We start from the raw sequence: 56,168 nt of genomic DNA, 5'->3' as shown, positions 1-56,168 counted from the left end.
CTTTTCGAAAATCGCCTGCGCCATTTCTTCCTTGCCGGGCTTCAGCACCATGAGCATTCGCTCCTGGCTTTCGCTCAGCATCATCTCGTAGGGAGTCATCCCCTCTTCGCGGCAGGGCACTTTGTTCATGTCGAGCCGGATGCCCGCCTTGCCATTGGTGGCCATTTCGACGCTGGAAGAGGTCAGGCCCGCCGCGCCCATGTCCTGAATGGCGACGATCGCGTCGGTTGCCATCAGTTCGAGGCAGGCTTCGATCAGCAGCTTCTCGGTAAAGGGATCACCGACCTGCACCGTGGGCCGTTTGGCTTCGGCGTCTTCCTCGAAATCCGCGCTGGCCATCGTCGCGCCGTGGATCCCGTCACGCCCGGTCTTGGAGCCGACATAGACGATGGGGTTTCCGACGCCCGTGGCCGCCGAATAGAAGATCTTGTCCGCATCGGCGACGCCCACGGTCATCGCGTTGACGAGGATGTTGCCGTCATAGGCAGGGTGGAAATTGGTCTCGCCCGCCACCGTCGGCACGCCGACGCAATTGCCGTAGCCGCCGATGCCGGCAACCACGCCCTTCACCAGATGCTGCATCTTGGGATGCTCGGGCCGCCCGAAGCGCAGCGCGTTCGCATTGGCGACGGGGCGCGCGCCCATGGTGAAGACGTCGCGCAGGATACCGCCCACGCCGGTCGCCGCGCCCTGATAGGGTTCGATGTAGCTGGGGTGGTTGTGCGACTCCATCTTGAAGATCGCAGCCTGCCCATCGCCGATATCGATCACGCCCGCATTCTCGCCCGGTCCGCAGATCACCCAGGGGGCTTCGGTCGGCAGCTTCTTCAAATGAAGGCGACTCGATTTATACGAGCAGTGCTCGCTCCACATGACCGAGAAAATGCCGAGCTCGACCAGATTCGGCTCGCGTCCGAGCGCGTTCAGCACGCGCTGGTATTCGTCTTCGGACAGCCCGTGCTGGGCGACGACATCGGGAGTGATTGCGCTCATGCGCCGCGCCTTAGCCGCGCGCGCTCGCCACTGCCAGTCCGGTTTGCCGTTTATGCCACCGCGTTCGCCCGACCCAGGTCGCAAGCAAGGTTAGAATCGCGAAGGCCGTCAGCGAGGCGATCGGCAGCCATATGCTCATCCGTGTGGGTTCAGGCGCGAACCAGTTGGCGGCCTGAAACAGCAGCATGACAGCCATGAGGATCAGCGGTGGAATCACTGGCCCTTTGGTGGCGCGCATATACCAGAGGAAGGCGAGAAAGGTGATCGCCAGCTCCAGCGGCATCGCGATCGCGGGGGTGTTCCAAAGTCCCAAGCCGAATTTCTGTGGCCCGCCCGCCAAAGTCAGGTCGGGGCGATGGACGAGGAAATCGATCAGCCAGTGGCTCAAAACCACCAACCCCGCCCAGGTCGCCGCAACCGCGTTGCGCGACAGGCGCCCCACGATCAGGCCGAAGCCGAGCGCGAACACCGCCGTTCCCAGAAGGCTGTGCGTATAGGGCATGTGATGGAGATCGAGCGGGTTCATCGCGGTGATGCCGGGGACAATGCGCATGTCCTCGATTCCCAGCATCAAGAGGAGGAAGAGCGCCCAGTCTACCAGCTGCGCCGCCACGAACAGCGTACCCAGTTTCGGGCTTTCGGACGAAATCGCGCCGGCGGCGAAGGCGGGCGCCCAATGGCCTATGAACATGCGGACCGCCCCATGGCCTTTTCCCCGACGGCCTCGTCCACGATTGCGCGCGCCATTCCCGTCTCCCCCGTGGCTTTCCCCGCCACTTTACTTGACCGGCGCGCGGCGCGCGGTCAATGCTCGCGCCCCATGGACCAGGATGCCCGGGGCGATGCGACGCCCGCCATTTCCGAAATGAGTTTCGAGGACGCGCTCCGCGCGCTCGAAGAGATCGTGCGCAAACTCGAAAGCGGGGAGGTGACGCTCGATCGCAGCATCGACCTGTACGAGCGCGGCGAAGCCTTGCGCACGCATTGCCAGGCCCGGCTCGACGCGGCGCAGGCGCGGATCGAGAAGATCGTGACCGACGGGCAGGGGCGTGCCAGCGACACCGCACCCTTCGACGCAGGATCCTGACCGTAATGGAAACTCTTTCGAGCGACGATCTGCTGAAATCCTCGCTGGCGCAGGTGCAGCAGGATATCGACAGCGCATTCGACGCGTACCTCCCGGTGCCCGACGACAGCCGCGCGCGCCTCGTAAAAGCGATGCGCCACGCCACCATCGGTGGCGGCAAGCGGGTGCGCCCGCTGCTCGTCGTGGCCGTCGCCGATCTCTATCGGGTCGACCGCTCCGCCGCGATCGCCGCAGGCTGTGCGGTCGAGGCGATCCATTCCTATTCGCTGATCCATGACGATCTGCCCTGCATGGACGATGACGAATTGCGTCATGGCAAGCCGACCGTCCACCGCGCCTTCGACGAGGCGACCGCGGTGCTGGCGGGCGATGCGCTGCACGCGCTCGCTTTCGATATCCTGACGCAGAACGATGTCAGCTCCGATCCCTTCGTGCGCAGCGAACTCGTATCCGTGCTCGCGCGGGCGAGTGGGCACGAAGGCATGGCGGGCGGCCAGGTGATGGACATGGCGGCGGAAGAGCAGGATTACGACCTGCGCCAGGTGACGCGCCTGCAGCAATTGAAAACCGGCGCCCTGCTTGGCGCGAGTGTCGAGATGGGCGCGATTCTGGGGCGCGTTCCGCCCGAAGGGCGCGGCCATCTGCGCGCCTATGCCCGCGATATCGGCCTCGCCTTCCAGATCGCCGACGACCTGCTCGACGTGGAGGGGGACGAGGCATTGGCTGGCAAGGCGCTGCGCAAGGATGGCGAGCAGGGCAAGGCGACCTTCGTAACATTGATGGGAGCGGAAAAAGCCCGCGAACAGGCCCGCGCGCTGGTCGATCAGGCGGTGGGCCATCTGTCGGGGCACGGCTCCGACGCGCGACTGCTCGAGGCGCTGGCGCGCTTCGTCGTCGAACGCGATCGTTGAGCGGGAAGGGACGAGACATGAGCAAGCGCATCGGCATCTATCCGGGCACTTTCGACCCGATCACGCTGGGCCATGCCGATATCATCCGGCGCGGTGCGAAGCTGGTCGATCACCTCATCATCGGCGTCACCACCAATCCGTCGAAAAATCCGATGTTCGACACCGAGGAACGCCTCGCAATGGTCCGGCGCGAGGTCGAGGCCATGGGGCTTCGCAATGTCGAAGTCGTCGGGTTCAACGCGCTGCTGATGAAATTCGCCAAGGCGCAGGGGGCCAGCGTTATCGTGCGCGGCCTGCGCGCGGTCGCGGATTTCGAATACGAATATCAGATGGCCGGCATGAACCAGCAGATCGACGACGATATCGAGACGGTGTTCCTGATGGCGGACGTCTGCCTGCAACCGATCGCATCCAAACTGGTGAAGGAAATCGCCCTATTCGGCGGCGATATCGAAGCCTTCGTCAGCCAGGCGGTATGCGAGGACGTGGTCGCGCGGGTCGAGACGATCGGACAGCGCGGCGATTATTGACGCCGCACCATGGCTGCCACCCTATTCATTGAAACGACAGCGCGCGCCCGTTACAGCCGCCCCCGACCCCCAAACAATCACGATGGATATACGATGCTGAAGGTCACCACCGCCCTGTGCGCTCTCGGCGCTCTGACGCTGAGCCCTGTCGCCGCGCAGGCCCAGGATGCGGCCGAAACGCCCGCGGCGCAGCCGGTCTACGAACAGATCGACTACAATATCGAGAACGACCGCGAGAACATCCTGCTGCTCGACCTGTCGAATGGTGAGCGTGTCGCGATCCGTCTGATGCCGAGTTGGACACCCAACCATGTCGAGCGAGTGAAAACCCTTGCTCGCGAAGGCTTCTACAACGGCGTGATCTTCCACCGCGTGATCGACGGCTTCATGGCGCAGACCGGCGATCCGACCGGCACCGGCCAGGGCGGCTCGCAGCTTCCGGATCTGGAGGAAGAATTCAACCCGATGCCGCATATCCGCGGCACGGTTGCGATGGCCCGCGCGGCAAGCGAAGACAGCGCGAACAGCCAGTTCTTCATCGTCTTCTATCCGCGTTTCGCGCTCGACAAGCGTTACACCAATTTCGGCCGCGTGATTTCCAACATGGCGGCCGTGGACGCGATCCAGCGCGGCGAGCCGCCACAGAACCCGACGCGGATCATGCAGGCTTCGATCGCGAGCGACAACCGCCCGCCGGTTTCCATGCAGGCGATGCGCGCTCCCGGTCCGCAGACGGGCGAGGAAATGACCGCAGCCGATCTCAACGCGCCGCTGGAGGAATGATCCGGCCGGGCCGGTCCCGCTTTCGATGAAGGTCGACCTTTTCGATTTCGAGCTGCCGCCCGAGCGGATAGCGCTGCGCCCGGTAAGGCCGCGCGATGCGGCGCGGATGCTGGTGGTGCGCCCCGACGGCCCCTTCGAGGATCGCGGCGTACGCGATCTGCCAGCGCTGCTGCGCAAGGGCGATGTGCTCGTCTTCAACGACACGCGCGTCATTCCGGCCCAGCTCGAAGGCCGCAGGGGCGAAGCGAAAATCGGCGTGACGCTGCACAAGCGTATCGACCTGCGGCGGTGGCAGGCTTTCATCCGCAACGCCAAGCGCGTGAAGGAAGGCAATATCCTCACCTTCGGCGGCGGCGTGACGGCCGTGGCGGAAAGCCGGCACGAAGACGGCAGCTGGACGCTGGCTTTTCCGGGCACCGAGCCGGTCGAATTGCTGCTGGAACGCGCAGGCACCATGCCGCTTCCGCCTTACATCGCGGGCAAGCGCGCCACGGACGAGGCCGATCGCGAGGATTATCAGACCATGTTCGCCGCGCGCGACGGGGCGGTGGCGGCACCCACCGCATCGCTCCATTTCACGCCCGAACTGGTCTCCGCGCTCGAAGCGGCGGGGATCGGGCGCGAAATCCTGACGCTGCATGTGGGGGCGGGCACCTTCCTGCCGGTCAAGGCCGAGGATACCGCGGACCACCGGATGCACTCCGAATGGGGCCGTATCGAACCGGACGTCGCCGAGCGCCTCAACGCCGCGCGCGCAGCGGGCGGGCGGCTGATCGCGGTCGGGACGACGAGCCTGCGCCTGCTCGAAAGCGCCGCCACGCCCGAAGGCACCATCACCGGATGGGAAGGCGATACGGACATCTTCATCACGCCGGGCTACCAGTTCCGGGCCGTCGATGGACTGATGACCAATTTCCACCTGCCGAAATCGACGCTGTTCATGCTCGTCAGCGCCTTGATGGGGCGCGAGCGGATGCAGGCCGCTTACGGCCATGCGATCGAGAGCGAGTACCGGTTCTATTCCTATGGTGACTCCTCGCTCCTGCTGCCCTAACCGAGGGCGGTGCCCGAACCCATTCTCGAAATCGCCGGTCTGTCCAAAGTCTATTCCGGCGGCCTGAAAGCCCTCGACGATGTCGATCTGACCATTCGTCCGGGCGAAATTTTCGCTCTTCTGGGGCCGAACGGGGCGGGCAAGACCACTCTGATCGGCGCGGTCTGCGGTCTGGTTCGGCCCAGTTCGGGCAGGATTTCAGCATTCGGCCACGATCTGGCGCGCGACTGGCGCAAGGCGCGGGCACGCATCGGCCTGGTGCCGCAGGAATTGGCGACCGACATGTTCGAACCGGTCGAGCGCGCCGTCGCCCATTCGCGCGGCCTGTTCGGCCTCGCCCCCGATCCCGCCCGGATCGAGGAAATCCTGCGTTCGCTGTCCCTGTGGGACAAGCGCGGGGAACGGATCATGGCCCTTTCGGGAGGGATGAAGCGCCGCGTTCTCATCGCCAAGGCGCTGGCGCACGAGCCCGACCTGCTCTTCCTCGACGAGCCGACCGCCGGGGTCGACGTGGAACTGCGCAAGGGCATGTGGGCCATCATCGAGACGATGCGCGCGCGCGGCGTCACCATCATCCTGACGACGCATTATATCGAAGAGGCCGAGGAGATGGCCGACCGGGTCGGCATCATCCGCAAAGGCAAGATCATCATGGTGGACGATAAGGACGCGATGATGGCGCGCCTGGGCCGGACCGAGGCGCATATCACGCTCGCCCGGCCGCTTACCGAACTGCCGCCCGCGCTTGCGGCCTATCCCGTCGAACTGGAGGCGGGCGGAACCTCGCTATGCTATCGCGGCGGCGACGGTACGGGGAAGGGCAAGGGCGAGGTGGCGGCGATCACCAAGGCGCTGATCGGGGCCGGGATCGACTACACCGGTATCGACGTGCGCGAGAGCAGTCTGGAGGACATTTTCGTCTCTCTGCTGGGAGAAAACGCATGATCGGTTGGCGCTCGACCTGGTCGATCTACACGCGCGAATTGATGCGTTTCCTGCGCACCGCGTTCCAGTCGGTGCTTGCGCCAGTGCTGACCACCGCGCTCTATTTCATCGTCTTCGGCGCGGCGATCGGCGGGCGGATGCCCGACCTCGGCGGCGTGGAATATGGCGCCTTCATCATTCCCGGCCTGCTGATGCTGACTTTGCTGGGCGAGACGACCAGCAATTCCAGCTTCGGGATCTACATGCCGCGCTTCACCGGCACGATCTACGAATTGCTGTCCGCCCCCATCGGCGTGGCGGAGACGCTGATCGGCTTCGTCGGCGCGGCGATGACCAAGAGCCTGATCCTGGCCGCGATCATCCTTCTCACCGCGCGCCTGTTCGTCGATTATTCGATCGCGCACCCATTCCTCGCCGTGATCTACATCATGCTGGTTGCCGCCGCCTTCAGCCTGTTCGGCTTCATCCTCGGCATCTGGGCTGACAATTTCGAGAAGCTGGGCATCATCCCCATGCTGTTCCTCACCCCGCTCACCTTCTTGGGCGGGACCTTCTATTCGATCGATATGCTGCCCAAGCCCTGGGACATGATCGCGCTGTTCAACCCGATCGTCTACCTAGTCAGCGGACTGCGCTGGACGTTCTACGGCAGCAGCGATGTGGACATCGGGATCAGCTTCGGAATCACGCTCGGCTTCCTCGCCCTGTGTGTGGCGGTGATCGCATTCATCTTCAAGACGGGGTGGCGATTGCGCGCCTGAAGATTTATGGGGCAGGGGCTATGACGCTACGCCTTCGCCATCTGCCCCCGCTTCTCCTGTGTGTCGCCGCGCCGGTATTCGCGCAGGACGATACGCCGCCGGTCTCGCAGGCCGAACCCCTGCCCGAAACCTTGGCCGAACCCCTGCCAGAACCGGTGCGCGCCATGCTGAAAGCCGCCGCCGAAACGAACGATCCGGCGGTCTTCAACGCCGTGACGGCGACCGCGCGCAAGACCAATCCCGACAGCGCAGCAGAAATCGCCGCGCTCGAAAAGGATTTCGCCGAGACGCTCAGGGAGCGCAAAGCGCAACTCGCGATCGTCGAGGAGCGCGAATTGCGCGAGGCTGGCCTGTTCCAGAACTGGTCCGGCAGAGGCGAATTGGGTGCGTTCCGATCGACCGGAAACAGTGAAAATGTCGGCCTTACCGGCGGGCTCACGCTGGAGCGCGAGGGGATCGACTGGACTCACAAGCTACGCGCGCGCGCCGATTACCAGCGCTCGCGCGGGATCACGAGCCGCGAGCAGTATTTCGCTTCGTACGAACCGCGCTACCAGATCGGTGAGCGCCTGTTCGCCTACGGTCTCGGCCAGTTCGAGAGCAATCGCTTCCAGGGCTTCGACGCGCGATATGCCGTTTCGGGCGGATTGGGATACAAGGTGGTCGAGAGCGACAACCTGCAAGTGTCGGTCAAGGGCGGCCCGGCCTTCCGACACACCGAATTCGTCAGCGGAGACCAGGAAAGCAGCCTTGCCGCGCTGCTCGGTTTCGATATCGACTGGACCTTCGCCGAAGGCCTGAAGCTCACTCAGGACGCGAACGCCGTCGCCGAGGCGGGTGGCCAGGCCGTAGCGCTGATCGGCGGGCCCAGCACCACGCTGTCGCTGGTGACCGGCCTCGATGCGAAGGTCAGCGACCGGATCACGACGCGTTTTTCCTATGCGCTCGATTACGACAGCGATCCTCCCCCCAACGCCGTCAGCACCGACACGCTGACGCGCTTCACTCTGGTCTATGGTTTCTGATCCCGCCGCGATGACCGCTCCCCGTTTCGAATTCACCATCGCCGCCAACGACGGCGCGGCACGCACCGGCGTCATCCGGATGCGGCGCGGCGACATTCGCACGCCTGCCTTTATGCCGGTGGGCACCGCAGCCACCGTGAAGGCGATGAAGCCGGAAACGGTGCGCCGGACGGGGGCCGACATCATCCTCGGCAACACCTATCACCTGATGTTGCGCCCTGGGGCGGAGCGGGTTGCGCGGCTTGGCGGGCTGCACAAATTCATGAACTGGCATCGCCCGATCCTGACCGATAGCGGCGGCTATCAAGTGATGAGCCTGTCGGACCTGCGCAAGCTCACCGAACAGGGCGTCGAATTCCGCAGCCATATCGACGGGTCGAAGCATATGCTGACGCCCGAACGCTCGATGGAAATCCAGCGGCTGCTCGGCAGCGATATCGTCATGGCCTTCGACGAATGTCCGCGCGCCGATCAGCCGCGCGACGTGATTGCGAAGAGCATGGAGATGAGCATGCGCTGGGCGAGGCGCAGCCGCGAAGGCTTCGATGCGGGCGGCGAACATGCCGAAAAGGCCGCTTTGTTCGGTATCCAGCAGGGCGCGCTGGACGAGGAATTGCGGCGCCGATCAGCCGAGGCGCTGACCGATATCGGCTTCGACGGCTATGCCATCGGCGGTCTGGCCGTTGGCGAGGGGCAGGAGGCGATGTTCGCCACCCTCGATTTCGCCCCCGGCCAATTGCCGCAGGACCGGCCGCGCTATCTGATGGGCGTTGGCAAGCCCGACGATCTGGTGGGCGCGGTGGAGCGCGGAGTCGATATGTTCGACTGCGTGCTGCCGAGCCGGTCGGGCCGCAACGGGCAGGCGTTTACCTGGGACGGCCCGCTCAATCTCCGCAATGCTCGCTTCGCCGAGGATCAGGAACCGCTCGATGCACGGTGCGCCTGCGACGTGTGCGGCACTTACAGCCGGGCCTATCTCCACCATCTGGTGAAAGCGGGCGAAATTCTGGGTGCCATGCTGATGACCGAGCACAACATCGCCTTCTACCAGCAATTGATGCAGACCATGCGCGATGCGATCGGAGAAGGGCGCTTCGCGGCCTTCGCAGCGGATTTTCGCCGGGACTATCTCAAATAATCGGGTCCGTCGGAGCGACGCCCCGGGTGAATGCCGAAACCGTCAGGCCGCTTGCGAGACTGATTCCGTGGCCGCTTCACGCGGTAGCCAGATATCGCGTCCCCGGTCGCTGAGCACGGCGCTGCCGCGCCTGCGCTCCTTCGCCTTGTAAAGCGACTGATCGGCCATGTGAGTCGCGCGTTCGCGATCGATCATGGTATCGCGAAGTCGGACCGCACCGATCGTCCCACTGACCATGAAGGTGGAATCGCCGCTCGGTGACAGGCGCAACTGATCGAGCAGACGCTGAATGACCGTTTCGAGGTCGGCAACGAGAGCGGGATCGGTGATGAGCAGCACGAATTCGTCACCACCCAGCCGCGCGGCGAAGCTGTCATTGAGCCACGGCGCGCTCAGCACCTGGGCGGTCTTGACCAGCAATTCGTCGCCGACGGCGTGGCCGAAACGATCGTTCGCTTCCTTGAAACGATCGAGATCGATCAGAAGCAACGCGACGTCGCTTCCCGATGCGAGCGGCGCATAGGTTTTGGCATCGAAGCTTTCATTGAATCGGCGTCGGCTCGCAAGTCCGGTCAACTCGTCGGTGTTGGCCTTATGGATCAACGCCTGTTCGAGGCGATAGCGTTCCGTGACATCCTGAAAAACTCCGATCAGCGCGACGGTCCTGCCCTGATCGAGCTCCACCTCGCCCATGGCACGAACGCGGCGCTGACGCCCGCACGCGGTAATGAAATCGACCTCGAGATCGTAGGGGCGGCCCGTCGCGATCGCTTGATCCACCGCTGCCGACAGGATCGCCCGGTCCGAAGGAGGGTAGAAGCTGAGTGCATCCTCCAGCATCTCCTCCTGCCCCTTGGGCACCTCGTGGATGGCATAGACCTGGTCCGACCATTCCACGCGATTGTCCGCAAGGCACAGGCGCCAGGTTCCGAAGCCCGCAATCTTTTCACCTTGCCGCAGCTGCCGGTGCGAACGCTGCTGTTCGGCCAATAACTCGGTCAGGCGCTCCGCCGATCGTTCCGCGAGTGCTGCGTCAATTGCCGCCTGGACCAGCGATTGCGCCGCCAGGCCGAGCTGTTCGAGGGTTTGACGCTCCTGAGCGGAAAAGCTGCGCGGCACGAAATCGACCATGCACAACGCGCCGATCGGGACCAGATCACTATCTTGGCCGATCCTGACCCAGATCGGGCGACCGGCGTAAAACCGCATTCCGCCATCCGTCACCAATGGATTGGCGGAAAAGCGTGCGTCCTTCGTCAGATCCTCGACCACCAGAAGATCTGTTCCATCGAAGGCGTGGCGGCATATCGATTGCTCGACGGGCATTTCGCAGATGGAAGGGTCGGTAACCGCCTTGAACCATTGGCGATCGCATTCCACCACACTGATCGCGCCGATCGGGCAGCCGAACATGGTTGCCGTGGCGCCGGCGAGGCCGTCGAACTGGGCCTGCCGTGTCTCGCCGAGAAGTTCGGCAACGGCCTGAGCGTGAGATGCGCAAAACGCGGTCGGATTGGAAACGGTCATGCGCCCGCTATACGGTCCTCAGGGTTGAACTTGGCCTGAAAGCTTTGCCGTAAAACTACGTAGTTCGAGTAGCGCTTCGGGCGGCTGCCTGAGAGGGAAACCGGAAACGGAAAAGGGCGGCCCCGAAGGACCGCCCTTTCGATGTTGCCATAAGGCTGGAAGCGATCAGCGCGAGTAGAACTCGACGACCAGATTCGGTTCCATCGTGACCGGGTAGGGCACTTCGTCGAGCTTGGGCACGCGAGTGAAGGTCACCTTGTCGTTGCCGTCTGGCGCGACATAGTCGGGGATTTCACGCTCGGGCAGGCTCTGCGCTTCGATCACCAGCGCCATGTCCTTGGCCTTGCTGCCGAGGCTGACGACATCGCCGACCTTCACGCGGGCCGAGGCGATGTTGGTCTTCTTGCCGTTCAGATAGATGTGGCCGTGCGAAACGATCTGGCGTGCGGCGAAGATCGTCGGCGCGAACTTGGCGCGATAGACCACCATGTCGAGGCGCTGTTCGAGCAGGCCGATCAGGTTCTGGCCGGTATCGCCCTTGATACGCGCGGCTTCCTGGTAGGTGCGCTTGAACTGCTTCTCGGTCACGTCGCCGTAATAGCCCTTGAGCTTCTGCTTGGCGCGCAGCTGGAGGCCGAAGTCCGACATCTTGCTCTTGCGGCGCTGACCGTGCTGGCCGGGGCCGTAGGAGCGCTTGTTGACCGGGGAATTGGGACGACCCCAGATGTTTTCACCCATCCGGCGGTCGAGTTTGTACTTGGCGCTCTTGCGCTTCGACATAAGTCGTATCCTTCGATTTGCTGTCGCCACCCCATTGGTGGCGCTTGAACCCGGTTTCGCACCGCATGGGCTGTTCCCATGCGCGGCCACCGCTTCACCGGGGTGCGGAGCCAATTCGCGAAGCGCGGCCCTTAGCAAATATCGCGGATGGGTCAAGCGGGGCGTTCCGCGCTCGACAATCCGGGCGCGCGCGGGCAGGGCGCTGGACCATGGAAACCGATTATATCCTGCCCGACGATTGCACCTCCATGCTCGAGGTACGCCGCGGCGTCGATGCGACCGATCGCGAATTGATGGCGCTTCTCGACCGCCGGTTCGGATACATGCGCGCCGCCGCGCGGATCAAGACCGACCGGGGCGTGGTGCGTGACGAGGGCCGGAAGGCCGAGGTCATCGCTAACGCCCGTAAGGACGCCGACAATCGCGGCTTGCCTGCGGATAAGATCGAACAGATCTGGGACCTTCTGGTCGAGACCTCGATCGCCTACGAACTGGCCGAGTGGGACCGGATCAGGGCTTAGCGCTCGGCTTTCCCTCGTGCTGAAGGCTCGACAGGACGCCACGCAGTGTGCGCACTTCGAGATGGTTCCAGCCCGGTTTCGTCAGCACGCCGCGCAGCGTCCGGCGAGTGGCGTCGGTGCGGGATTCGGGCAGGAAATAGCCCTTGGGCTCCAGCATCCCCTCCAGATGCGCGACCAGACCATCCAGCTCTTCCTGCGGCGCGGGCGGCAAAAGGTCTTCCTGCGTCGGTTGGACCAGCGCCTCGTGCTTGGACCATTCGTAAGCGCACAGGATTACGGCCTGGGCGAGGTTCAGCGATCCGAATTCGGGATTGATCGGCACGGTCAGGATTGCGCGGGCGAGAGCAACATCCTCGGTCTCTAGCCCTGAACGCTCCGGTCCGAACAGGATCGCGCTGCGCCCTTGCGCCTGCGCCATCGCGCTCGCCGCTTCCTCGGGCGTCACGACAGGCTTGGTCACCCCGCGCTTGCGCACGGTGGTGGCATAGACATGCGCGCAATCGGCCACGGCTTCGGCAGCGGTCTCGAACACGCGCGCCTGTTCCAAGACCACGCTCGCCCCGGCTGCCGCAGGACCGGCGGATGGATTGGGCCATCCGTCGCGCGGAGATACAAGGCGCATTTCGACCAGCCCGAAATTCAGCATCGCCCGCGCCGCCTTGCCGATGTTTTCGCCCAATTGCGGACGGACGAGAACGATGACGGGTTTATCGGCCATTCTATTCGGCCCGGCGTCCATCGGCCGCTTCCTGCACCGTGCTGGCGAATTCCTCGAAATCGCGCGCCTCGCTGAAATCGCGATAGACGCTGGCGAAGCGGATATAGGCCACGCTGTCCAATTGGCGCAGACCGTTCATCACCATTTCGCCGATGCGTTTCGACGGAATTTCCGCCTCGCCCGCAGTCTCGACCTGGCGCTGGATTCCGGACACGAGCTGGTCGATCCGTTCCTGTTCGACGCTGCGCTTGCGACAGGCGAGGGCGATCGACTGTTCCAGCTTGCCGCGATCGAAGGGCTGGCGGCGGGCTTCCTTGCCTTCGCCGCCGGATTTCACCACCGTCACTTCGCGCAATTGCACGCGTTCGAAGGTGGTGAACCGCGCGCCGCAGCTGGCGCATTGCCGCCGCCGCCGGATCGCGGAATTGTCTTCCGTCGGGCGGCTGTCCTTGACCTGGCTATCTTCGTTGGCGCAAAATGGGCAGCGCATTCAGAGGCTTACTTTTTGATCCTGTTGTAGAATGCGAAGCCGGCACCGACCACGGCACCCACCGGGAGCGATATGACCGGCAGCAGCGCACCGGCCAGAGCGCCGATCGCGGCACCGGCCAGAACAGGCTTGGTCGATGGGTGGTCCATTCCGCCCTTGGCCATGCCGGAGACTTCCGCCTTGGCGTCTTCCACCCAATCGTTACGGCGTGGATCGCGATTGTCCATGTTCGTACTCCTCAGCGGCCCGGATAGACCGGGAAACGATCGCACAGCTCGCTCACGCGATCGCGCACGCTCTGTTCCACGGCGGCATCGCCATCGGCGCCGCTTTTCGACAGGCCATCGACCACTTCGGCGATCAGCTTGCCGATCGTGCGGAATTCTTCCGTACCGAAGCCACGGGTCGTGCCCGCAGGCGTGCCGAGGCGCACGCCGCTGGTCACGAAGGGGCTGCGCGTATCGTAGGGAATGCCGTTCTTGTTGCAGGTCAACCAAGCGCGATCGAGGCCCTTTTCGGCATCCTTGCCGGTTACGTCCTTCGCGGTAAGATCGACCAGCATCGAATGATTGTCCGTACCGCCGGAGACCACGCGAAGTCCGTTCTCTTCCAGGCTTGCGGCAAGGGCGCGGGCATTGTCCACCACGGCGCTGGCATAGTCCTTGAAATCGGGTCGCAACGCCTCAGCAAAGGCCACGGCCTTGGCCGCCACGATATGCATCAGCGGGCCGCCCTGCATGCCGGGGAACACCGCCATGTTGATCGGCTTGGACAGTTCGGGATCGTTCCACAGGATCACGCCCGAACGCGGACCGCGCAGGCTCTTATGCGTGGTGCTCGTCACGACATGGGCATGCGGCATGGGCGAGGGGTGGGCACCGCCGGCGACCAGGCCGGAAATGTGGCTCATATCGACCATCAGATAGGCGCCGACTTCGTCTGCGATGCGGCGGAAGCCCTCCCAGTCCCAGGTGCGCGAATAGGCAGTTCCACCGGCAATGATCAGCTTGGGCTTGTGCGCCTTGGCCGTAGCCATGACCGCGTCCATGTCGATCAGTTCGTCTTCCTGGCGCACGCCATAGCTGACCGGGTTGAACCACTTGCCGCTCATATTGACGGGCGATCCGTGCGTCAGGTGACCGCCCGAATTGAGGTCGAGCCCCATAAAGGTGTCGCCGGGCTGAAGCAGGGCGAGGAACACCGCCTGGTTCATCTGGCTGCCGCTGTTGGGCTGCACGTTGGCGAATTCGCAGCCGAAGAGCTTTTTCGCCCGCTCGATCGCCAGCGTTTCGACCACGTCCGCGTAATCGCAGCCGCCGTAATAGCGCTTGCCCGGATAGCCTTCCGCGTATTTGTTGGTGAAGACGCTACCCGCGGCTTCCAGAACGGCGGAGGACGCGATGTTCTCGCTCGCGATCAGCTCGATCTTGTCCTGCTGGCGCTTCAGCTCGTTGCGGATCGCGCAATAAATTTCGGGATCGGCTTCCGACAGGCTGTCATGCCAAAACCGGTCGGTCGGGCTACGGTCTTGCGAGGCTGGCGCGTGCGTGGGGGCGGGCTGGGTGGCCAAGTCAGATCTCCGGATTGGACAGTTTGTCGACGCGGCGCTGGTGCCGGTCGCCGAGAAAATCGGTCGAAAGAAAGGCTTCGAGGCAGGCCTTCGCCATGTCGGGCCCGGTCAGCCGCGCGCCCATGGCGATGACGTTCGCATCATTGTGCGAGCGTGCAAGTTCGGCGCTCAGCGGTTCCGAGACCAGCGCGCTGCGGCAGGCCGGATTGCGATTGATCGCGATCGAGATCCCTATGCCGCTGCCGCACAGCGCCACGCCGCGCTCGGCCGTTCCATCGGCGATGACGCCGGCGAGCTTGTAACCGTAATCGGGATAATCGACGCTGTCGGTCGTGTCCGGCCCGAGGTCGGCGACTTCATGGCCCTGTTCGATCAACCAGTCGCGCAATTGGGACTTCAGATCGATGGCGGCATGGTCGGAGGCAATGGCGATACGCATGGCTGCAGCGCATAGAGGCGATGCGGCGATGTTTCCACCTTCTTCGCGTTCAATTTCCGCATTCGAGCTTTTCGCGGATGTCGGCAAGGCGATAGGGTTTCGCAATGGTCGGGCATTGGGCGAACTGGCCCGGATGCTCGGCATTCCCGTAACCGGTCGCGAAAACGAAGGAGATGCCCAATTCGCTTAGGCGGGCGGCCACCGGATAGCTTTTCGTGCCGTGCAGATTGACATCGAGCACCGCGCAGTCGGGCGGAGCTTTTTCGATCGCTTCCAGCGCGTCGACGACGGTGCCGACGAGCACGACTTCGGCACCTAGGTCGAGCATCATGTCTTCCAGACCCATCGCAATAATGGGTTCGTCCTCCAGAAGCAGAACCGTCTTCCCGATCCAGCTCACAAGACCGCCTCGATCCTGCATTCGAAGCCGTCGGACGAATATTCGAGTTGGGCGCTGCCCTGGCCGACGCCGAAACCGCGCTGGATCAGGCGCGATCCGAAACCACGTGTGACCGGTTTTTCAACCTTCGGCCCATTGCGTTCCTTCCACAGGAAGCTCACTTTCGTGCCATCATGCGTGACGGCAGCATCCCATTCGATGGAGATACGGCCCTCTTCAGTCGACAATGATCCGTATTTGATTGCATTGGTGGCCAATTCATGGACGACCATCGCCAGGGCGACCGCAGGCTGCGGCATGATCGCCAGCTTCGGACCCGAAATGCTGACCCTGGGATCGTCGTCGGCAATCGTCGCGTCGAGAGTGCGGCGTACGACCGATCCGAGATCGGCCGTTTCCCAATGGCGTTCCGTCAACAGATTATGTGCGCTTGCCAAAGCGGCAAGACGCGCTCCGAACACTTCCAGCGAGGAATCGCATTCGACGCTGCGAAAGGATTGCTGCGCGAGGCCCTGGACGACAGCGAGGGTGTTTTTCACCCGATGGTTGAGCTCATTGACAAGCAGCCTTTGATGATCCTCGGCCTGCACCTCTTCGGTGGCGTCGTGCCCCTGGATAAAGATTCCTTGGACGGCGCCACTCTCGTTGAAGATCGGCTGAAAGATGAATTCGAGAAACATCTGCTCCAGCTCACCATCGGGCGAGGTTTGCATCATCACCTCTTCACGGTCGCCGAAATAGGGCTCTCCCGTCGCGAAGACCCGGTCGAGCGTATCGACGAAGCCCTGCGCGATGATCTCCGGCAAGGCTTCCCCAACCGTCTTACCGATCAGATCCCGCCCGCCCACAAGCTTGCGATAGGCGGCGTTCGCCATGACGAACCGATGCTCGCGCGTTCCCAGCACGGCGACGAAGCCGGGTGCCTGCTCCAGCAGGGCGCGCAACTGCGTCAATTCCTTGTTCGCATCGGCGTAGCGTTCTTCCACCGCCTGAGCCCGCTTGAGCACGCCCATCGCCTCGCGCATGCGCCGCAACTGCTCCACTTCGGTGATGTCGACCGTATGCTGGAGGATCAGGTCGACCTTGCCGTTCTCGTCCACAATCGGGGTATGCGTGGCACTCCAGAAATGGGTATCGAAGCTGCCGTGCTGGTCGGGAATATCGTAGCGGATATGCGCGATTTCGTCGATTTCGCCGGTTTCGCGCACGCGGTCCAATGAAGCACGCAATTGCCGGTAACTTTCCCCTTCGCTCGGAAACGCTTCGAACAGGTTCTTACCGGATATTTCCTCCAGATCGCGCATCGTGACCTTGAGGTATTCCTTGTTCGCCCAGACGATCGAGAGGTCACGATCGAGAAGCACGTAAGGATTGGGGGACGCGTCCAGAAGGCGTTCAAAATCCGGAGTCACGCGGCGTGTTCCCTCTCAGTGCCTTGCATCGCAAGAGGGTGGAGCGGCAAAATTCGCCGCGCATCCCTCTCACTCACAAAGACTGGCCAAAGAGGCGGTTCCAGCCAAAATTATTAAATTTGTTAATGCTCAGCCATTCTGCGAGCGGCTTGGCGGCTCGCCACACCGTGCGCAGTCCTGAATTATGAATGCGGTGCAGTTCTGAAAGCGCCCGCTCGAAAATGGTGAGCAGATCATGCGCGCGGGCGCGAGTTCGGCTCCGTCGGTAAGATATTCGATTTCGACGGTCTCGGTTTCGAGCCCTCGCCGCTCGAGACATTTCTCGACCTTCTCGCGAGATCCGGGTGAAAGGACGCGATAGATCGAAGCGTCGTTCAGTAATCGGCGTTTCACTCCGAGCAGGACTGCAAGACCGAGACTCGCCCGCAGGATGGTGCCGTTTGAATCGACGATGCCCGAACCCACGCCCCCGAGTTCCTTCGATGCCTGATCCCTTGCGAGCTCCTGCATGATGTTTTCGGTCGCACGAGTCTGTTCGGTGACGTCATCCGCGAAGATCGCCACGCCGCCTGGCCACGGGCGGATCACATAGCGGAAGAACCGCCCTTCGCGGTGCGATGAAGGAAGTTCAAACCGTTTTTCCTGACCGCTTTCCAAGACCTGCTGGGCGCATATCAGAATAAAGCTGTCATTGGCCGTCTTCGCGATATTGCCGAACTGATGCCCGATGACGTCGCCGCTAGAGTAACCGAAATAATCGAGAAAAGGCTTGTTCGCGCGTCGAACCCGTAGCGTATTGTCCATGATCATGATGAAGGTGCTGACAGTGTCCAGTACCAGCCGTAATTTCTCGTCGATGTCATGGACTTCGACGTTGGAAAGAGACGACATTCGATCGAAATCCGACTGCGGGACCATCACGAATTCGTTTCGCTTGTGCGAGGTGATCTGGACCGGGCCATGTTCGAGCATTGCGCGGACACGAGGCATATCGCGCACCACGTCCGTCAGAGTGGCCGTGCTCGGAGCTGAATTGGCGGAAGCGGTGTCTTCGGCGGAAATGGACTCTTGAGGCATGGTCAATTCTGCGCTTCTGCTCCGGCATCGCTGGTCAGCTATGTGCAACCATACGCGAATCTAATTGGAAAAAAAGAGGATTTCTATGAAGCTGGCGTGGTCTTTTCCGACCAGAGAATGACGTAAATTGCGAATTTCACGTATATTCCAAGTAATGCCAAGATTTTGAACTCGATAATACGAATGAAGCTGGCGAAAATCTTAACTTCGACGTTAAAAAAGCCACGACCCGCCGCTCATATTCGGATGCCGCCGTGAGAGTTTTTGAATTGGCAAGTTTTTTTCCGGCAATCGATATCGAACAGCGCGGTCAGGGAAGTGGCAGGATTCCGCGCCAGCTTCGATGAAAGTCGAGAAATAACATAATCACGCGTCGCTGCAGCGCACCATAATACGAACCGGTTACATTTGTGTTCGTGCCGCCTTTCCATCCGCGAACCCACATCGATTTCTGCATGGCCGCGATTGTGGCAAAGCGCAGGCCTAGGGGCGGATCGCGACGCTTACAGTCGCTGTTCGATCTGGCGAGTCGGGGAGAAGGGCCAACGGGATCAAATGGCGAGCGGCGCCTGCCCGACGACGCATAGGTGTAAAAAAGGCCGGAGATCGCTCGATCTCCGGCCTTTTTTGTTCGCCTACTGGTCGAGGAAGCTGCGCATCTTGCGGCTGCGGCTCGGGTGCTTGAGCTTGCGCAGGGCCTTCGCCTCGATCTGACGGATGCGTTCGCGCGTGACCGAGAATTGCTGGCCGACTTCTTCCAGCGTGTGATCGGTATTCATCCCGATCCCGAAGCGCATGCGCAGCACACGCTCCTCACGCGGGGTGAGCGAAGCAAGGACGCGGGTGACCGTTTCCTTGAGATTCGCCTGGATCGCGGCATCCACGGGGATGATCGCGTTCTTGTCCTCGATGAAGTCGCCCAGATGCGAATCCTCCTCGTCCCCGATCGGGGTTTCGAGAGAGATCGGCTCCTTGGCGATCTTCATCACCTTGCGCACTTTTTCGAGCGGCATGGAGAGGCGGGCGGCCATCTCTTCCGGCGTCGGTTCGCGGCCTTCCTCGTGGAGGAATTGGCGACTGGTGCGCACCAGCTTGTTGATCGTCTCGATCATGTGGACCGGGATGCGAATGGTGCGCGCCTGATCGGCGATCGAGCGCGTGATCGCCTGCCGGATCCACCAGGTGGCGTAGGTGCTGAACTTGTAGCCGCGGCGATATTCGAACTTATCGACCGCCTTCATCAGGCCGATATTCCCTTCCTGGATAAGGTCGAGGAATTGCAGGCCGCGATTGGTGTATTTCTTGGCGATCGAGATCACGAGACGCAGATTGGCCTCGACCATTTCCTTCTTGGCGATGCGCGCCTCGCGCTCGCCCTTCTGGACCATGTTCACGATCCGGCGGAATTCGGGCAGCGCCATGCCGGTCTGGCTGGCGATGTCGGAAATCTCGGTGCGGATGCGATCGATCGCGGACTCTTCCTTCTCGGCGAAGGCGGCCCATTTCTTGTCCTTCTTCGCGCGGTCGGTCAGCCAGGTATCGTCCAGCTCGTTGCCGATATAGGCGTCGAGGAAGTCGATCCGCTTGACCTTGTGGCGTTCCGCCAGGCGCAGCATCTGGCCGCCCAGAGCGGTCAGGCGACGGTTGAAGGCGTAGAGATTGTCGACCAGGAATTCGATCTTGGTCGCGTGGAACTGCACGCTTTCGACTTCGGCGGTGAGCTGTTCGCTCAGCGCCTCGTACTTCTTCTCTTTCGCCGCCGGGAAGGCATCGCCGCGGCCGAACACGTCCATGCGCTCGCCCTGCAGCTTCTCGAACTTGCGGAACAGGTCGGCGATACGGGCGAAGCGTTCGATGGCGTCGGGCTTGAGCGCGGCCTCCATCTGGGCGAGCGACATGGTGTTGTCTTCGTCCTCGTCGTCGTCCTTCTTGGACGAGCCTTCTTCGCCGTCTTCGTCGTCGCTCGAATCGTCATCGTCCGAATCGTCGTCGTCGCGGATCGTGGGGCCGGCGGTCTCTTCCGAGATCTCGCCATCGTCCTCGTCCTCGCCTTCCTCCATCTTCTCGGGCGGAGGCTCCTTCGACAGCATGGCGTCGAGATCGAGGATCTCGCGCAGCTGCATCTCTTCGTTGTTGAGCGCTTCCGACCAATGGATGATGGCGTGGAAGGTGATCGGGCTCTGGCACAGGCCCATGATCATCATGTCGCGCCCGGCCTCGATCCGCTTGGCGATGGCGATCTCGCCCTCGCGGCTGAGCAGTTCGACAGCGCCCATTTCGCGCAGATACATGCGGACCGGATCGTCCGTGCGCTCGCCCGCGGCGAGCTTCTTTTCGACAGGCTTGGTGCCGGCGGAGGGCTTGGCTTTCTTGCCGTCCTCATCGACCTGCATTTCCTCGACTTCGGAATCCTTCTCGGCCTCGGCCTCCTCGTCGCTTTCGACGATCTGGACGCCCATGTCGGACAGGGCCGACTGGATATCCTCGATCTGGTCCGAGCTCATCTCTCCTTGCGGCAAAGCGGCGTTGAGCTCGTCATAGGTGACGTAGCCCTTTTTCTTCGCCTTGGTGATGAGCTTCTTGATCGAAGCCTCGTTGAGGTCGATCAGCGGAGCGTCTTCGGTCTCGGGTTTCTTCGACTTGGTTGCCATGAAGGTGGGTCAGTCCGTTTTTGCGTGCCGGGCGGGAGAAGCCCCACACGATCGATCAATTCCTGATGTCGGCGGCCGCGGCGCGCATGCGCCCGAAACGCTTCAACCGGTCGTTCAGTGCCAGCAACCGTTCGCGGTAACTGGCCTGCTCGGCGATCGAGCCTTCCGGGTCCTGCTCGAAACGCGCCGTCGCTGCCGAGAGGGCAGCTTCCAGCGCAGGTCTTTCGACCAGCAGCGACACGGCTTCGGCCAAATCCTCGCGCGCATGAACCGGGTCGGTGCCTTCATCGAGAAAGGCGAAGCGGGTTTTTTCCGGTGGGGCAGGAAGGCCGTTATCGAATGATATGGATGATTCGCCGCGCAAATCAAGCGTCTCGGCGGCTTCGATCAACGAATCGATGGCGGGCCCGACATTTCGATCACTCGCGGCAAGGCCCATCAAGGCCTCTTCGTGGATGATGATCTGGTCCGGGAACCGAGCCAGACCGGCGAGGACGGCCGCAGTGAAAGCATCGCGCGCACCGCCGGAGATCGCGCGTTCGAGCCGGACCTTCGCGTCCTGCGACAGAATGGGATGGGCAGATTTGCCCTGCCAGAAGGCCCCGCCCGAACCGCGCGCCTGTCGCGGTTGCCATTCCCGCTGGGGTTTCGGCGGAAACGCAAAGGCGGAGAAACGCTCCAGCAATTCGCGCTTATAGAGCGCGCGGATATCGGGGTGCTGGATGGTCTCGACATGATCGAGCAGGCGCGCCTTCAACCCGGCCTTGTCTTCGGGCGAAGTCAGCGGCGCGGCGGCCTTTTCGAACTCCCACAGCGTGTCGAGCAATCCGGCGGGTTCGGAGAGAAGGCGCTCCATCGCCTCCGCGCCGTGCTGCCGCAGCAGATCGTCGGGATCGAGCCCTGAAGGAAGGCGCACGATTGCGAGCGAGTGGGCGGGGCGCAAAAGCGGCAGGGCGCGCGCCACGGCGCGCATCGCTGCCTTCTGCCCGGCCTTGTCCCCGTCGAAGCACAGAATGGGTCGTTCGACCTGGCGCCAGAGCATTTCGATCTGTGTTTCGGTCAGCGCGGTGCCCAGCGGCGCGACAGCCTCCTCGAACCCGGCCTGGGCGAGGGCGATCGCGTCCATATAGCCTTCGACCACGATCATCCGACCCGATTTGCGAGAGGCTGGGGCGGCGCGGTGGAGGTTGTAGAGCGTGCGGCCCTTGTCGAAGAGCGGCGTGTCGGGCGAATTCAGATATTTCGGCGCATTCGGATAGGCATCGCCATCGAGGATACGTCCGCCGAAACCGATCACCCGCCCGCGCGCATCCTGGATCGGCAGCATCAACCGGCCACGGAAGCGGTCGTACGGCTCCTTGCCCTCCACATCGATGCGCAGGCCCGTTTCGAGCAGCATCGGCTCGTCGAACTGCGACAGGGCGCGCGGCATCGCCTGGCGTTCTTCCGGCGCGAAACCGAATCCGAAAGTCTCGATCACGCCCTGTGAAAATCCGCGCCGCGCCAGATAGGCCCGCGCGGCGGCCCCATCTGCGGATCGCAGCCTGTCGACGTAAAAAGCCTGCGCCGCCGCCGTCACATCGTGCAGGCTGGCGCGCTTTTCCGCTCGCTCGGCTGCGCGGGGGTCGGGGGCGGGGACTTCCATCCCCGCTTCCGCCGCCAGCTCCTTCACCGCATCCATGAAGGGCAGGCCGTTCTGATCCGTCATCCAGCGGATCGCGTCTCCATGCGCCTCGCAGCCGAAGCAGTGATAGAAGCCCTTCTCGTCGTTGACGTAGAAGCTGGGCGTCTTCTCGTTATGGAACGGGCAGCACGCCTTGAACTCGCGCCCTGCCTTGGTCAGCCGCACCGTGCGCCCGACGATCGCGGACAGCGTGATCCGCGCGCGCAATTCGTCGAGCCATTGGGGGGTCAGCATGAGGGCGAGTCCGGCAGCACAAAGACACCCTACCCGTTCGTGTCGAGCGAAGTCGAGACACGCTCGTGCGGAGGCTTCGCAAAATGAGACAGGCGTGCCCAATCGGACGCCGCAAGCGCTTCCTTCTTGGCGGGCGACCATTTCTTGACGCGCAATTCGCTGGCCAGCGCCTCGTGCCGAGTCGCGAAATCCTGCGCCCAGACCAAGGTCACCGGCAAGCGCCGCGACGTGAAATTGCAGAATCCGCCATGCTGGTGCTGTGCGATCCGGCGATCGAGATCGTCGGTATGCCCCGTATAGTATTTTCCGTCGGAGCATTTGAGGATGTAGCACCAGAATGCCATCGGCGATCGTCCAAGCCAGCGTGTCTCGACTTCGCTCGACACGAACAGTTAGCAGCTGTCTTTTCTCCGAGAACTCCGGGGAGAATTACTCGTTCGTCTCCGCTGCGGGAAACGGCCCCTTCGCGCTTGCGGTCATGCCGTTCACTTCGAGGCTATACGCGTCTGCCGGGCCATCGGGCGGGGTGGTCGATTGCCACCAGAACGTGACCGGCATGCCCGGTTTCCATCCCGATCCGGCGGTGACGCGCCAGATGATTTCGCCCGAATCGCTGCTGACCTGGATCGCGTCGCCCGCGCCCAGCGCCGCTTCGGCCTGCGAGCGGGAATAGCCGACCGAGCGGTTGAACCCGGCGGCGGCCTGCGTCATCCGGAACAGCGAAGCCGGCACTTCCAGCGCGGCCCCTTCGGTTTCCGGCGTTTCGATCACTTGCGGCGTCAGGTCGTCGGCCAGCGTGATTTCATGCACATAGGTGTAGACGGTGCCTTCGGGCATCTCTGCCGGGACGCATTCGGCCGTGTCTCTGGGGCAGGCGACGAAGCTCTTGATCCGGGCGATCTCACGCCCATCGGCCATGATCGCGGCTTCGGGTTGGGGGCCTTGCGGGCCGACGATCTTGGCACCGAGGCTTTCGGGATCGAAATCCGCCGCCACGAGCGTGCGCGGCGCGGCGACGGTGGGCGTGGCGCTGGGCGTCGGTTCGGGTGCGGGCGCTTCGCCGCATGCGGCAAGGGCCAGCGGCGCGGCGAGCCAGAGCGGTAGGCGGATCGGGCTCACGAAAGCGCCTCCTTCACCCAGCCGCTTGCGCGCGTCATGTCGAGCGTGGCGCCGTGGCGCGCTTTCAGCTCGCCCATCACCTTGCCCATGTCCTTCATACCCTCGGCACCCGTTTCCGCCTTGATGTCGGCGATGGCGGCCTTGGTCTCTTCTTCGCTCATCTGCTTGGGCAGGAATTCCTCGATCGTGGCGAGTTCGGCCTTTTCCTTGTCGGCCAGCTCCTGTCGCCCGCCAGCCTCGTACATCTCGATCGATTCGCGGCGTTGCTTCGCCATCTTGAGAAGCACGTCCGTCACCATCGCATCGTCTTCCGGCTTTTTGTCCGACGTGCGCAATTCGATGTCGCGATCCTTGATCTTGGCGCCGATCAGGCGGAGGGCGGCAATCCGCTCCTTGTCCTTGGCCCTCATGGCAGTGACGGTTTCGGCCTGGATGTTCTCGCGCAGCATAGTGCCTCGTTTGACGGTATCTGTGGATGAATTGGCGTCCATTTAGAGCAAGCTGTCGCAAAGCCAAGCGTTCCGCTTGACGGGTGGGCGGCCTGCCCCTAGCGGCTGGGTCTTAGCACACATCGTCGGCAATTTCTTGAAACGGAGCGCCCATGGCCCTGTCCGCATCTTCGCACGCGCAACCATCAGGCGCGACCGGCGTCCTCGTGCTGGCGGATGGGACCGCTGTCTGGGGCAAGGGCTTCGGCGCCACGGGATCGGCGGTGGGCGAGGTCTGCTTCAACACCGCGATGACCGGCTATCAGGAAGTGCTGACCGATCCGAGCTATGACAGCCAGATCGTCACCTTCACCTTCCCGCATATCGGCAATGTCGGCGCGAACGAGGAAGACCACGAGAGCCGCGGCCTCGGCGCGCTGGGCTGCATCGTGCGGCAGGAAATCACCGCGCATTCCAATTTCCGCGCCCGCGACGAATTCGTCGACTGGTGCCGCGCCAACGGCAAGATCGGCCTGTCGGGTGTGGACACGCGCGCGCTCACGCGCCGGATCCGCTTGAACGGCGCGCCCAATGCCGTGATCGCGCACAGCCCGCGCGGCGAATTCGATCTCGACGCCTTGCGTCGGCAGGCCGCGGAATGGAGCGGGCTCGAAGGGCTGGACCTCGTCCCCGGCGTGACGCGCGGCGTGCTGGAGGATTGGCGCGGCGGGCCCTGGCAATTGGGCCACGGCTATGCCGAGCACGGCAACGAGAAGCCGCATGTCGTCGCGATCGATTACGGGGCGAAGGACAATATCTTCCGCAATCTCGCACAGGCCGGTGCGAAGGTGACGGTGGTGCCCGCGCGCACTTCGCTGGACGAGATCATGCGGTTGGAGCCCGATGGCGTGTTCCTGTCCAACGGCCCCGGCGATCCGGCGGCGACGGGCGAGTATGCCGTGCCGGTGATCAAGGGATTGCTGGAGCGCGACGTGCCGCTGTTCGGCATCTGCCTCGGCCACCAGATGCTCGGCCTGGCGGCAGGGGCGAAGACTGCCAAGATGTTCCAGGGCCACCGCGGCGCCAACCACCCCGTCCAGCGCGTCGGCCCGGTCTGGGGCGAGAGCGAGGGCCTCGTCGAGATCACCAGCATGAACCACGGCTTCGCGGTCGATGGCGAAAGCCTGCCCGAGGGGGTCGACGAGACACATGTGTCCCTGTTCGACGGCACCAATTGCGGGATTTCGATCCGGGGCAAGAAGGCGTTTGGGGTGCAATACCACCCAGAAGCGAGCCCGGGACCGCAGGACAGTTTCTACCTGTTCGAGAAGTTCGTGGGGATGTTGGGGTGAGGCGAAACATCCTTATTTCATTCGCGACCGGCTCACTCGTTACGTCACTCGCATGGTTTCTCGGGCAGACACTTACAGAGATCGATGAAGCTGTCCCACTCCTGGTGGTGAGTGACAAAGTCTCGATCGACCCCACCGAAATGAGCGGAATGTCTACTGAAGAAATCGGGGTTGCGTTATCGAGTGCTGGTTTCGCTCGCAAATGTGACGCAGCAAGCTTTGTCACCGATTGGGATGGTGGCTCGCATACGAAGCCGAAGACCTTCGTCGAAGTGACTGTTAGCAATACCGAAACTCTGAACTGCATCTTGGAAGTCGCCTCGAAAGAGGGCTTTCCGGTCAACATCAGCTTCAAGGCTCTCTAATGCCCAAACGCACTGACATCTCCTCGATCCTCGTCATTGGCGCTGGCCCGATCATCATCGGCCAGGCCTGCGAGTTCGACTATTCCGGCACGCAGGCGATCAAGGCGTTGAAGGAGGAGGGCTACCGCGTGGTCCTCGTCAACTCCAACCCCGCCACGATCATGACCGACCCGGAAATGGCCGACGCGACCTATATCGAGCCGATCACGCCCGAAATCGTCGCCAAGATCATCGAGAAGGAGCGGCCCGATGCGGTGCTGCCCACGATGGGCGGGCAGACGGCGCTCAATTGCGCGCTGGCTTTGTTCAACGACGGCACGCTGGAGAAATACGGCGTCCAGATGATTGGCGCGGATGCCGATGCCATCGACAAGGCGGAAAACCGCCAGCGCTTCCGCGAGGCGATGGATGCGATCGGTTTGGAAAGCGCGCGCAGCGGCGTTGCAAACACGGTGCAGGAGGCTTTCGACGTGCTCGAACGCACCGGCCTGCCGTCCATCATCCGGCCCAGCTTCACGCTCGGCGGCACGGGCGGCGGCATCGCCTACAACAAGACCGAGTTCGAGCGGATCGTGCGCGAAGGCCTCGACGCCTCGCCCACCACCGAAGTCCTGATCGAGGAATCGCTCCTCGGCTGGAAGGAATACGAGATGGAAGTGGTCCGCGACCGGGCGGACAATTGCATCATCATCTGCGCCATCGAGAATGTCGATCCGATGGGCGTGCACACGGGCGACAGCATCACCGTCGCCCCCGCGCTGACGCTGACCGACAAGGAATACCAGATCATGCGCAGCGCCAGCATCGCTGTGCTGCGCGAAATCGGCGTGGAAACAGGCGGTTCGAACGTACAGTTCGCAGTCGATCCGAAGTCCGGTCGCCTGATCGTGATCGAGATGAACCCGCGCGTGTCGCGCTCTTCCGCGCTCGCCTCCAAGGCAACCGGTTTCCCGATCGCACGCGTCGCCGCCAAGCTCGCCGTGGGATACACGTTGGACGAGCTGACCAACGAAATCACCGGGGCGACGCCTGCCAGTTTCGAACCGACGATCGATTACGTCGTCACCAAGATTCCGCGCTTCGCCTTCGAGAAGTTCAAAGGCGCCAAGCAGGAATTGTCCACCGCGATGAAGTCGGTGGGCGAGGTGATGGCGATCGGCCGCTGTTTCGCGGAATCGATGCAGAAGGCGCTGCGCGGCCTCGAAACCGGACTCGACGGCTTCAACCGCGTGCCCGAGCTGGAAGGCAAGAGCCGCGAGGTCATCACCGCCGCGATAAGCCAGCGCACGCCCGACCGCATTCTAAGGATCGCGCAGGCCTTCCGCGAAGGCTTCGAAATGAGCGAGATCCAGGCGCTTACCGGCTTCGATCCGTGGTTCCTGCGCCAGATCGAGGCGATCATTTACGAAGAGAACATGATCGCGCATAACGGCTTGCCGCGCGATGCCGCCGAAATGCGCCGCCTGAAAGCGATGGGCTTTTCGGACAAGCGCCTCGCCACGCTCGCCGTGCGCTCGGTGGGTGTCGCCGGAGGCCTCGCGGAAACGCAGGCGCGCCGTTCGGGCCTGCTGCACGATGCCTTGCGCGCCATGGCGGGCGCGACCAGCGAGGAAGAGGTGCGCAAGCTGCGCCAGAAATTGGGCGTCTTCCCGGTCTTCAAGCGCATCGACAGCTGCGCCGCCGAATTCGAAGCGACCACGCCCTATATGTATTCGACCTACGAAGCGCCCAGCTTCGGAGAGCCCGAGGACGAGGCAGAGCCCAGCGATCGCCGCAAGATCGTGATCCTTGGCGGCGGGCCCAACCGGATCGGGCAGGGCATCGAGTTCGACTATTGCTGCGTCCACGCCTGTTTCGCGCTCGGCGACGAAGCGCAGGGCGGGGCCGGGTTCGAGACCATCATGGTCAATTGCAATCCCGAAACGGTCAGCACCGATTACGACACCTCCGACCGGCTCTATTTCGAGCCGCTGACCGAGGAAGACGTGCTGGAAATCCTGCGCGTCGAAATGTCGCGCGGCGAGGTCGTGGGCGTGATCGTCCAGTTCGGCGGGCAGACGCCGCTGAAACTGGCCGCTGCGCTGGAGCGGGAAGGGGTGCCGATCCTGGGTACCAGCCCCGATGCGATCGACCTTGCCGAAGATCGCGAACGCTTCGCGCGCCTCGTCAACAAGCTCGATCTGAAGCAGCCGCAGAACGGCATCGCGCGCGATCGGGACGAGGCCGCCGCCTGGGCCGCCCGCATCGGCTATCCCGTGCTGCTGCGCCCCAGTTATGTGCTGGGCGGGCGCGCGATGGAGGTCGTGGACAGCGAAGCGCAGCTCGACGATTATATCGCCACCGCGGTCAACGTGTCGGGCGACAGCCCGGTGCTGGTCGACCAATATTTGCGCGATGCGATCGAATGCGATGTCGACGTGATCTGCGATGGCAACGAGGTCCGCATTGCGGGCGTCATGCAGCATATCGAGGAAGCCGGCGTCCATTCGGGCGATTCCGCCTGCACGATCCCGCCCTACAGCCTTTCGGACGAAATCGTCGCCGAGATGGAGCGGCAGGCCGAAGCCCTGGCCCATGCGCTGCAAGTGCGCGGCCTGATGAACGTCCAGTTCGCGATCAAGGACGACGAGGTCTATCTGATCGAAGTCAATCCGCGTGCCAGCCGCACCGTGCCCTTCGTCGCCAAGGCGATCGGGCGTCCGGTCGCCAAGATTGCCGCGCGGGTGATGGCGGGCGAACCGCTGTCCAATTTCGAACCCTTCGACATCCGCCCCAAGCACATGGCAGTGAAGGAAGCGGTGTTCCCCTTCGCGCGGTTCCCCGGTGCCGATCCGATCCTTTCGCCGGAAATGAAGAGCACGGGCGAAGTGATGGGAATAGACTCCACGTTCCCCGCCGCCTTCCTCAAGTCGCAGATCGGCGCAGGCATGCATCTGCCGCGTTCGGGCACGCTGTTCGTTTCGGTCAAGGATAGCGACAAGCAGGTGATCCTGCCCGCCGTGAAGACTCTGCTCGATCAGGGCTTCCGCGTCATCGCGACGGGCGGCACGCAGCGTTATCTTGCCGAACAGGGCCTGGCGGTGGAGCCGGTCAACAAGGTGGCCGAAGGACGCCCCCATATCGTCGATGCGATCGTGGACGGGGAGGTCGACCTGATCTTCAACACCACCGAAGGCTGGCAATCGCTGCTGGATTCGCAATCGATCCGGGCCGGGGCCCTCGAACGCAAGGTGCCGTATTACACCACGGCGAGCGCGGCCTTGGCCACGGCACGCGCGATCGCGGAAGTTTCGACCGGTGAGCTTGAAGTACGCTCGTTGCAGGACTATTATAGCTGACGACTATTGAGCGATTGCCCCCCACACATTCGATGCAGTGACATTCCGCAACCGTGCGGAAGGCTCCTCGAATTGCATGTGCGGGGGCCACAGGAAGGTGGGACCCGAGTCCATGGAAAAGGTACCGATGCTCGCCGAAGGCTATGAAAAGCTGACGGCCGACCTCAAGGCTTTGCGGGCGGAGCGTCCGCTGGTGGTGGACGCGATCGAGGAAGCGCGTGCCCATGGCGACCTTTCGGAAAACGCCGAATATCACGCCGCCAAGGAACGTCAGGGCCAGATCGAAGCGCAGATTGCCGAGATCGAGGACAAGGTGACGCGCGCGCAGATCATCGATCCCAAGACGCTGTCGGGCGACAAGGTGGTGTTCGGCGCTACCGTCACGCTGCTCGACGAGGACGACAAGCCGATCAAGTACCAGATCGTCGGCCAGACCGAAGCGGATGCCAGCAAGGGCCGGATCAGCTACAATTCGCCGATCGCCCGCGCGCTGATCGGCAAGCAGGTCGAAGACGAGATCGAAGTCACCGTGCCGAGCGGGGACAAGTTCTACCTCGTCGAGAAGATCGAATTCATTTGACCGGTTGATGGGCAGAGGGCGCGTGGCCGGTCGATGTCAGCGCCTTCTCCATAGCCCAGTTGTGAATGGCGACGCCGTCGATCGCGAAATCGCGTCGGTGGGTCACGCTGTAGCCCGCCCGCTCGAAAGCCGGGCGGGCCAGATCGCTCGCTTCGGTGAAGAGCCGCTGGCTTCCGATCTGGCGCGCATGGCGTTCCGCATCGGCAAGCAAACGATCTCCGAGGCCCGATCGGGTGTGATCCGGGGCGATGTAGAGGTGGTCGAGATGGCCATCTTGCTGCAACAGCGCATATCCGCAAGGGCGCGATCCCGCGTCCACGGCTACGAGGATGATGTCGCCCTGAGAGGCACGTAAGCAGTAACGCTGGGCGTTGCTGAGCCAGGCGGCCCAGACCGCGATCTGATCGCACGAATAAGCGCGCGGACCGATCGAGAGGATCGCAGTCCGCGCGATAGTCAGAAGCTGTTCGGCATCGTCCTCGCGAAAGAATCGGATCGAATGCCGTCCGGCTTCAGGCGCTCGGTTCGAGCAATTTGTGCAGGTGCACGATGACGTATTTCATTTCGGCATCGTCCACGGTGCGCTGGGCGTTGGCACGCCAGGCTTCTTCAGCACTTTCGTAATCGGAATAGACGCCGGTGACATGGATGCTTTCCGGATCCTGAAATTCGGTGCTGCGCGGATCTTTCACGCGGCCGCCCATGACAAGATAGAGCGTCTGATTGGCAGTGGTTTCTTCCATGGGGAGGGGCCTTGGTCTGTAGGGAGTTCGGGATTGAAGAATTCGCGTGCCCCATACCGCAAGCGGCGCGCCAGGCAAACCCGGCGCGCCGCTATTGGGCGACCCTTGAGGATCGGATATTCGTCAGATCAATGCGACAGGCGCGACTTCAGATTGCGGAACCGACGGCTCGCCTTGCGACCGGCACGGCGGCGCGAACTGGCCAGCGCATCGCTCGTCGCATCGGCGCGATAGGCGGCATCGCGGCGCAGACGGCGCGCAGTCGAACCGACGCTGTCGCCGAGATCTTCGATTGCGTCCGAGCTAGACCGCAACGCCGCAGCGCCCGCCGTTTCGGCGCGGTCCATCAGACCCATAGCGTAACCGAGAACGGTATCACCCGCCATCGCGGCCATCGTCCCAGTACGGCGACCAAGACGCCGACCCGGACGGGTCATCGCGCCGATCAGCAGGCCGACACCGATCGCTCCGCCGACGACTGCGAGCGGGTGCCTCTTCGCGAAATCCGTCGCACTGTCGAGCACGTCCTTCGCCTGATCGGCAAAGCTGCGTTCGGCATTGCGCTGCTCGCTCGCCTCGATGCGCTGGCGAAGGGCCTCGCGGCGCTCTTCGTCCGTTTGCGGCTTGGTGTCGGTGTTGAGAGTGGCGACGTTATTCATATCATGCTCCGGAATTGGGTGTCTGATTAACCAACGGTATCAGCGGCCGAATTGTTCCGAATGGAGCCACTCGTCGTCATATTCCTCGTCCGTTTCGTCGTCCTCGACCCAATCCTCGCCGAACAACGCCTTGAGAACCGGGTTGCGAGCGAACCAGAGGATCGCGCCAGCCGCAATCGCGGCCAGCGCACCCTTGTGATCCCTCGCGACGTCGAGCGCCTCGTCGTAAACATCGCTCGCGCCCTCCGCGATCCGGTCCGCGATGCGCGCACCGGGTCCGCGGGTGGCGAGATCGGATTTCAGATTTTCGATATCGGCATCGACAAGCGCCCGCGCCGCATCGCGTAATCTTCTGTCTTCCATCATCTTGGCACGACGCGGACCCATCACCTATCCCCTTTGAAAGCGTCTCGGATGTCGTCGATCTTGCCCTTGAGCATGCGAACGCAGACCAATCCGAGTACGATCAGCGCGCCGCCGACGATCGCCGTGGCGATCCACGGTCCCACGAGAGGCGCGAGGGCGATCACCGTTCCGACGGTCAGCGCGATGAGCGCGAGGTGTAGAACGCCGAATGCCGCCGCGCCGTATGCCACTGCGAGCTTTGCGCGGTTGGCGACGAAGGACGAGCGGCTTTTCTGAAAGGCGATTTCGGCTTCGACATACGTCTTGCCATCGTCGAACAGAGCGAAAATATCGTCGGTCAGCGAGTGCCTGATCTCGGCTTCGACATCGTCCTGCTCCGCAGCCTCTTCGAACACCTCGGCGGCTTCGCGGGCGCTGTGCGTGGAAGAGGGAGCGGACGTTGCCCGCCCCCCATCCAATTCGTCGCGCTCGATGGGCTTTTCTAGAGTGCTCACTCCGAACCGGCGATCAGCGACGGCTGAACAGGCGCGAGAGCATGAAGCCGGCGACGGCGGCGATGCCGACTGCGGTCGCCGGGCTGCGACGGACCATCGCGCGGCCTTCGTCGGCCAGTTCGTCGACGGTCTTCGCGTCGAGCTTGGCCGCCGTATCGTTCAGCGAACGCGACGCGCTGCGGGCGTAATCGCCGTATTTCGCGCCGACCTTTTCATCGACGTAATGCGCATTGTCGTTCACCATCTGGCCGAGCGTGGCGATCCCTTCGGATAGCTTGGATTTCCCCTGCGTGGCCAGTTCGTGACCCTTGACCTTCGCTTCTTCGCCATAGGCGTGGGCATCGCTCTTGAGGTTCGACTTCTTGCCTTCGGCCTGAGCCTTGTACCCCTTGGCGCGCTCGCCCGCTTCGGCGCGAAGCGCGGCTGCGCCGGCCTTGGCTTCCTGCACCGCATTGCTGAAGCGCGATTTGGCTTCTTCGCGATGCGGATTGGTCTGCGGAGCGGTAGCGGCAGTGTCGGTGGTAGTGGTGGCGGTGTTGGTCACGGGAACGGTCTCCTTGGCTGCGCCCTTCTTGGCCACGGTCTTTCGCGGCTTGGGGGCGGTTTTGGTCTTTTTCGCGGAAGTCTTGGTTTCTTTCGGGTCGGCCATCGGTTCGTCCTTGCCTTTTCTGCGGTCTCTAATTCGAAGCGAATCCGAAGCACGTTCATGCCCGGTCTATGTTGTTGCAACGCAACTTGCGCGGCAATGTTCCGACGCATAGAGGAACCGCGTTCGAACCATTCCCCTACACGGAGCCGCCAAGCCATGACCGCGATCATCGATCTGCACGCCCGCGAAATTCTCGACAGTCGCGGCAATCCGACAGTGGAGGTCGACGTTCTGCTCGAAGATGGTAGCTTCGGGCGCGCCGCCGTCCCCTCGGGCGCATCGACCGGCGCGCACGAAGCGGTGGAACTGCGCGATGGCGACAAGGATCGCTATCTCGGCAAGGGCGTCCTCAAATCGATCGAGGCGGTGAACACCGAATTGCGCGATCTGTTGATCGACGCTTTCGACGCCGAGGACCAGCGCGATATCGATCAGGCGATGATCGATCTGGACGGCACCGACAATAAGGGCCGCATCGGCGCGAACGGCATTCTGGGTGTCAGCATGGCAGTCGCCAAGGCGGCGGCGAATGCACGCGGCCTGCCGCTCTATTCCTATATCGGCGGCGTCTCCGCCCATGTCCTGCCGGTACCGATGATGAACATCATCAATGGCGGCGAACATGCCGACAATCCGATCGACATCCAGGAATTCATGGTCATGCCGGTGGGCGCGGGCAGCCTTGCCGAAGCGGTGCGCTGGGGCGCGGAAATCTTCCACACGTTGAAGAAGGGCCTCTCGCAGAAGGGGCTGGCGACGGCCGTGGGCGACGAAGGCGGGTTCGCTCCCGATCTGGCCAGCACGCGCGCCGCGCTCGATTTCATCATGGATTCGATCGGCCAGGCCGGATTTACGCCGGGTGAGGATGTGGTGCTTGCGCTCGATTGCGCCTCGACCGAGTTCTATCGTGACGGCAAATACGAGATTTCGGGCGAAGGGCTTTCGCTCGATGGCGAAGGCATGGCCGAATATCTCGACAAATTGTGCCGCGATTACCCGATCCGCTCGATCGAGGACGGGATGGCGGAAGACGATTTCGCCGGTTGGAAGGCGCTAACCGATCGGATCGGCAACACCATCCAGCTCGTCGGCGACGATCTGTTCGTGACCAATCCAACCCGTCTGCGCGACGGGATCGGCCAGGGACTCGCCAATTCGCTGCTGGTAAAGGTCAACCAGATCGGCACGCTGAGCGAGACGATGCAAGCCGTCGATATCGCCCACCGCGCCGGTTACACCGCCGTGATGAGCCATCGTTCGGGCGAGACCGAGGACGCGACCATCGCCGATCTCGCGGTCGCGACCAATTGCGGGCAGATCAAGACCGGCTCGCTCGCGCGTTCGGACCGGCTCGCGAAATACAATCAGCTCATCCGCATCGAGGAAGAACTGGGCGACAGCGCGGTCTATGCCGGTGCGGACTGTTTCGGACGGCTGCGCGACTGAGCCGGCGCTTAGCCGCAGCGCCTTCCGGCGCTAGGCGGCGAAACGTTCCGACAAAGCGAGGAGGGCGAGCGCGGCCTTCGCCGCCTCGCCGCCCTTGTCCTTCTGCGCTGGATCGGCACGGACGAGCGCCTGCTCTTCGTTTTCGACTGTCAGAATGCCGTTGCCGATGGCGATCCCATCCATCGTCAGCGCCATGATCCCGCGCGCGCTTTCGCCCGCGACGATCTCGAAATGGTAGGTTTCGCCCCGGATCACGACGCCGATTGCGACGTAGCCGTCATACCGACCGCTCTCGGTCGCCAAAGAGATGGCGCCGGGGATTTCGAGGGCACCGGGGACGGTCAGAACCTCGACTTCGTGTCCGTCCGCCTCGAGCGCCGAGCGCGCACCGGCGATCAGCTGATCGTTGAGATGGTCGTAGAAGCGCGCTTCGACGATGAGGAAACGGGCCATGGGCTTACTCCGGAATTTTGTGGTGGCCGACGATATTGAGGCCATAGCCTTCGATCGCGACGAGGTTGGGGGTCGAATTGGTCAGCAGGATCATCTCGTTGACGTCGAGATCGGCTAGGATCTGCGAACCGATTCCAACATTGCGATATTCCTCGCTTTCGCCACCGGCGACCGGGGGAGGGGGCTGGGTGATGATCACGATGATGCCCGAGCCATGTTCGCCCACGGCTTCCATCGCGCGCTGCAAAGTGCGCTTGCGCGGGCCGGGCTGGCCGAGCAGATCGTCGAACAGCGAGATCGGATGCACGCGCGCCAGCGTGGGCTCGCCTTCGATCACATGGCCTTTCTGCAGCACGTAGCTTTCGGTCCCGTCCACCGTGTTGCGATAGGTCAGGAGCCGCCACTGGCCGCCGTAATCGGACGTGAAGCTGCGTTCGCCCGTCCGCTCGACCAGATGATCCTTGCGCATCCGGTATTCGATCAGGTCGCGGATCGTCCCGATCTTGAGTTCGTGCTTGCGCGCGAAGGCCATAAGATCGTCGAGCCGGGCCATGGTCCCGTCTTCGTTCATGATCTCGCAGATCACGCCTGAAGGATTGAGGCCGGCAAGGCGCGAGATGTCGACGGCCGCTTCGGTATGCCCGGCGCGCACCAGCACGCCGCCGTCGCGCGCTGTCAGGGGGAAGACATGACCCGGCTTGACGATGTCCGCAGGGCCCTTGCCCGCATCGATGGCGACCGAGACGGTGCGCGCCCGATCGGCCGCGCTGATGCCGGTGGTGACACCCTCCTTCGCTTCGATCGAAGTGGTGAAGGCGGTCTGCATGCTCTCGCGGTTGTCGCGGCTCATCGGTTCGAGGCCGAGCGCGTCGACGCGCTTGCGATCGAGCGCGAGACAGATCAGCCCGCGGCCATGCGTCGCCATGAAATTGATCGCAACCGGCGTGGCCATCTGGGCGGGGATGATCAGATCGCCCTCGTTCTCGCGGTCCTCATCATCGACGAGGATATACATCCGGCCATTGCGCGCTTCCTCGATGATCTCCTCCGCGCCGACGAGAACGGGCGTCTCGTCATTGTCGGAAAGGAAGGCGGCGAGCTTGCGCAGGGTTTCGGAGGTTGGGTTCCAATCCTCCTCGGTGCAGTCGCGAAGTGTGTTCGCGTGCAGACCTGCGGCCCGCGCCAGACCGGCCTTGCTCATGCCGCCATCGTTTACGAGGCGCCGGACTTGGGAAATGATGTCGCTCATGCCGCGCCTTAATCACACGGGAATGTGATTGTAAAGCGCAGCCTCACAGAGGGATGTGCAGGAGAGCCTTCAGTCGGGGTGGATAAACCTTATGGATTCGTATGGGCTCAGCGGGACTCGCCCAGTCCCGCACCCGCAATGAAGAAATCCGTTCGAGCCTTCAAACGTTCCGGGCTTCGCGAAATTCCGAGGCCGTGGCTGATCGCTTCGGAATGAACGTCGCTGACGAACTGGCCCATGAAGAGCTCGGCAAGCAGTTCGGGTGTGCCGTTCATCGCCACGCCTTCATGCTGCCAAGTGCGAAAGACATGCTCCAGCGCCGCTCGCGTGCGCGTGGCAGTCCGCTCGAAGAAGCGGCGGGCGAATTCGCGGTCGCTCATGCTGCGTGCGATCACGATACGCACCAGGGCGACCGTTTCGGCATCGAGGAAATGCGCGTCGAAGGCGCCGGCGATCCGATGAAGGATGGCCGCGCGGTCGCCTCCCGCTTCCATTGCCTCGCGCACGATTTCATCGCCGGAGGAGGCGTGTTCGAAGACCGCCGCTTCGAGCAGGCCGTCCTTGTTGCCGAAGAGTTTATAGACCGTCGCCAGCGAGCCGCCGGCACGCTCCACGATGTCGCCGAGCGTGGCGTTCTCGTACCCCCGCTCGACGAAGAGGGTTCGCGCCGCTTCGATGATCGCGCGGCGGCGGCGATCGAGGCGGCAGCATTCGGATACGCTCATCATGCGAATACGCTCATAATTCGATTGGGCCTCTAGCAAAGCGGGTTGCGGGGCAAGTGTGTAATGCTTATTACACCTTCGCACCTGCACAATGAACAGGGTCCGAACCTGTTTCCCGATTCGTTCGAAAGAGTGTCCGTATGAAGACCATTCTCGCCGGCCTGGCCGCCTGTCTCCTGCTCGGCGCGTGCTCCGGAAACGAAGCGCCGCCCGAACCGCAGCCAGTGCCCGTCCGCATCGTGACTGTGGCGAGCCAGGCGGTGCCCAATGTCATCGAATTGCCCGGCAGGGTCGAGCCTGTACGCGTCGCCGAAGTGCGCGCGCGTGTCACCGGGATCGTCCAGCAGCGCTTGTACGAAGAAGGGACGGACGTTCGCGCCGGACAGCCGCTGTTCCGCATCGATCCGCGCGAATTGCGCGCCAGCTATGCCCAGACGCAGGCCGCCCTGCAGCGCGCCCAGGCGACAGCCGCCAATGCTCGCGCGGTGGTCGAACGCTATCGCCCGCTGGTGGAAGAAAATGCGATCAGCGGTCAGGAATATGACGCGGCGCTGGCCGCTTCGCGCGAGGCGCAGGCCAATGTCGCGCAGATCCGCGCCCAGTTGGAAGCATCCTCGTTGCAGCTGGGATACACCACCGTGCGTGCGCCGATCGGCGGCCGGGTGGGCCGCGCACAAGTCACCGAAGGCGCACTGGTCAGCCAGGCGGAAGGCACACTGATGACGCGGATCGAGCAGATTTCGCCCGTCTATGTCAGCTTCGCCCAGGCCGCGAGCGAGGTGATCCGCATCCGCCGCGCCATTGCCGCAGGGGAAATCGATCTGGACGAAAACGATCGGGTCGAAGTGCGGCTGACCTTCAGCGACGGCACCGAATATCCGGTTTCGGGCTTTATCGATTTCCTCGCCTATTCCGTCGATCAGGAAACCGGCACGGTCGAATTGCGCGCCGAATTTCCCAATCCGCAGAATTTGCTGCTTCCGGGCGAATTCGTCCGCGCCCGGATTTTCGCAGGTCAGGTGCAGAACGGTCTGACCGTGCCGCAAAGGGCCGTCTCCCTGACGGAAACGGGCGGAACCGTGTTCGTGGTCGATCGCGAGGGCAAGGCTGCCGTCCGGCCGGTGGAACTGGGTGCGATGGTCGAGGGGCGCTGGATCGTCGAAAGCGGCATCCGCGCAGGCGATCGGGTGATCGTCAGCAATCTCCAGAAGCTCCGCCCGGGCGCTCCGGTAAAGGTAGTGGACGGGCCGACCGGGCGCTCTCCGGCGAAACGGACCGCGCAACCGCCCCGGTCTGCGAGCACCGGCGGAGCGGAGTAAATCATGGCCCGCTTCTTCATCGACAGGCCGATCTTCGCCTGGGTGGTTTCGCTCGGCATCCTGCTCGCAGGAATTATCGCTCTGCGCGCGCTTCCCATCGAACAATATCCCGAAGTCGCTCCGCCTTCCCTGGCGATCAACGTCGTCTATCCCGGCGCCGACGCCGAGACGCTTGAGCAGAACGTCACTCAGGTGATCGAGCAGCAGCTCAACGGGGTCGAAGGCTTCCTCTACATGGCCTCGTCCAGCGCTTCCAACGGTACGGCGACCATTACGCTGACCTTCGAGGCAGGGACCGATATCGACATCGCGCAGACCGAGGTTCAGAACCGCCTCAGCACGGTCGAAGCGCGACTGCCCGAAGAGGTCCGCAGGCAGGGCATCACCGTGCGCCAGGCCAATGCCGGCTTCCTGATGATCGTGGCGCTGACGTCGCAGAGCGGCGCGCTCGACACCACCGATCTCGGCAATATCGCCGCCACCCAGGTCGTGGATGAATTGCGCCGCGTTGCCGGGGTGGGCGATGTCACGCTGTTCGGATCGCAATATGCCATGCGCATCTGGCTCGATCCCGATGCGCTGGCGTCCTACAATCTTTCGCCCGGCGCGGTGCTTGCCGCAATCCGCGAACAGAACGCGCAGACCGCAGGCGGTTCGATCGGGGCACAGCCGATCGCGGACGGACAGCAGATAACCGCCACCATCACGACGGACGGGCGCTTCACCAGCGTCGAGGAGTTCGAGAACATCATCCTGCGCGCCAGCACCGGCGCGGCGGTTGTGCGATTGGGCGAAGTGGCGCGGGTCGAGATCGGCGCACAGACCTACGCAACCTCGACCACGCTCAATGGCAAGCCCATGGCGGGCATGGCGGTCCAGCTCGCCACCGGGGCCAACGCTCTGGCCACGGCGGAAGGCGTAAAGGCGCGGATGGCGGAATTGTCGTCCGGCCTGCCGGGGGATGTCGCCTGGTCGATCCCTTACGACACGACGCCCTTCGTCCAGGCTTCGGTCGAAGAAGTGGTCAAGACGCTGGTCGAAGCGATGGTGCTCGTCTTCCTCGTCATGTTCCTGTTCCTCCAGAACTGGCGCGCCACTCTGATCCCCACGCTCGTCGTTCCGATCGCGCTAGCGGGTGCCTGTCTTGGCCTCTGGCTGTTCGGTTTTTCGATCAATGTCCTCTCGCTGTTCGGCATGGTGCTGGCGATCGGCATTCTGGTCGACGATGCGATCGTGGTGATCGAGAATGTAGAGCGGATCATGCGCGAAGAAGGGCTGCCCCCGCTCGCAGCCACGCGAAAGGCGATGGGCCAGATCAGCGGCGCGATCATCGGCATTACGCTGGTCTTGATCGCGGTGTTCGTGCCGATGGCCTTCTTCCCCGGATCGACGGGCGGAATCTATCGCCAGTTCTCGGTCACGCTGGCGATCTCGATCTTCTTTTCCGCCTTCCTCGCTCTGTCGCTGACGCCTGCTTTGTGCGCGACCTTCCTGAAGCCGATCGAGCAGGGCCATGACCACACCGACGATCCCGTGACAGACGAAGCGGCCGAGGCTCAACCGGGCTGGCGCGGGAAATTGGCGCGCGCTCGCGGCGCGGTCGCTCGCTTCTTCGGGCGCTTCAATCGCTGGTTCGCACGGATGCAGGAGAAATACGGCCGCGCCAACGACCGTATCCTGTCGCGCCCGTGGCGGGCCTTCGCAGTGTTCCTGGCGCTCGGCCTCGTCACCGTCCTGTTGTTCGCTCGGCTCCCTTCCGCCTTCCTTCCGACCGAGGATCAGGGCTATCTGATCACTGCCGTCCAGGCGCCTCCCGGTGCCACGCAGGAGCGGACCGACGAGGCGTTGGAGCCGATCGAGGACTGGTGGCTGGCACGCGATGAGGTCGAAAACCTCGTCGTTGTGCGCGGCTTCAGCTTCTTCGGACAGGGCCAAAACAACGCTCTGATGTTCGCATCCTTCAAGCCCTGGGACGAGCGGACCGCCGAAGGCAGTGCCGCCGGCGAGATCCTGGGCCAGGCGATGGGCGTGTTCAGCCAGATCGAAGGCGCGATCGCCTTCGTGATCCAACCCCCCGCGATCCAGTCGCTGGGTCAGGCGAGCGGCTTTAACCTGAAACTGCAGGATCGCGGCGGCGTCGGGCGCGAAGCTCTGACGGCGGCCCGCGACCAATTGCTTGGCATGGCATCGCAGAGCCCGCTGATCGCCAATTTGCGGCCCGAAGATCAAGGGCCGAGCCCCGAAGTATCGATCGATATCGATCGCGTGCAGGCACGGGCGCTGGGCCTGTCCCTGACGGACGTCAACGCCGCGCTCTCGATCGCTTTCGGGTCCGCCTATGCCAACGACTTCAACCGCGAAGGGCGCGTGTTGCAGGTGCTCGTGCAGGCGGATGCGCCGTATCGCATGACGCCCGACGATGTGCTGGCGCTGCGCATCCCCAATGCGCAGGGAGAGCTGGTGCCGTTCAGTGCCTTTGCCAGCGCCGAATGGTCCGCCGCGCCCGCCAGTCTGGCGCGCTATAATGGCTATCCCGCCATGACTCTGTCCGGGATGGCCGCTCCGGGCGAAAGTTCGGGCGCTGCGTTGGCCGAGATGGAACAGCTCGCCAGCCAGTTGCCGCCGGGCATCGGCTATGAATGGACCGGCATCTCCTACGAGGAAAAGCAGGCCGGAGGCCAGATCGGGCTCCTGCTCGCTTTGTCTGTTGTGGTCGTGTTCCTGGTGCTCGCTGCGCTTTACGAAAGCTGGGCCGTGCCGCTGGCCGTGCTGCTGATCGTGCCGATGGGCGTGCTGGGCGCGGTCGTTTTCTCGATGCTGCGCGGCCTGTCTGCGGACGTCTATTTCAATGTCGGGCTGATCACCATCATCGGCCTCGCCGCCAAGAATGCCATCCTGATCGTCGAATTCGCGATCGAGGAAGAGGATCGGGGCCTCAGGCGTATCGACGCTGTGAAGGCCGCCGCGCGCCTGCGTCTGCGCCCGATCATCATGACCTCGCTCGCTTTCACCATGGGCATGGTCCCGCTCGTCCTCGCCAGCGGGGCAGGCGCTGCCAGCCGGATCGCCGTCGGCACGGGCGTGGCAGGGGGCATGATCGCGGCGACCGTGCTCGGCATCTTCCTGATCCCGATGCTCTATCTGCTGGTGCGCCGGAATATCAGCCGCAAGCAGCCCTCGGCAGCCGGCCATATCGAAGAGGAGGAAATGCGCCCCTCCGCTGGCGCAGAGGCTGATGCCGAACGTTCCGCTCCCGAAGGAGACACCGCGCGATGATCCGCTCCAACAAGACCATCGCGGCGCTCGCGCTGGCATCCACCGGACTCGCCGGATGCGCCAGCATGGCGCCCGAGCATGTCCGCCCGCACGCCGCGACCGCGCCTGCCTTCGATCCGGACTATCGCCCCGATGGCGAGGTCGTGGCATCGCAGCTTTCCTATCGGGACTGGTTCCCCGATCCGCGCCTGACCGCGCTGATCGCCAGCGCGCTGGAGAACAATCGCGACCTCCTCGCCGCCACGGCGCGGATCGAGCAGGCGCGGGCGCGCTATCGCATTCAGGACAGCCGCGAATTGCCCAGCGTGGTGGCGAGCGGTGGGGCGACCCGCACGCGACAGCCGCTCGGCGTCAATCCCGCCCTCGATACCGGCGATGTGGAAGGCGCCCCGGCCTCGGTCACTTTCAATCGTTTCGAAGTGGGCGTCGGCGTCAGCAGTTTCGAACTCGATTTCTGGGGCCGGGTCGCCAGCCTGTCGCAAGCCGCGCGGGCCGAATATCTCGCCACCGTCGCCGCTCAGCGCGCGTTCTATCTCTCCCTGATCGCGGACACGGCGACGACCTATTTCGAGATCGTCGAAACCGAAGAGCAGATCGCGCTGGCCCAGGCGACCGCCGAAAGTCGGCGAGAGGGGCTCAGGATCGCCCGGCTTCGCCTCGACAACGGCGTGACCTCCGCGCTACCCTACCGCCAGGCCGAGACGCTGTTGACCCAGGCCGAACAGCAGGTGGCGAGCGAGAAGCTGGTACTGGCTCGCTTGCGCAACCAGCTTGCCGTGCTTGTAGGCGGGACCGTTCCTGAAGCCCTTCCCGAAGGTCTAGCGCTGGCTGCGCAGGGCGATGACCGCCGCCTCGCCGCAGGATTGCCGTCCGACCTGTTGCTGGTGCGCCCCGATATCGTTGCAGCCGAAGAGCAGTTGCGTTCCGCCCGCGCGAATATCGGCGCTGCGCGTGCGGCGTTCTTTCCCACCATCTCGCTGACCGGTAATGCCGGCCTGTCGTCCGGCAGCCTGGATGGACTGTTTTCGGGCGATAGCCTGGGCTGGAGCTTCGGCCCCAGCATCTCGCTCCCGATCTTCGACTGGGGCGGGCGCGAGGCCAGTCTGGACCTCGCACAGGCGCTGGAGGTGGAACAGGTCGCGAATTACGATCGCACCGTGCAAACCGCTTTTCGCGAGGTATCGGACGCACTGGCCGGACGGGAATATCTCGCCGAGCAACTCGATACGCTGCGCCGGGCCGTGACTGCGCAAGAGCGGATCGCCCGCATCGCCCGGCTACGTTACCGCGAAGGCGTGGGAAGCTACCTCGAAGTCCTCGATGCCGAGCGCAATCTTTTCAGCGCGCAGCAGCAATTGCTCACCACGCAACGCGCCTGGCTCCAAAACCGCGCGACCCTGTTCGTGGCGCTCGGCGGCGGTTTCCCGCAGTCATAGCGAACGATCTGCGTTCGAAAAGATCGGTCGAATGATGTGATGAGAGAAGGTGGTGGACGCACTAGGGCTCGAACCTAGGACCCGCTGATTAAGAGTCAGCTGCTCTACCAACTGAGCTATGCGTCCACTGCAGACCATCCGGCTGCGATCCCCGAGTCGGGGAGGCGCTCATATAGCCGGGATTTCTCCGATGAAAAGGGGCTGCGGGCCGGTTTTGCGAAAAAGATCGCATTCGCAGCGCCGCATTCAGCCCAGCATTCCCTTGCGGCCCTGCTGCCGGTTCCAGCGATAGACCATCATCAGCGTGCCGATGCAGATCATGTTGGTCAGCATCGATGACCCGCCATGGCTCATGAAGGGCAGGGGAATGCCGACGACGGGCGCAAGGCCCATCACCATCATCAGGTTGATCGCGACGTAGAAGAAGATCGTCGCCCCCATGCCTGCCGCCAGAAGCTTGGCGAACCGGTCGTTGGAATTGCGTGCGACCGACAGCGCCCAAAACAGGATCAGCGCGAAGCAGCCGATTACCACGACGCCGCCGATGAAACCCCATTCCTCGGCCATGGTAGCGAAGATGAAATCGGTGTGCGGCTCGGGCAGATAGTGGAGGTGGCTCTGCGTGCCTTCGTTGAAGCCCTTGCCACTGAAACCGCCCGAACCGATCGCGATCTTGGACTGGGTGATGTGATAGCCATCGCCCAAAGGATCGTTCTCGGGATCGAGGAAGGTGAAGACGCGGCGCTGCTGATAAGGCTGGAGCCCGAAGAAAAAGGCGAGCGGGGCGATCACGGCTGCGGCGGCCCCTGCCATCAGGAACCAGCGTAGCGGCAGTCCGGCCAGGAACATCACCACGCCCCCTCCGAACGCGATGGCGAGCGAGGTGCCGAGATCGGGCTGGGCAAGCACGAGCATGATCGGCAGTCCAATGAGGATCCCGGCCGGTGCGATAGCGCGCCAGGTGCCGATCATTCCGACCGGAAGATCGCCATAAAAGCGCGCCAGCACCAGCACGAGCGCGGGTTTCATCAGCTCGGACGGCTGCAACTGCATGAAGCCGAGATTGAGCCACCTCTGGCTGCCTCCACCGACGAACCCGATCGCTTCCACGATCACCAGCAGGATCAGTACCAGCACATAGACCGGATAGGCGGCGAGTTTCACGATATCGGGCGGGAACAGCGACATGACGATCGCCATCACCAGAAACACGCCGAAGCGCACCAGATGCGATCCTGCGTAAGGGTCGAGCGAGCCACCCGCGGCGGAATAGAGCACCAGCCCGCCGAACCCGATCAGGATGAAGAGCGGGAACAGCATCATCCAGGGCTGGCGTGCGACGGGTGTGGGTATCACACTCATTGCGGGCGCGGCGAACCGGCTGTGGCAGGAGCGGGCGTGGGCGCATCGCTCGCCGCGGGCTGCGGAGCGGCAGGCGTGCCGGGCGCGGCGACCGAATCGGGAGGAGGCGTGTTGCTGCTGGGATTGGCCTCGTCACGCGGCGTGATCGGCGTATTCGCGATCTCTTCGCTCTGGCGCGCGGCGACGCGTGCTTCGGCTTCGACGAGGTCGAAAATCTCTTCATCGCGGCTCGGCGCGGGCGGCACGGCTTCGCCGGCGGCGGTGGCATAGGCGATGTATTTGCGGGTCAGCCGCTCCTGCGCGGTACCGCCCCATTGTTCTTCCAGAGCGCGCAGAGCGTCCATCCCCTTCTGCGGATCGAACATGAAGGTCATCACGTCGCGCGCGATCGGATAGGCTGCGCCGGACCCGCCGCCATGCTCGATCACGACTGCGCCCGCATATTTCGGTTTGTCGAAGGGGGCGAAGAATACGAACAGGCCGTGGTCGCGATATTTCCACGGGCCGGATTTACCGTCCGACTTGCTGAGCGAAACCACCTGCGCCGTGCCGGTCTTGCCCGCCATCAAAATGTCGTCGAACGGCAAGCGCCCGCGCCCGGCGGTGCCGGGGCCGTTGACGACGTCGCTCATCGCCTGGCGGACATAGGCGACGTGATCTTTGGGGAAATCGATCTGGTCGGCTCCGGTGCTCTTGTTCGAGCGGGTGAGGCGCGGATTGAGGTGGCGACCGGTCGCGAGACGCGCCGTCATCACGGCGAGCTGGAGCGGATTTGCAAGGTAATAGCCCTGTCCGATCGAGGCATTGGCCGTGTCGTAGGCCTGCCATTCTCGATCGTATTTTTCTTCCAGCCATGAAGGCGAAGGCACGGTACCGTAGAACTGGCTGATGACAGGCAGATCGAACTGCTTGCCCATGCCGATCGACTTGGCAAAATCGGCCACCTTGTCGAAGCCGACTTCCAGCGCCATGCGATAGAAATAGCTGTCGCAGGATTGGTAGATGCCCTTGGCCATGTCGACCTGGCCGTGATTGCCCCAGCAATTGAAGAAGCGATTGCCGATCCGAACGCCGCCCCCGCAGGTGATGGTGCGGTTGGGATCGATTCCGGCCTTCAGGAAGGCCATGCAATGCATCGGCTTGACGGTGGACCCGGGCGGATAGAGGCCTTTCAGCACCTTGTTGCGCAGCGGAACGCGATCGTCGTCGCGCAGCATGGCGTATTCCACGCGCCCGATCCCTTGCGAAAAGCTGTTGGGATCGAAGCTCGGCATGGAGGACATGCACAGGATGTCGCCGTTCTCGCAATCCATGACGACGCACGATCCGCTTTCAAGCCCGATGCGGCGCGCGGCATAATCCTGCAACGGCCCATCGATGGTGAGGCGGATGGGATCGCCCTGAATATCTTCGCGCGTTTCCAATTCCTGCACGATGCGGCCGGACGCGGTCACTTCGACCCGTCGCGCTCCGGGTACGCCGCGCAGATCCTGCTCGAACTGGCGCTCCAGCGCGTCCTTCCCGATCTTGAATCCGGGCGTGATGAGGAGGGGGTTGCCCTCTTCCTCGTATTCCTCGGCATTGGCGGGGCCGACATAGCCGATCAGATGGCCGACAGCCGGGCCGGTCGGATAATGGCGGGAAAAGCCCCGCTGGGGGACAACGCCGGGCAGGTCGGGCAAGCGCACGCTGACGGCGGCGAAATCCTCGTAATCGAGGCCGCTCGCGATCTCGACGGGCTGGAATCCGGCGGCGTCCTCCACGCGCTTCGTCACGTCGGCCATGGCCGCTTCGTCGAGGCGCAGGATGCGGCCCAGCGCGCTCAGCGTACCGGAGGCATCCACCAGCTGGTCGGGGATGACATCGACCCGGAAATCCGCGCGGTTGGAGGCGAGGGGCGCACCGTTGCGATCGAGGATCCACCCGCGGCGCGGCGGGATCAGCGACAGATTGACGCGGTTGCTCTCGCTTTCGAGCTCGTACCGCTCGTTCTCCGCAATCGCGATATAGCCCATGCGTGCGGCGAGCAGCGTGCCAATCCCGCCCATCGCCCCGGCGACCAGGAAGCTGCGTCGCTTGAACGCATTGTCCAGCATCGAAGCGGTGGTGGGCTGTCCCTTGCGCGATCCGAGTTTCATACCGCCGCTCAGCCCAGCTTGCGCCAGCGCGTCAGGCGCTTGCGATCGAGGAAGGCCACGAACAGCGCGACCAGGGGAAAAAGGAGGATCGAAAGAACGATTTGGGGCACAAGCGCAATCAACATGGGAAGAGAGGGTTCGCCGCCGGAAAACAGCATGGCCGCCAACAGATACACGGGCAGGATTAAACCGGCGGTGAACCAATCCTGCGCGAAGCTGCGCCAGGGGAAGCGCGTTTCGATCAATTCGACCGCGATCATGGCGAGCGACCAGAGCAGGGCGGCGCTGCCGAGAGGCTGGCCGCTGAAGAGATCGTCGAACAGGCCGAGCGGGAAGCCTGCCCATACCGGCAGCAGGCCCGGCCGCACGAGACGCCAGCCGATCAGCATGAGAAATCCCAGCGGCGGCACGATCGGCAGCGCGCTGGCGATCACGATCAGCGGCAGGACCGAAGCCAGCATGATCGAGAGATACGGTACGCCATTTGCCAGAACGGTCGAGTGCGAGCGATTGATGCGGCTGCCATAGGCATCGCTGCGGGAGCGGGGGTTCATCCGCTCCATTATTCGCCCAGTTCGCGTTCGATCGGCGTCCGCGATCCGCGCAGCGCGGCAGGCTCGAATATCGGCAGGACCGACACGAAATCGGCGGCTGCGGGATCAGTCACGATGCGGGCGAGTGCGCCGTCGTCGGTGATTTCGGTGGCGATGGCGACGGCGATGCCGGGCTGGTAATACCCGCCCGCGCCGCTGGTGACGAACAGGTCGCCCTTCTCGATCGGATTGATGCCAAGATTGATCAGCCGGATACGGATCAGACCATCGCCGCGTCCTTCGGCGAAAGCCACGACCTCGTCCTGGGCGCGGCGCACGGGCAGCACGCTTTCGCTGTCGGTGAGGAGCAGAACGCGCGAGCTGCGATCGCCGACCTCGAGGATCCGCCCGACCACGCCGCGCGGGGACCGCACCGGCATGCCCACGCGTACCCCATCCTCGGCACCCGCGCCGAGATAGGCGAAGCGCCGCGTGCTGGCGGATGTGGCGCCGATCAGCCGGGCGGTGGCGACCGGCTTCGTGTCGGTGTTCTGCAGGGACAGCAGCGATTTCAGCCTGCGGTTCTCCTGCTCGACCGCCTGCGCTTCCTTCAGGCGAATGCGCGCGATTTCCACCTCGCGCTTCAATTGCGCGTTCTGGGATCCAGCGCGAAGATATCCGCGCACGGCCTGATAGAAGCTCTTGCTTTCCGTCCGTCCGGTGGCGACCGTGCGGGTGGCGGGCGCGACCGCGTCGTTCGCCTCGCCCCGCAGGCCGGACAGGAATTGCGGCTGCCACAGCGACAGGCCGAGCAGGATCGCACCCACCAGCGCACCTGCGCCGGCAGCGATATAGCCCGTGAAGAGGCCGTATTGCGCCCTTCGCGAATAGCTCGAACGCCGTTGCCCGGTCGGCGCCATCGCGGCCGTGCTCCCCTACTACTTCAAGCGCGGCCTAAGCCGTCATCAAAACGCCGCGATAGATTTCGTCTTCCATCGCACGGCCTGTGCCCAGCGCCACGCAGGAGAGCGGATCTTCTGCAATGGTGACGGGAAGGCCGGTCTCTTCGCGCAGATATTCGTCGAGACCCTGGATGAGCGCGCCACCGCCGGTCAGGACGATACCCTGATCGACGATATCGGCGGCGAGTTCGGGCGCGGTGTTTTCCAGCGCGATACGGACGCCTTCAACGATGGCCCCGATCGGTTCCGACAGGGCTTCTGCGATATGGCCCTGATTGATCGTGATTTCCTTGGGCACGCCGTTGACGAGGTCGCGGCCCTTGATGGTGATCGCTTCGCCGATGCCGTCTTCCGGCGCGACGGCGATCCCGTAATCCTTCTTGATCCGTTCCGCCGTGGCATCGCCGATCAGGAGATTGTGGTGGCGGCGGACATAGCTGACGATCGCTTCGTCCATCTTGTCGCCCCCGGTTCGCACCGAGGTGGTGTAGGCGAGACCGCGCAGCGACAGCACCGCGACTTCGGTCGTGCCGCCGCCGATATCGACGACCATCGATCCGACGGGCTCGGTCACCGGCATGTCCGCGCCAATCGCGGCGGCCATGGGTTCGAGAATCAGGAAGACCTGGCTTGCGCCTGCGTTCGATGCGGCGTCGCGGATCGCGCGGCGTTCGACGCTGGTCGAGCCCGACGGAACGCAGATCGTGATTTCGGGATAGCGCATCAGGCTCTTGCGGCCATGCACCTTGCGGATGAAGTGCTTGATCATCTCTTCGGCGATTTCGATGTCGGCGATGACGCCGTCGCGCAAGGGACGGATCGCTTCGATGCTGTCCGGGGTCTTGCCCATCATCATCTTCGCATCGTCACCCACCGCCTTCACGCGCTTGACGCCGTTCAGCGTTTCGATCGCGACGACCGACGGTTCGTTGAGAACGATGCCCTGATCCTGAACATAGACCAGCGTGTTGGCGGTGCCGAGATCGATCGCCATGTTCTGCGAGCCGAACTTGAAGAGATTGTTCCAGAAGCTCATTCTAACCCGATTCCATAAGTGGATAAGGGCCTTACGCCTCGATTCTACGAGAGTTCCGACCCGATTGTGACAGCGGAGCGGTGGCCTTAGCGAAGGTGTGGCGAAAATGCCAAAACATTCACGGGCTCCTGCCGGGGAAATCTGCGCGCCCGGCCTCGAAATCGCGGCGCTTCGTCGCTAGCTTGCGCGGCTCGCCATGCCGATCATACGCCGCCTCCCCGAAACGCTCGTCAATCGCATCGCTGCGGGCGAGGTTGTGGAACGCCCCGCAGCGGCGCTTAAGGAGCTGGTCGAGAACGCCATCGATGCGGGCGCGACCCGGATTGCGATCAAGCTCGTCGAAGGCGGGCTGGGCTCGCTGGAAGTGACCGATGACGGATGCGGCATGACGCCCGACGAGATGGCGCTGGCGCTCGAACGCCACGCGACCTCGAAATTGCCCGACGAGGCCATCGAACAGGTCGCCACTCTGGGTTTCCGGGGCGAGGCGCTGCCGTCAATCGCCAGCGTGTCGCGCTTCACGTTGGAAAGCCGCCCGCGCGCGTCGGAGCAGGCCTGGCGCAAGGTGGTCGATCACGGTGCCATCGTGGCGGACGAGCCCGCTGCGCTCCCGCCGGGAACGCGCGTGCGGGTCGAACAGGTCTTCGCCAAAGTGCCCGCGCGGCGCAAATTCCTGCGGACGCCGCGTAGCGAATATGCCGCCTGCCTCGATGTGGTGCGCCGCCTTGCCATGGCGCGGCCCGATATCGGCTTCACGTTGGAGCATGGAGAACGGCGCATCCTGGCACTCCAGCCGGACGAGGCAATTGCAGATCGCGTGGCGCAGGTCGTGGCCCGTGAACTCAAGGACAATGGCGTCGCGATCGAGCTGGAGCGGCCGGGCGAGGCGGGGCCGATCCGCCTGTCCGGTATAGCGGGCCTGCCGACCTACAATCGCGGGATCGCCGATCATCAATATCTGTTCGTGAACGGGCGTCCGGTAAAGGATCGCCTGCTGACCGGCGCGGTGCGCGGGGCCTATGCCGACATGCTGGCGCGCGATCGGCACGCCGTGCTGGCCCTGTTCCTCGACCTGCCGCCGGAAGATGTCGATGTGAACGTCCACCCGGCCAAAACCGAAGTGCGGTTCCGCGACGCCAATGCGGTTCGCGGCTTTATCGTTTCGGGCCTGCGACAGGCCCTGGCGAGCGAGGATCGGCGCAGCGCACAGACCCCCGACCGTGGTGCGATGGCGCGCTGGACGAGCGAGCCGGCACAGAAGGAGACCATGCGCGACGAACCGTCGCCCGCGCTCGCGTCGATCTTCGGCGGTCGGGACTGGTCCGCGCCCTCCCGTTCGGTGGCGGAGGCCGGGGCACCGTGGCGCGCGTCCGAGAACGATACCATCGCGGCGCCTTTCGGGCGCGCGGAGGAAGCGGCGCCGATCGCGGAGGAAGACCGCGACTTTCCGCTGGGCGTGGCGCGCGGCCAGGTGGCAAACACCTATATCGTCGCCGAGGCGAAGGATGGGCTGGTCCTCGTCGATCAGCACGCCGCGCACGAACGCCTGGTGCTGGAGCGGTTACGGGCCGCTGGTGCGGAGGACGCCGTTTCGCGCAGCCAGGCGCTGTTGATGCCCGACGTGGTCGAACTGGACGAGACCGCCTGCGACCGGCTCGAAGATGCCGCTGACGGTCTTGCGCGCTACGGCCTCGTGATCGAACGCTTCGGCCCCTCGGCCATGCTGGTGCGCGCGGTCCCCCATTCGCTGAAGCAGGGCGATCCCGAAAAGCTGCTGCGCGATATCGACGACGATCTGGTCAAGCACGGCGAAGCGCTGCTGCTCGGCGAAAAGATCGACCTCGTCCTCGCCACCATGGCCTGCCACGGATCGGTCCGCGCTGGCCGCGTCATGCGCGTCGACGAGATGAATGCTCTCCTGCGAGAAATGGAACGCACGCCGCGCTCGGGCCAGTGCAATCACGGGCGGCCGACCTGGGTTAAGTTAGCCTTAAAAGATGTCGAAGCGCTTTTCGGCAGACATTAGGATGACTTAGGTGGGTTTTTATAGGGCCAAGTTTTACAGATTTTTGATGCTTGAGCCGCAAACAGATAGCTCATTGCCCGTTGCGCGAGAGATGTCGTTTCGGGTTAAATGCTGCTCGAAGCTTGGGGAAGTTGCTTTGAAGCCAGTCGAGGAAGGTCGTACTGAAGGCGAACGAGTAATCGCTGAGCTTGCGCGCTCTGGGGGCGATGCAGCAAGAATTTTGAACCCGCTGACAATCGATGACTGCGCTGTTGTCGGAATTGTGGTTCAGACTACCGCCCAAGGCTTCTTCGCGGCACAGCAGCTTATCGAGCTCGTCGAACAAAAAGAGCGGGAAAATATCAGGCCTTGGAAAGAAGCTCCGAGGGATAATCAGGTCTTCCAATTGCTAATCGACTACATACCCGCCTTAGGGCTGAGTGAAGACGATGCTGCAATTTTGCTGGACGCTATCTCCAAGCTTCAATGGATGGAAAAAATCCGTCACCACGTCGCCCATGCGGCGTTGAGGCGTCACCCGAAGGTTGATGCGTTGATCGGACTGTCACTTCGACGGAGAGAGAATTTTCGCAAAGGCAACATCGAACCACGCTACGGCGAAGTAATGACCGTTTACATATCTGTTCCCGAGGTCAAAAGTAAGTTCACTGAGGCGCAAGAGGCAGTGAATACGATGACAACGCTTTTCGCAAAGATTGCAGAAAAGCCGTGAACCTCACATTTTATAGGATAGGCCTGGGTGAAGCTGAGCATGGAGGATGTGGAGAAGCTGTTCGGGAGAAAGTGAAAGCCCGAAGTGAGATCTACAATTGATATGCAGAGAAGAGCGCGATTGGAAAAAAGCCCCACTCAATATCTTTGATCACATTGCGCGCGATTCGTGAAAGTGGTCGTGACAGTTTGCCAACCACTCTCCAAATCAAATGTGTATCTTTCGATTGTTCAGCATTCGGCCAGGCCGAAGCAGAATTCTAGTGTTGCACGTGCTGAATTCGATCAACGAATTTAGGCGGCTCTTTCCCTTTTCCCGCGTTAGCCAAAGAGACGGCGCTGACCCATTCTTCACGAATTAGACAAATGCTGTCGTACCGCGACCGCGCACTGTCGAGACAAAGTACTTCCCCAGGCACCTGCTGTTCTAACACAACTTTCGCCTTCGCAGAGATAAAAGTCCGATTGTTATCCAACCGAGGATCGTCGACGGTTATCGATACAAGCGGAACCGAGGCAGCAGCCAATAGCGTGAGCATGATAGATTTCCCACTTTCCTGTGTTAGTTCACCGATCATGACGTTGCGTGGATCGCTTGTCCACTGCATCAAGGAAATAAAAGCCTGTGTGTTTTCTGTTCCAAAGAAAGCGCCAGGGGACAGCTTGAAAATGTAACGAAAAAAATCCTTCGCGCTTGGTGAGATGTACTCTTGCCTAAGACGTGACAGACCCTTGATTTCTTATCAGCCGCCTAGAAAGTGAGCTCTTCCTTATTCGAGACAACTGGGGCGGAGAGTTACGCGATCGTCGGAATGTTCGGTCCGGCAATTTGCGATCTGAGAGTCGGCGATTGCCGATCGTTTTCAATTCGAGATATTGAACCGAATTCCCGGAGCGCCTCGAACCGCTCTCTGGCATGTAAGGCCAAATTCAGCCAAGCTCTCGGCAACGTGCTTTGAAAATGCGTGCGAGAAAGATTGATGCGTACTTCCATCCTGGTTTTAGCGCTGGCCGTTGCGGCCTGTGGGTCGGAGCAGAGCCCCGAAGAGAAAGCGGCCAGCGATGCCGCGGCTTCGGCGGAGATCCGCGCGGCGAACGTGCCGCCGCCCATTCCGGTGACGCTGGAGCCGATCGCCTATTCCGATATCGAGGCGAACGATCTGATCGGGATCGGGTGCAGCTTCGCCCTGGCGCGCGAGGCCGATGCGGCGATGGCGGTGACGATGGTGGAGGCGGCTTACGTAAAGCAGGATAACGAGATCCAGCGCCTGGCCCCAGACATGGGCAGCGCCGAAATGCCCTTCGGTACGCGCTCGAATTATGACGGCACCCAGTTCGGCCTGGAAATGACCATACGCGGGGATGGCGAACCGATTGGGGGTGAAACGACTCTGTACGATGCCGCGCTGACCTTGCGCGACGGGCGGGACCGGATCGTCTATCAGCGGGAAGGTGTGGCGCGCTGCGGCAGTTGAGCCGTCACTCCACTGGTGTATCGGGATCGCGCACCCGGATAAGGCCATTGCTGACCATTTCGAGCACCAGGACATCGTCCTGATTGAAAGTGCTCACCCGGCTCTTGAAAAGGCCCATATCGGGGCGTGACTTGCTGCGGCGCTTCTCGATCACTTCCGTCTCGCAGCGCAGCACGTCGCCCGGATAGACCGGTTTCACCCAGCGCAGCTGATCGATCCCGGGCGAGCCGAGACCTGCCTGTTCGACCACGGACATGTTTTCGACCAGCATCCGCATGGTCATGGCGCAGGTATGCCATCCGCTGGCGGATATGCGCCCGAAATGCGTCTTCGCCGCCGCCTCGTCGCTGAGGTGGAAGGGCTGGGGGTCGAACTTCTCGGCGAAGTCGCGCACCGCATCGGCCTCGACCTCGTAGCGGCCGAAGCTCTGCCGGGTGCCCACTTCGATTTCTTCGTAATACAGCATGGTTCGGGAAATGCCCCGGAATGCGGGCCGGGGCAATATCCAAACTTAACGTAGGTGTATCGCGCGCATCACCGGGCCGAGCCGTTCGGAGCGTCCGAGCCATTCGAGCTGGGTGCGCGCGGTCACCTCATTGATTGCCGTCTGGGGAATGGCCCCGCCGCTGACCGGCACTCTCAAGGGCCGGGTGCCCGGCGCCAAGGCCATGGTGCGCGCGATCGCGCGCGGCACATCCATCGGGTCGGCGCTTCGGCCCGAACCGTCCTCGGTCCCCATATTCGCGACCACTTCGGGATAGCCGCTCGTGTGGATGTCCTCGGCGCGGTTCTTCAGGGCGCCGGTATAGATGTTGCGGTTGACCCAGACCTCGGTCGGATAGCCGCCGGGTTCGATGATGGTGACATCGATATTGTGAGGCACGAGTTCGTAGGCGAGCTGCTGGCCCATCGCTTCCAGCGCGAATTTGGTGGCGCTGTAATGGCCGCCATGGGGCACGATCACGCGGCCTAATTGGCTGGAAATCTGGAAGATCTGCCCCGCACCCTTCGCGCGCATTCCCGGCAGCACGGCGCGGGCCATGCGGTGGCAGCCGAAGACATTGGTATCGAAGGCGAGCATGGTCGCCGCCATGTCCTGAACCTCGACCGGGCCGGAAATGCCGATTCCGGCATTGTTGATCAGCACGTCGATCGGACCGCCATTGATCCGCTCCGCCTCGGCGACGCCCGCGGCGACTTGATCGTCCGATAGAACGTCGATCTCGATCACATGCAGGTCGAGATTTTCTTCGCGCGCGAGCTTTATCAATTCCTCTGCTTCGGGACGCGGCAGGTTGCGCATGGTAGCGAATACCCTCGCGCCGAGGCGGGCGTAATGTTCCGCGCCCAGCCGCCCGAAGCCGGAGGAGCAGCCGGTGATCAGGATCGACTTGCCCGATAGCTCGGCAGGAATCTGCACCGCGTCGGACTGCGCGCGTGAAGACGTGGCGGCGAGGGCGGTGGTGGCCGCTGCTCCGGCAAGCAAGGTACGGCGGGTGAGGGCGGTCATGGTCGGGTCTCCTTCGCGCGGGAATCTGTCGGATTATCGCTTGCATGTCAGCGCGATGGGGCGAAAGCATGGCGGCGATGATCCGGAACGTTCTTCTTTCGACCGCCTTGGTCGGTGTGGTGCTGGCTCTGTCGGGGTGCGAAACCACGAATGAGGATGAGTGGGCGGGTGGGGCGCGCAAGCCCTTCCATCAGGCGGAACAGACCTGCGAGGCGCAGGCCGCGCGGATCGCGGAAGAAAGCGCCCGGCCCGCTTTCTTCACCGGATGCATGCAAGCGTTCGGATGGACCCGGCGCGCGGGCTAGTCCTGCATCCGCATTGCGACGTCGCTCATGAAGCGAACATCCTCGCCCGCCGCCAGCCGGTCCGCTTCGCTCCCGATCGCGGCGAGCATCTGGACCAGATCGTCCTGCTCGGCCTTGGCGTAATTGCCGAGCACATGGCCGGTCACCCGGTCCTTGTGACCCGGATGGCCGATCCCGATCCGGACACGCCGAAAATCGGGGCCGAGATGCTTGTCGATACTGCGGAGGCCGTTGTGCCCCGCCAGCCCGCCGCCGGTGCGCACCTTGACCTTGAAGGGGGCGAGGTCGAGCTCGTCATGGAACACTGTCAGCGCATCGGTGCCCAACTTGTAAAAGCGCAACGCTTCGCCGACGGCGCGACCGCTCTCGTTCATAAACGTCGCCGGTTTCAGGAGCAGCACCTTTGCAGTGCCGATGCGACCCTCTTGCACCCAGCCGGAGAACTTCTTCTGCGCCGGGCCGAACCCGTGCATTTCCGCGATCACGTCGCAGGCCATGAAGCCGATATTGTGCCGGTGCATCGCATATTGCGGTCCGGGATTGCCGAGGCCGGTCCAGATTTGCATAGGCGCGCCTCTAACAGCCGCAGAGCCATTCGGGAAGGCAGCCCAAACGAAAACACCGGCCTGTCGCCAGGCCGGTGTTTCGTGTTCGGAAGCGAGAGAAAAACCCTTATTCGGGGCTCTTCTCCTGCTGTTCCAGAGCGGCGTCGTCGTCCGGACCCTGTTCGGTCGCGGCGGTTTCGCCCGGCTCCATGCCGGCACCGGTCTGATCGTCGCCGTCTTCGGCGCCTTCGCTCTTCTTGAGCGCCGACGGAGCGACCAGCGTGGCGATCGTGAAGTCGCGATCGGTGATCCCGCTTTCGCTGCCCTTGGGCAGGTCGACTTCGCTGATGTGGATCGAATCGCCGACTTCCTTGCCGGTGACGTCGATCTCGATCTCGCTGGGGATTGCATCCATGTCGCAGACGAGTTCCAGCTCGTGACGGACCACGTTCAGAACGCCGCCCTTCTTGAGACCGGGGCTCGCTTCTTCGTTGATGAAGACCACGGGCACGTTGACTTCAACCTTGGCGCCCTTCGAGAGACGCAGGAAGTCCGCATGTTCGGGACGGTCGGTGACCGGGTGAAGCGCGACATCCTTAGGAAGGGTGCGCAGGGTCTTGCCGCCGATTTCGATGCTCACGATCGAGTTCATGAAGTGGCCGGTGCCGAGCTGGCGGACCAATTCCTTCTCTTCGACGTGAATCATCACGGGATCTTCCTTGCCGCCGTAGATCACGGCGGGAATACGACCTTCGCGGCGCAATTGACGGGAGGCTCCCTTGCCAGCCCGTTCGCGCGCTTCGGCCGGCAGGGTCAGAGCGTCGCTCATGGGTCTTGC

General features: G+C 63.1%; 57 protein-coding genes and 1 tRNA gene (1 of these 58 cut by a window edge). 22 read left to right on the top strand and 36 right to left on the bottom strand.

Annotation, left to right across the window (positions count from 1 at the left end):
* Together purL and J7347_RS04250 are read right to left on the bottom strand one after the other, a co-directional pair.
* Positions 1-993 carry the 5' end (the start) of a phosphoribosylformylglycinamidine synthase subunit PurL gene (gene purL, locus J7347_RS04255; RefSeq protein WP_067683431.1) on the bottom strand. The gene continues 1,242 nt to the left of window position 1, outside the view, so 993 of the gene's 2,235 nt are visible here — the first part of the coding sequence; its start codon is at positions 991-993; its stop codon lies beyond the left edge, outside the window.
* A gap of 10 nt (positions 994-1,003) precedes the next feature.
* Positions 1,004-1,684: a hypothetical protein gene (locus J7347_RS04250; protein ID WP_067683432.1), complete on the bottom strand. Its 681-nt coding sequence runs from the start codon at positions 1,682-1,684 to the stop codon at positions 1,004-1,006.
* 129 nt (positions 1,685-1,813) lie between these two features.
* Here J7347_RS04250 and J7347_RS04245 point away from each other — a divergent pair, with 129 nt between their 5' ends.
* The 9 genes from J7347_RS04245 (at position 1,814) to tgt (ending at position 9,227) form a co-directional block, all read left to right on the top strand.
* Positions 1,814-2,080 (top strand): exodeoxyribonuclease VII small subunit, encoded by a 267-nt coding sequence (locus J7347_RS04245; RefSeq protein ID WP_209160946.1) that lies wholly within the window; start codon positions 1,814-1,816, stop codon positions 2,078-2,080.
* Between the two features lie 5 nt (positions 2,081-2,085).
* Positions 2,086-2,991, top strand: a complete 906-nt coding sequence (locus J7347_RS04240) for a polyprenyl synthetase family protein (RefSeq protein ID WP_209160945.1) — start codon at positions 2,086-2,088, stop codon at positions 2,989-2,991.
* Positions 2,992-3,008: 17 nt separating this feature from the next.
* Positions 3,009-3,521: a pantetheine-phosphate adenylyltransferase gene (gene coaD, locus J7347_RS04235; protein WP_067683435.1), complete on the top strand. Its 513-nt coding sequence runs from the start codon at positions 3,009-3,011 to the stop codon at positions 3,519-3,521.
* Between the two features lie 93 nt (positions 3,522-3,614).
* Entirely contained in the window at positions 3,615-4,304 is a 690-nt protein-coding gene (locus tag J7347_RS04230; RefSeq protein WP_209160944.1) for a peptidylprolyl isomerase, read from the top strand.
* A gap of 25 nt (positions 4,305-4,329) precedes the next feature.
* Positions 4,330-5,358 (top strand): tRNA preQ1(34) S-adenosylmethionine ribosyltransferase-isomerase QueA, encoded by a 1,029-nt coding sequence (queA, locus tag J7347_RS04225; protein WP_209160943.1) that lies wholly within the window; start codon positions 4,330-4,332, stop codon positions 5,356-5,358.
* A 9-nt stretch (positions 5,359-5,367) separates the two neighbouring features.
* A complete protein-coding gene (locus tag J7347_RS04220) occupies positions 5,368-6,303 on the top strand; it encodes an ABC transporter ATP-binding protein (protein ID WP_209160942.1) in 936 nt (311 codons plus the stop codon).
* Positions 6,300-7,064 carry an ABC transporter permease gene (locus J7347_RS04215; RefSeq protein WP_209160941.1) on the top strand — a complete coding sequence of 255 codons (765 nt, stop codon included), beginning with the start codon at positions 6,300-6,302 and terminating at the stop codon, positions 7,062-7,064. Before J7347_RS04220 ends, J7347_RS04215 begins: the two co-directional genes overlap by 4 nt.
* A gap of 20 nt (positions 7,065-7,084) precedes the next feature.
* On the top strand, positions 7,085-8,089 hold the full coding sequence (locus tag J7347_RS04210) for a DUF481 domain-containing protein (protein WP_209160940.1): 1,005 nt from the start codon (positions 7,085-7,087) through the stop codon (positions 8,087-8,089).
* A gap of 10 nt (positions 8,090-8,099) precedes the next feature.
* Positions 8,100-9,227: a tRNA guanosine(34) transglycosylase Tgt gene (tgt, locus tag J7347_RS04205; RefSeq protein WP_209160939.1), complete on the top strand. Its 1,128-nt coding sequence runs from the start codon at positions 8,100-8,102 to the stop codon at positions 9,225-9,227.
* A gap of 42 nt (positions 9,228-9,269) precedes the next feature.
* Here the strand turns inward: tgt and J7347_RS04200 are convergent, their stop codons facing one another.
* Together J7347_RS04200 and rpsD are read right to left on the bottom strand one after the other, a co-directional pair.
* On the bottom strand, positions 9,270-10,754 hold the full coding sequence (locus J7347_RS04200) for a diguanylate cyclase (protein WP_209160938.1): 1,485 nt from the start codon (positions 10,752-10,754) through the stop codon (positions 9,270-9,272).
* Between the two features lie 165 nt (positions 10,755-10,919).
* Positions 10,920-11,534: a 30S ribosomal protein S4 gene (gene rpsD / locus J7347_RS04195; RefSeq protein ID WP_067682337.1), complete on the bottom strand. Its 615-nt coding sequence runs from the start codon at positions 11,532-11,534 to the stop codon at positions 10,920-10,922.
* A 209-nt stretch (positions 11,535-11,743) separates the two neighbouring features.
* Here rpsD and J7347_RS04190 point away from each other — a divergent pair, with 209 nt between their 5' ends.
* A complete protein-coding gene (locus J7347_RS04190) occupies positions 11,744-12,055 on the top strand; it encodes a chorismate mutase (protein WP_209160937.1) in 312 nt (103 codons plus the stop codon).
* On the opposite strand, the gene J7347_RS04185 is transcribed toward J7347_RS04190, so the two are convergent.
* The 13 genes from J7347_RS04185 to J7347_RS04125 all read right to left on the bottom strand — a co-directional run bounded on the left by J7347_RS04185 (position 12,045) and on the right by J7347_RS04125 (position 24,298).
* Positions 12,045-12,773: an RNA methyltransferase gene (locus J7347_RS04185; protein ID WP_209160936.1), complete on the bottom strand. Its 729-nt coding sequence runs from the start codon at positions 12,771-12,773 to the stop codon at positions 12,045-12,047. The two genes, J7347_RS04190 and J7347_RS04185, sit on opposite strands and share 11 nt — an antisense overlap.
* Before the next feature lies 1 nt (position 12,774).
* The gene (nrdR, locus tag J7347_RS04180; RefSeq protein ID WP_067682331.1) at positions 12,775-13,263 is read right to left on the bottom strand and encodes a transcriptional regulator NrdR; all 489 of its coding nucleotides are present in this window, start codon (positions 13,261-13,263) and stop codon (positions 12,775-12,777) included.
* 8 nt (positions 13,264-13,271) lie between these two features.
* Positions 13,272-13,490, bottom strand: a complete 219-nt coding sequence (locus J7347_RS04175; RefSeq protein ID WP_209160935.1) for a hypothetical protein — start codon at positions 13,488-13,490, stop codon at positions 13,272-13,274.
* Between the two features lie 11 nt (positions 13,491-13,501).
* Positions 13,502-14,833, bottom strand: a complete 1,332-nt coding sequence (gene glyA, locus J7347_RS04170; RefSeq protein ID WP_280635659.1) for a serine hydroxymethyltransferase — start codon at positions 14,831-14,833, stop codon at positions 13,502-13,504.
* 1 nt (position 14,834) lies between these two features.
* The gene (rpiB, locus tag J7347_RS04165) at positions 14,835-15,272 is read right to left on the bottom strand and encodes a ribose 5-phosphate isomerase B (protein WP_067682325.1); all 438 of its coding nucleotides are present in this window, start codon (positions 15,270-15,272) and stop codon (positions 14,835-14,837) included.
* Positions 15,273-15,321: 49 nt separating this feature from the next.
* Positions 15,322-15,672, bottom strand: a complete 351-nt coding sequence (locus tag J7347_RS04160; RefSeq protein ID WP_209160934.1) for a response regulator — start codon at positions 15,670-15,672, stop codon at positions 15,322-15,324.
* Positions 15,669-17,084 carry a PAS domain-containing protein gene (locus J7347_RS04155; protein WP_209160933.1) on the bottom strand — a complete coding sequence of 472 codons (1,416 nt, stop codon included), beginning with the start codon at positions 17,082-17,084 and terminating at the stop codon, positions 15,669-15,671. Before J7347_RS04155 ends, J7347_RS04160 begins: the two co-directional genes overlap by 4 nt.
* A 129-nt stretch (positions 17,085-17,213) precedes the next feature.
* Positions 17,214-18,002: a PAS domain S-box protein gene (locus J7347_RS04150; protein ID WP_245173854.1), complete on the bottom strand. Its 789-nt coding sequence runs from the start codon at positions 18,000-18,002 to the stop codon at positions 17,214-17,216.
* A 794-nt stretch (positions 18,003-18,796) separates the two neighbouring features.
* Positions 18,797-20,812, bottom strand: a complete 2,016-nt coding sequence (rpoD, locus tag J7347_RS04145) for an RNA polymerase sigma factor RpoD (protein ID WP_209160931.1) — start codon at positions 20,810-20,812, stop codon at positions 18,797-18,799.
* Positions 20,813-20,867: 55 nt separating this feature from the next.
* Positions 20,868-22,730 carry a DNA primase gene (gene dnaG / locus J7347_RS04140; protein WP_209160930.1) on the bottom strand — a complete coding sequence of 621 codons (1,863 nt, stop codon included), beginning with the start codon at positions 22,728-22,730 and terminating at the stop codon, positions 20,868-20,870.
* Between the two features lie 29 nt (positions 22,731-22,759).
* Positions 22,760-23,074, bottom strand: a complete 315-nt coding sequence (locus tag J7347_RS04135; protein ID WP_209160929.1) for a GIY-YIG nuclease family protein — start codon at positions 23,072-23,074, stop codon at positions 22,760-22,762.
* Between the two features lie 85 nt (positions 23,075-23,159).
* Positions 23,160-23,849 (bottom strand): hypothetical protein, encoded by a 690-nt coding sequence (locus J7347_RS04130; RefSeq protein WP_209160928.1) that lies wholly within the window; start codon positions 23,847-23,849, stop codon positions 23,160-23,162.
* Positions 23,846-24,298 (bottom strand): GatB/YqeY domain-containing protein, encoded by a 453-nt coding sequence (locus J7347_RS04125; protein WP_209160927.1) that lies wholly within the window; start codon positions 24,296-24,298, stop codon positions 23,846-23,848. Before J7347_RS04125 ends, J7347_RS04130 begins: the two co-directional genes overlap by 4 nt.
* 152 nt (positions 24,299-24,450) lie before the next feature.
* Between J7347_RS04125 and carA the strand changes: the two genes are divergently transcribed.
* The 4 genes from carA (at position 24,451) to greA (ending at position 29,912) form a co-directional block, all read left to right on the top strand.
* Positions 24,451-25,629, top strand: a complete 1,179-nt coding sequence (gene carA, locus J7347_RS04120; protein WP_209160926.1) for a glutamine-hydrolyzing carbamoyl-phosphate synthase small subunit — start codon at positions 24,451-24,453, stop codon at positions 25,627-25,629.
* A gap of 107 nt (positions 25,630-25,736) precedes the next feature.
* Positions 25,737-25,994, top strand: coding sequence for a hypothetical protein (locus J7347_RS04115; RefSeq protein WP_209160925.1), 258 nt, complete (start codon positions 25,737-25,739; stop codon positions 25,992-25,994).
* On the top strand, positions 25,994-29,332 hold the full coding sequence (gene carB, locus J7347_RS04110) for a carbamoyl-phosphate synthase large subunit (RefSeq protein WP_209160924.1): 3,339 nt from the start codon (positions 25,994-25,996) through the stop codon (positions 29,330-29,332). The genes J7347_RS04115 and carB overlap by 1 nt, the downstream gene beginning before the upstream one ends.
* A 76-nt stretch (positions 29,333-29,408) precedes the next feature.
* Positions 29,409-29,912 carry a transcription elongation factor GreA gene (greA, locus tag J7347_RS04105; RefSeq protein WP_209161242.1) on the top strand — a complete coding sequence of 168 codons (504 nt, stop codon included), beginning with the start codon at positions 29,409-29,411 and terminating at the stop codon, positions 29,910-29,912.
* Here the strand turns inward: greA and J7347_RS04100 are convergent.
* From J7347_RS04100 to J7347_RS04075, 6 genes are all read right to left on the bottom strand, one after another.
* On the bottom strand, positions 29,905-30,342 hold the full coding sequence (locus J7347_RS04100) for a GNAT family N-acetyltransferase (protein ID WP_348521574.1): 438 nt from the start codon (positions 30,340-30,342) through the stop codon (positions 29,905-29,907). The genes greA and J7347_RS04100 overlap by 8 nt on opposite strands.
* Positions 30,343-30,424: 82 nt before the next feature.
* Positions 30,425-30,655: a DUF4170 domain-containing protein gene (locus J7347_RS04095; protein WP_067682301.1), complete on the bottom strand. Its 231-nt coding sequence runs from the start codon at positions 30,653-30,655 to the stop codon at positions 30,425-30,427.
* A 128-nt stretch (positions 30,656-30,783) separates the two neighbouring features.
* Positions 30,784-31,314 (bottom strand): hypothetical protein, encoded by a 531-nt coding sequence (locus J7347_RS04090; protein ID WP_209160923.1) that lies wholly within the window; start codon positions 31,312-31,314, stop codon positions 30,784-30,786.
* A 39-nt stretch (positions 31,315-31,353) separates the two neighbouring features.
* Positions 31,354-31,701, bottom strand: a complete 348-nt coding sequence (locus J7347_RS04085) for a hypothetical protein (RefSeq protein ID WP_209160922.1) — start codon at positions 31,699-31,701, stop codon at positions 31,354-31,356.
* Entirely contained in the window at positions 31,701-32,174 is a 474-nt protein-coding gene (locus tag J7347_RS04080; protein ID WP_209160921.1) for a phage holin family protein, read from the bottom strand. The genes J7347_RS04085 and J7347_RS04080 overlap by 1 nt, the downstream gene beginning before the upstream one ends.
* A 13-nt stretch (positions 32,175-32,187) precedes the next feature.
* A complete protein-coding gene (locus J7347_RS04075) occupies positions 32,188-32,823 on the bottom strand; it encodes a hypothetical protein (RefSeq protein WP_067682290.1) in 636 nt (211 codons plus the stop codon).
* 156 nt (positions 32,824-32,979) lie between these two features.
* Between J7347_RS04075 and eno the strand changes: the two genes are divergently transcribed.
* Positions 32,980-34,269 (top strand): phosphopyruvate hydratase, encoded by a 1,290-nt coding sequence (gene eno, locus J7347_RS04070; RefSeq protein ID WP_067682287.1) that lies wholly within the window; start codon positions 32,980-32,982, stop codon positions 34,267-34,269.
* A 30-nt stretch (positions 34,270-34,299) separates the two neighbouring features.
* On the opposite strand, the gene ribH is transcribed toward eno, so the two are convergent.
* The 3 genes from ribH to J7347_RS04055 all read right to left on the bottom strand — a co-directional run bounded on the left by ribH (position 34,300) and on the right by J7347_RS04055 (position 36,699).
* A complete protein-coding gene (gene ribH / locus J7347_RS04065; RefSeq protein ID WP_067682284.1) occupies positions 34,300-34,722 on the bottom strand; it encodes a 6,7-dimethyl-8-ribityllumazine synthase in 423 nt (140 codons plus the stop codon).
* Positions 34,723-34,726: 4 nt separating this feature from the next.
* On the bottom strand, positions 34,727-35,971 hold the full coding sequence (gene ribB, locus J7347_RS04060) for a 3,4-dihydroxy-2-butanone-4-phosphate synthase (RefSeq protein WP_067682281.1): 1,245 nt from the start codon (positions 35,969-35,971) through the stop codon (positions 34,727-34,729).
* A 107-nt stretch (positions 35,972-36,078) separates the two neighbouring features.
* Entirely contained in the window at positions 36,079-36,699 is a 621-nt protein-coding gene (locus J7347_RS04055; protein ID WP_209160920.1) for a TetR/AcrR family transcriptional regulator, read from the bottom strand.
* Positions 36,700-36,836: 137 nt separating this feature from the next.
* Between J7347_RS04055 and J7347_RS04050 the strand changes: the two genes are divergently transcribed.
* From J7347_RS04050 to J7347_RS04040, 3 genes are read left to right on the top strand one after another with little or no spacing between them, the layout of a single operon-like run.
* The gene (locus tag J7347_RS04050) at positions 36,837-38,015 is read left to right on the top strand and encodes an efflux RND transporter periplasmic adaptor subunit (protein WP_209160919.1); all 1,179 of its coding nucleotides are present in this window, start codon (positions 36,837-36,839) and stop codon (positions 38,013-38,015) included.
* A gap of 3 nt (positions 38,016-38,018) precedes the next feature.
* Complete coding sequence (locus J7347_RS04045) at positions 38,019-41,291, top strand: efflux RND transporter permease subunit (protein ID WP_209160918.1); 3,273 nt, start codon at positions 38,019-38,021, stop codon at positions 41,289-41,291.
* Positions 41,288-42,727 carry an efflux transporter outer membrane subunit gene (locus J7347_RS04040; RefSeq protein WP_209160917.1) on the top strand — a complete coding sequence of 480 codons (1,440 nt, stop codon included), beginning with the start codon at positions 41,288-41,290 and terminating at the stop codon, positions 42,725-42,727. Before J7347_RS04045 ends, J7347_RS04040 begins: the two co-directional genes overlap by 4 nt.
* A gap of 50 nt (positions 42,728-42,777) precedes the next feature.
* Here the strand turns inward: J7347_RS04040 and J7347_RS04035 are convergent.
* The 6 genes from J7347_RS04035 to J7347_RS04010 all read right to left on the bottom strand — a co-directional run bounded on the left by J7347_RS04035 (position 42,778) and on the right by J7347_RS04010 (position 48,758).
* A tRNA-Lys gene (locus J7347_RS04035) sits at positions 42,778-42,853 on the bottom strand.
* 120 nt (positions 42,854-42,973) lie between these two features.
* The gene (gene rodA, locus J7347_RS04030; RefSeq protein WP_245173782.1) at positions 42,974-44,089 is read right to left on the bottom strand and encodes a rod shape-determining protein RodA; all 1,116 of its coding nucleotides are present in this window, start codon (positions 44,087-44,089) and stop codon (positions 42,974-42,976) included.
* Entirely contained in the window at positions 44,086-46,227 is a 2,142-nt protein-coding gene (gene mrdA / locus J7347_RS04025; protein WP_209160916.1) for a penicillin-binding protein 2, read from the bottom strand. Before mrdA ends, rodA begins: the two co-directional genes overlap by 4 nt.
* A gap of 8 nt (positions 46,228-46,235) precedes the next feature.
* Positions 46,236-46,781 (bottom strand): rod shape-determining protein MreD, encoded by a 546-nt coding sequence (gene mreD, locus J7347_RS04020; RefSeq protein WP_348521556.1) that lies wholly within the window; start codon positions 46,779-46,781, stop codon positions 46,236-46,238.
* An 8-nt stretch (positions 46,782-46,789) separates the two neighbouring features.
* On the bottom strand, positions 46,790-47,680 hold the full coding sequence (mreC, locus tag J7347_RS04015; protein WP_067682218.1) for a rod shape-determining protein MreC: 891 nt from the start codon (positions 47,678-47,680) through the stop codon (positions 46,790-46,792).
* A gap of 34 nt (positions 47,681-47,714) precedes the next feature.
* On the bottom strand, positions 47,715-48,758 hold the full coding sequence (locus J7347_RS04010; RefSeq protein ID WP_067682215.1) for a rod shape-determining protein: 1,044 nt from the start codon (positions 48,756-48,758) through the stop codon (positions 47,715-47,717).
* Positions 48,759-48,954: 196 nt separating this feature from the next.
* Here J7347_RS04010 and mutL point away from each other — a divergent pair, with 196 nt between their 5' ends.
* The 3 genes from mutL (at position 48,955) to J7347_RS03995 (ending at position 52,970) form a co-directional block, all read left to right on the top strand.
* On the top strand, positions 48,955-50,784 hold the full coding sequence (gene mutL, locus J7347_RS04005; protein WP_209160914.1) for a DNA mismatch repair endonuclease MutL: 1,830 nt from the start codon (positions 48,955-48,957) through the stop codon (positions 50,782-50,784).
* Between the two features lie 10 nt (positions 50,785-50,794).
* A complete protein-coding gene (locus J7347_RS04000) occupies positions 50,795-51,496 on the top strand; it encodes a hypothetical protein (protein WP_209160913.1) in 702 nt (233 codons plus the stop codon).
* 979 nt (positions 51,497-52,475) lie between these two features.
* Positions 52,476-52,970 carry a hypothetical protein gene (locus J7347_RS03995; protein WP_209160912.1) on the top strand — a complete coding sequence of 165 codons (495 nt, stop codon included), beginning with the start codon at positions 52,476-52,478 and terminating at the stop codon, positions 52,968-52,970.
* Positions 52,971-52,974: 4 nt separating this feature from the next.
* On the opposite strand, the gene J7347_RS03990 is transcribed toward J7347_RS03995, so the two are convergent.
* Both J7347_RS03990 and J7347_RS03985 read right to left on the bottom strand, forming a co-directional pair.
* Complete coding sequence (locus J7347_RS03990; RefSeq protein ID WP_067682204.1) at positions 52,975-53,436, bottom strand: MaoC family dehydratase; 462 nt, start codon at positions 53,434-53,436, stop codon at positions 52,975-52,977.
* 45 nt (positions 53,437-53,481) lie between these two features.
* Positions 53,482-54,480 (bottom strand): SDR family oxidoreductase, encoded by a 999-nt coding sequence (locus J7347_RS03985; protein ID WP_209160911.1) that lies wholly within the window; start codon positions 54,478-54,480, stop codon positions 53,482-53,484.
* Between the two features lie 77 nt (positions 54,481-54,557).
* On the opposite strand from J7347_RS03985, the gene J7347_RS03980 reads away from it, so the two are divergent.
* On the top strand, positions 54,558-54,785 hold the full coding sequence (locus J7347_RS03980) for a hypothetical protein (RefSeq protein ID WP_209160910.1): 228 nt from the start codon (positions 54,558-54,560) through the stop codon (positions 54,783-54,785).
* On the opposite strand, the gene pth is transcribed toward J7347_RS03980, so the two are convergent.
* Both pth and J7347_RS03970 read right to left on the bottom strand, forming a co-directional pair.
* The gene (gene pth, locus J7347_RS03975) at positions 54,782-55,351 is read right to left on the bottom strand and encodes an aminoacyl-tRNA hydrolase (RefSeq protein ID WP_209160909.1); all 570 of its coding nucleotides are present in this window, start codon (positions 55,349-55,351) and stop codon (positions 54,782-54,784) included. The genes J7347_RS03980 and pth overlap by 4 nt on opposite strands.
* Before the next feature lie 106 nt (positions 55,352-55,457).
* Entirely contained in the window at positions 55,458-56,159 is a 702-nt protein-coding gene (locus J7347_RS03970) for a 50S ribosomal protein L25/general stress protein Ctc (RefSeq protein WP_067683335.1), read from the bottom strand.
* Between the last annotated feature and the right edge of the window lie 9 nt (positions 56,160-56,168).

This window comes from Erythrobacter sp. A6_0 (assembly GCF_017744235.1).
GTDB lineage: Bacteria > Pseudomonadota > Alphaproteobacteria > Sphingomonadales > Sphingomonadaceae > Qipengyuania.
The sequence above is the reverse complement of the archived record's forward strand: the minus strand, read 5'-3'. Positions and strand labels throughout refer to the sequence as shown.

Bases quoted from the DNA above. Each gene is read 5' to 3' on its own strand.
- J7347_RS04250 (WP_067683432.1), bottom strand. From the start codon at position 1,684: ATGTTCATAGGCCATTGGGCGCCCGCCTTCGCCGCCGGCGCGATTTCG.
- J7347_RS04245 (WP_209160946.1), top strand. From the start codon at position 1,814: ATGGACCAGGATGCCCGGGGCGATGCGACGCCCGCCATTTCCGAAATG.
- J7347_RS04240 (WP_209160945.1), top strand. From the start codon at position 2,086: ATGGAAACTCTTTCGAGCGACGATCTGCTGAAATCCTCGCTGGCGCAG.
- coaD (WP_067683435.1), top strand. From the start codon at position 3,009: ATGAGCAAGCGCATCGGCATCTATCCGGGCACTTTCGACCCGATCACG.
- J7347_RS04230 (WP_209160944.1), top strand. From the start codon at position 3,615: ATGCTGAAGGTCACCACCGCCCTGTGCGCTCTCGGCGCTCTGACGCTG.
- queA (WP_209160943.1), top strand. From the start codon at position 4,330: ATGAAGGTCGACCTTTTCGATTTCGAGCTGCCGCCCGAGCGGATAGCG.
- J7347_RS04215 (WP_209160941.1), top strand. From the start codon at position 6,300: ATGATCGGTTGGCGCTCGACCTGGTCGATCTACACGCGCGAATTGATG.
- J7347_RS04210 (WP_209160940.1), top strand. From the start codon at position 7,085: ATGACGCTACGCCTTCGCCATCTGCCCCCGCTTCTCCTGTGTGTCGCC.
- tgt (WP_209160939.1), top strand. From the start codon at position 8,100: ATGACCGCTCCCCGTTTCGAATTCACCATCGCCGCCAACGACGGCGCG.
- J7347_RS04200 (WP_209160938.1), bottom strand. From the start codon at position 10,754: ATGACCGTTTCCAATCCGACCGCGTTTTGCGCATCTCACGCTCAGGCC.
- rpsD (WP_067682337.1), bottom strand. From the start codon at position 11,534: ATGTCGAAGCGCAAGAGCGCCAAGTACAAACTCGACCGCCGGATGGGT.
- J7347_RS04190 (WP_209160937.1), top strand. From the start codon at position 11,744: ATGGAAACCGATTATATCCTGCCCGACGATTGCACCTCCATGCTCGAG.
- J7347_RS04185 (WP_209160936.1), bottom strand. From the start codon at position 12,773: ATGGCCGATAAACCCGTCATCGTTCTCGTCCGTCCGCAATTGGGCGAA.
- nrdR (WP_067682331.1), bottom strand. From the start codon at position 13,263: ATGCGCTGCCCATTTTGCGCCAACGAAGATAGCCAGGTCAAGGACAGC.
- J7347_RS04175 (WP_209160935.1), bottom strand. From the start codon at position 13,490: ATGGACAATCGCGATCCACGCCGTAACGATTGGGTGGAAGACGCCAAG.
- rpiB (WP_067682325.1), bottom strand. From the start codon at position 15,272: ATGCGTATCGCCATTGCCTCCGACCATGCCGCCATCGATCTGAAGTCC.
- J7347_RS04150 (WP_245173854.1), bottom strand. From the start codon at position 18,002: ATGGTCCCGCAGTCGGATTTCGATCGAATGTCGTCTCTTTCCAACGTC.
- rpoD (WP_209160931.1), bottom strand. From the start codon at position 20,812: ATGGCAACCAAGTCGAAGAAACCCGAGACCGAAGACGCTCCGCTGATC.
- dnaG (WP_209160930.1), bottom strand. From the start codon at position 22,730: ATGCTGACCCCCCAATGGCTCGACGAATTGCGCGCGCGGATCACGCTG.
- J7347_RS04135 (WP_209160929.1), bottom strand. From the start codon at position 23,074: ATGGCATTCTGGTGCTACATCCTCAAATGCTCCGACGGAAAATACTAT.
- J7347_RS04125 (WP_209160927.1), bottom strand. From the start codon at position 24,298: ATGCTGCGCGAGAACATCCAGGCCGAAACCGTCACTGCCATGAGGGCC.
- carA (WP_209160926.1), top strand. From the start codon at position 24,451: ATGGCCCTGTCCGCATCTTCGCACGCGCAACCATCAGGCGCGACCGGC.
- carB (WP_209160924.1), top strand. From the start codon at position 25,994: ATGCCCAAACGCACTGACATCTCCTCGATCCTCGTCATTGGCGCTGGC.
- greA (WP_209161242.1), top strand. From the start codon at position 29,409: ATGTGCGGGGGCCACAGGAAGGTGGGACCCGAGTCCATGGAAAAGGTA.
- J7347_RS04095 (WP_067682301.1), bottom strand. From the start codon at position 30,655: ATGGAAGAAACCACTGCCAATCAGACGCTCTATCTTGTCATGGGCGGC.
- J7347_RS04090 (WP_209160923.1), bottom strand. From the start codon at position 31,314: ATGAATAACGTCGCCACTCTCAACACCGACACCAAGCCGCAAACGGAC.
- J7347_RS04085 (WP_209160922.1), bottom strand. From the start codon at position 31,701: ATGGGTCCGCGTCGTGCCAAGATGATGGAAGACAGAAGATTACGCGAT.
- J7347_RS04075 (WP_067682290.1), bottom strand. From the start codon at position 32,823: ATGGCCGACCCGAAAGAAACCAAGACTTCCGCGAAAAAGACCAAAACC.
- eno (WP_067682287.1), top strand. From the start codon at position 32,980: ATGACCGCGATCATCGATCTGCACGCCCGCGAAATTCTCGACAGTCGC.
- ribH (WP_067682284.1), bottom strand. From the start codon at position 34,722: ATGGCCCGTTTCCTCATCGTCGAAGCGCGCTTCTACGACCATCTCAAC.
- ribB (WP_067682281.1), bottom strand. From the start codon at position 35,971: ATGAGCGACATCATTTCCCAAGTCCGGCGCCTCGTAAACGATGGCGGC.
- J7347_RS04055 (WP_209160920.1), bottom strand. From the start codon at position 36,699: ATGATGAGCGTATCCGAATGCTGCCGCCTCGATCGCCGCCGCCGCGCG.
- J7347_RS04050 (WP_209160919.1), top strand. From the start codon at position 36,837: ATGAAGACCATTCTCGCCGGCCTGGCCGCCTGTCTCCTGCTCGGCGCG.
- J7347_RS04045 (WP_209160918.1), top strand. From the start codon at position 38,019: ATGGCCCGCTTCTTCATCGACAGGCCGATCTTCGCCTGGGTGGTTTCG.
- J7347_RS04040 (WP_209160917.1), top strand. From the start codon at position 41,288: ATGATCCGCTCCAACAAGACCATCGCGGCGCTCGCGCTGGCATCCACC.
- rodA (WP_245173782.1), bottom strand. From the start codon at position 44,089: ATGAGTGTGATACCCACACCCGTCGCACGCCAGCCCTGGATGATGCTG.
- mrdA (WP_209160916.1), bottom strand. From the start codon at position 46,227: ATGAAACTCGGATCGCGCAAGGGACAGCCCACCACCGCTTCGATGCTG.
- mreD (WP_348521556.1), bottom strand. From the start codon at position 46,781: ATGAACCCCCGCTCCCGCAGCGATGCCTATGGCAGCCGCATCAATCGC.
- mreC (WP_067682218.1), bottom strand. From the start codon at position 47,680: ATGGCGCCGACCGGGCAACGGCGTTCGAGCTATTCGCGAAGGGCGCAA.
- J7347_RS04010 (WP_067682215.1), bottom strand. From the start codon at position 48,758: ATGAGCTTCTGGAACAATCTCTTCAAGTTCGGCTCGCAGAACATGGCG.
- mutL (WP_209160914.1), top strand. From the start codon at position 48,955: ATGCCGATCATACGCCGCCTCCCCGAAACGCTCGTCAATCGCATCGCT.
- J7347_RS03995 (WP_209160912.1), top strand. From the start codon at position 52,476: ATGCGTACTTCCATCCTGGTTTTAGCGCTGGCCGTTGCGGCCTGTGGG.
- J7347_RS03990 (WP_067682204.1), bottom strand. From the start codon at position 53,436: ATGCTGTATTACGAAGAAATCGAAGTGGGCACCCGGCAGAGCTTCGGC.
- J7347_RS03985 (WP_209160911.1), bottom strand. From the start codon at position 54,480: ATGACCGCCCTCACCCGCCGTACCTTGCTTGCCGGAGCAGCGGCCACC.
- J7347_RS03980 (WP_209160910.1), top strand. From the start codon at position 54,558: ATGATCCGGAACGTTCTTCTTTCGACCGCCTTGGTCGGTGTGGTGCTG.
- pth (WP_209160909.1), bottom strand. From the start codon at position 55,351: ATGCAAATCTGGACCGGCCTCGGCAATCCCGGACCGCAATATGCGATG.
- J7347_RS03970 (WP_067683335.1), bottom strand. From the start codon at position 56,159: ATGAGCGACGCTCTGACCCTGCCGGCCGAAGCGCGCGAACGGGCTGGC.